Annotated in this window: 51 protein-coding genes (2 of these 51 cut by a window edge); 25 read left to right on the top strand and 26 right to left on the bottom strand. The window is 37.4% G+C overall.

The annotated features are described in order from the left end of the window. The 6 genes from DEU40_RS02610 to DEU40_RS02585 all read left to right on the top strand — a co-directional run. Nucleotides 1–869, top strand: the 3' portion of a protein-coding gene (locus tag DEU40_RS02610) for an aminoglycoside phosphotransferase family protein (RefSeq protein WP_110008403.1). The gene continues 151 nt to the left of window position 1, outside the view; the window shows 869 of its 1,020 coding nt (coding positions 152–1,020); the start codon falls outside the window, past its left edge; it ends in the stop codon at nucleotides 867–869. Between the two features lie 107 nt (nucleotides 870–976). Next, entirely contained in the window at nucleotides 977–1,393 is a 417-nt protein-coding gene (locus DEU40_RS02605; protein WP_110008402.1) for an RNase adapter RapZ, read from the top strand. Between the two features lie 70 nt (nucleotides 1,394–1,463). Continuing rightward, nucleotides 1,464–2,177, top strand: coding sequence for an NDP-sugar synthase (locus DEU40_RS02600; protein WP_110008401.1), 714 nt, complete (start codon nucleotides 1,464–1,466; stop codon nucleotides 2,175–2,177). Between the two features lie 8 nt (nucleotides 2,178–2,185). Then, nucleotides 2,186–2,938, top strand: a complete 753-nt coding sequence (locus tag DEU40_RS02595) for a TIGR00730 family Rossman fold protein (protein WP_110008400.1) — start codon at nucleotides 2,186–2,188, stop codon at nucleotides 2,936–2,938. A 58-nt stretch (nucleotides 2,939–2,996) separates the two neighbouring features. Next, on the top strand, nucleotides 2,997–3,467 hold the full coding sequence (locus tag DEU40_RS02590) for a DUF6702 family protein (protein WP_227941116.1): 471 nt from the start codon (nucleotides 2,997–2,999) through the stop codon (nucleotides 3,465–3,467). A 276-nt stretch (nucleotides 3,468–3,743) separates the two neighbouring features. Beyond that, entirely contained in the window at nucleotides 3,744–4,295 is a 552-nt protein-coding gene (locus DEU40_RS02585; RefSeq protein WP_110008398.1) for an inclusion body family protein, read from the top strand. Between the two features lie 95 nt (nucleotides 4,296–4,390). Here DEU40_RS02585 and DEU40_RS02580 read toward each other — a convergent pair whose 3' ends face one another. Further along, nucleotides 4,391–5,815, bottom strand: a complete 1,425-nt coding sequence (locus DEU40_RS02580) for a DUF5689 domain-containing protein (protein ID WP_110008397.1) — start codon at nucleotides 5,813–5,815, stop codon at nucleotides 4,391–4,393. 26 nt (nucleotides 5,816–5,841) lie between these two features. Then, nucleotides 5,842–8,718 (bottom strand): carboxypeptidase-like regulatory domain-containing protein, encoded by a 2,877-nt coding sequence (locus DEU40_RS02575; RefSeq protein ID WP_110008611.1) that lies wholly within the window; start codon nucleotides 8,716–8,718, stop codon nucleotides 5,842–5,844. A 247-nt stretch (nucleotides 8,719–8,965) separates the two neighbouring features. Between DEU40_RS02575 and DEU40_RS02570 the strand changes: the two genes are divergently transcribed. The 4 genes from DEU40_RS02570 to DEU40_RS02555 all read left to right on the top strand — a co-directional run bounded on the left by DEU40_RS02570 (nucleotide 8,966) and on the right by DEU40_RS02555 (nucleotide 11,965). Next, a complete protein-coding gene (locus tag DEU40_RS02570) occupies nucleotides 8,966–10,156 on the top strand; it encodes an endonuclease (RefSeq protein WP_110008396.1) in 1,191 nt (396 codons plus the stop codon). A gap of 51 nt (nucleotides 10,157–10,207) precedes the next feature. Further along, nucleotides 10,208–10,627 (top strand): DUF6146 family protein, encoded by a 420-nt coding sequence (locus DEU40_RS02565; RefSeq protein ID WP_110008395.1) that lies wholly within the window; start codon nucleotides 10,208–10,210, stop codon nucleotides 10,625–10,627. A gap of 249 nt (nucleotides 10,628–10,876) precedes the next feature. Beyond that, complete coding sequence (locus tag DEU40_RS02560; RefSeq protein ID WP_137904416.1) at nucleotides 10,877–11,140, top strand: hypothetical protein; 264 nt, start codon at nucleotides 10,877–10,879, stop codon at nucleotides 11,138–11,140. A gap of 57 nt (nucleotides 11,141–11,197) precedes the next feature. Further along, on the top strand, nucleotides 11,198–11,965 hold the full coding sequence (locus DEU40_RS02555; protein ID WP_110008393.1) for a GLPGLI family protein: 768 nt from the start codon (nucleotides 11,198–11,200) through the stop codon (nucleotides 11,963–11,965). A 133-nt stretch (nucleotides 11,966–12,098) separates the two neighbouring features. Here the strand turns inward: DEU40_RS02555 and DEU40_RS02550 are convergent, their stop codons facing one another. Next, nucleotides 12,099–12,695, bottom strand: coding sequence for a superoxide dismutase (locus DEU40_RS02550; protein ID WP_110008392.1), 597 nt, complete (start codon nucleotides 12,693–12,695; stop codon nucleotides 12,099–12,101). A 281-nt stretch (nucleotides 12,696–12,976) separates the two neighbouring features. Here DEU40_RS02550 and DEU40_RS02545 point away from each other — a divergent pair, with 281 nt between their 5' ends. Beyond that, nucleotides 12,977–13,726, top strand: coding sequence for a 4-hydroxy-tetrahydrodipicolinate reductase (locus tag DEU40_RS02545; protein ID WP_110008391.1), 750 nt, complete (start codon nucleotides 12,977–12,979; stop codon nucleotides 13,724–13,726). A 28-nt stretch (nucleotides 13,727–13,754) separates the two neighbouring features. On the opposite strand, the gene rho is transcribed toward DEU40_RS02545, so the two are convergent. Next, nucleotides 13,755–15,584 (bottom strand): transcription termination factor Rho, encoded by a 1,830-nt coding sequence (gene rho, locus DEU40_RS02540; RefSeq protein WP_110008390.1) that lies wholly within the window; start codon nucleotides 15,582–15,584, stop codon nucleotides 13,755–13,757. Nucleotides 15,585–15,728: 144 nt separating this feature from the next. On the opposite strand from rho, the gene DEU40_RS02535 reads away from it, so the two are divergent. The 4 genes from DEU40_RS02535 (at nucleotide 15,729) to DEU40_RS02520 (ending at nucleotide 19,621) form a co-directional block, all read left to right on the top strand. Further along, on the top strand, nucleotides 15,729–16,118 hold the full coding sequence (locus DEU40_RS02535) for a DUF4293 family protein (protein ID WP_110008389.1): 390 nt from the start codon (nucleotides 15,729–15,731) through the stop codon (nucleotides 16,116–16,118). Nucleotides 16,119–16,261: 143 nt separating this feature from the next. After that, nucleotides 16,262–17,182, top strand: a complete 921-nt coding sequence (locus tag DEU40_RS02530) for a M28 family peptidase (RefSeq protein ID WP_110008388.1) — start codon at nucleotides 16,262–16,264, stop codon at nucleotides 17,180–17,182. Nucleotides 17,183–17,417: 235 nt separating this feature from the next. Next, on the top strand, nucleotides 17,418–19,256 hold the full coding sequence (locus tag DEU40_RS02525; protein ID WP_110008387.1) for an ABC transporter ATP-binding protein: 1,839 nt from the start codon (nucleotides 17,418–17,420) through the stop codon (nucleotides 19,254–19,256). A 17-nt stretch (nucleotides 19,257–19,273) separates the two neighbouring features. Beyond that, the gene (locus DEU40_RS02520) at nucleotides 19,274–19,621 is read left to right on the top strand and encodes a DUF1801 domain-containing protein (protein WP_110008386.1); all 348 of its coding nucleotides are present in this window, start codon (nucleotides 19,274–19,276) and stop codon (nucleotides 19,619–19,621) included. A 49-nt stretch (nucleotides 19,622–19,670) separates the two neighbouring features. On the opposite strand, the gene DEU40_RS02515 is transcribed toward DEU40_RS02520, so the two are convergent. From DEU40_RS02515 to rsfS, 9 genes are all read right to left on the bottom strand, one after another. Beyond that, nucleotides 19,671–21,473 carry a hypothetical protein gene (locus DEU40_RS02515; protein WP_110008385.1) on the bottom strand — a complete coding sequence of 601 codons (1,803 nt, stop codon included), beginning with the start codon at nucleotides 21,471–21,473 and terminating at the stop codon, nucleotides 19,671–19,673. A gap of 285 nt (nucleotides 21,474–21,758) precedes the next feature. Further along, a complete protein-coding gene (locus DEU40_RS02510) occupies nucleotides 21,759–22,082 on the bottom strand; it encodes a transposase (protein ID WP_110008384.1) in 324 nt (107 codons plus the stop codon). A gap of 1 nt (nucleotide 22,083) precedes the next feature. Then, nucleotides 22,084–22,497, bottom strand: a complete 414-nt coding sequence (locus tag DEU40_RS02505) for a transposase (RefSeq protein WP_110008383.1) — start codon at nucleotides 22,495–22,497, stop codon at nucleotides 22,084–22,086. Nucleotides 22,498–22,594: 97 nt separating this feature from the next. Further along, entirely contained in the window at nucleotides 22,595–23,587 is a 993-nt protein-coding gene (locus DEU40_RS02500; RefSeq protein ID WP_110008382.1) for a helix-turn-helix transcriptional regulator, read from the bottom strand. A 438-nt stretch (nucleotides 23,588–24,025) separates the two neighbouring features. Continuing rightward, the gene (locus DEU40_RS02495) at nucleotides 24,026–24,682 is read right to left on the bottom strand and encodes a phosphatidylserine decarboxylase family protein (protein WP_110008381.1); all 657 of its coding nucleotides are present in this window, start codon (nucleotides 24,680–24,682) and stop codon (nucleotides 24,026–24,028) included. A 4-nt stretch (nucleotides 24,683–24,686) separates the two neighbouring features. Next, complete coding sequence (locus DEU40_RS02490; protein ID WP_110008380.1) at nucleotides 24,687–25,559, bottom strand: phosphatidate cytidylyltransferase; 873 nt, start codon at nucleotides 25,557–25,559, stop codon at nucleotides 24,687–24,689. Nucleotides 25,560–25,583: 24 nt separating this feature from the next. After that, entirely contained in the window at nucleotides 25,584–26,165 is a 582-nt protein-coding gene (locus DEU40_RS02485) for an LUD domain-containing protein (RefSeq protein ID WP_110008379.1), read from the bottom strand. A gap of 136 nt (nucleotides 26,166–26,301) precedes the next feature. Beyond that, complete coding sequence (ftsH, locus tag DEU40_RS02480; protein ID WP_110008378.1) at nucleotides 26,302–28,323, bottom strand: ATP-dependent zinc metalloprotease FtsH; 2,022 nt, start codon at nucleotides 28,321–28,323, stop codon at nucleotides 26,302–26,304. Between the two features lie 21 nt (nucleotides 28,324–28,344). After that, nucleotides 28,345–28,710, bottom strand: a complete 366-nt coding sequence (gene rsfS, locus DEU40_RS02475; protein ID WP_047097448.1) for a ribosome silencing factor — start codon at nucleotides 28,708–28,710, stop codon at nucleotides 28,345–28,347. Nucleotides 28,711–28,797: 87 nt separating this feature from the next. On the opposite strand from rsfS, the gene DEU40_RS02470 reads away from it, so the two are divergent. After that, nucleotides 28,798–29,511: a biotin--[acetyl-CoA-carboxylase] ligase gene (locus DEU40_RS02470; protein ID WP_110008377.1), complete on the top strand. Its 714-nt coding sequence runs from the start codon at nucleotides 28,798–28,800 to the stop codon at nucleotides 29,509–29,511. Here DEU40_RS02470 and DEU40_RS02465 read toward each other — a convergent pair. The 4 genes from DEU40_RS02465 to DEU40_RS02450 form a co-directional block, all read right to left on the bottom strand. Beyond that, nucleotides 29,505–30,617, bottom strand: a complete 1,113-nt coding sequence (locus DEU40_RS02465; RefSeq protein ID WP_034691587.1) for an LptF/LptG family permease — start codon at nucleotides 30,615–30,617, stop codon at nucleotides 29,505–29,507. The genes DEU40_RS02470 and DEU40_RS02465 overlap by 7 nt on opposite strands. Before the next feature lie 6 nt (nucleotides 30,618–30,623). Beyond that, the gene (gene tgt / locus DEU40_RS02460) at nucleotides 30,624–31,754 is read right to left on the bottom strand and encodes a tRNA guanosine(34) transglycosylase Tgt (protein ID WP_047097445.1); all 1,131 of its coding nucleotides are present in this window, start codon (nucleotides 31,752–31,754) and stop codon (nucleotides 30,624–30,626) included. Between the two features lie 67 nt (nucleotides 31,755–31,821). Beyond that, entirely contained in the window at nucleotides 31,822–32,190 is a 369-nt protein-coding gene (locus DEU40_RS02455) for a DUF4296 domain-containing protein (protein WP_228406427.1), read from the bottom strand. A gap of 5 nt (nucleotides 32,191–32,195) precedes the next feature. Continuing rightward, nucleotides 32,196–32,912, bottom strand: coding sequence for a polyprenol monophosphomannose synthase (locus DEU40_RS02450; protein ID WP_110008375.1), 717 nt, complete (start codon nucleotides 32,910–32,912; stop codon nucleotides 32,196–32,198). Between the two features lie 240 nt (nucleotides 32,913–33,152). On the opposite strand from DEU40_RS02450, the gene DEU40_RS02445 reads away from it, so the two are divergent. The 4 genes from DEU40_RS02445 to DEU40_RS02430 all read left to right on the top strand — a co-directional run bounded on the left by DEU40_RS02445 (nucleotide 33,153) and on the right by DEU40_RS02430 (nucleotide 37,309). Then, entirely contained in the window at nucleotides 33,153–33,821 is a 669-nt protein-coding gene (locus DEU40_RS02445; RefSeq protein WP_110008374.1) for a DUF4271 domain-containing protein, read from the top strand. Nucleotides 33,822–33,833: 12 nt separating this feature from the next. Beyond that, on the top strand, nucleotides 33,834–34,574 hold the full coding sequence (locus tag DEU40_RS02440; RefSeq protein WP_034691594.1) for a uroporphyrinogen-III synthase: 741 nt from the start codon (nucleotides 33,834–33,836) through the stop codon (nucleotides 34,572–34,574). A gap of 171 nt (nucleotides 34,575–34,745) precedes the next feature. Beyond that, a complete protein-coding gene (locus DEU40_RS02435) occupies nucleotides 34,746–36,788 on the top strand; it encodes a S9 family peptidase (RefSeq protein WP_110008373.1) in 2,043 nt (680 codons plus the stop codon). A 182-nt stretch (nucleotides 36,789–36,970) separates the two neighbouring features. Next, nucleotides 36,971–37,309: a hypothetical protein gene (locus DEU40_RS02430; protein ID WP_110008372.1), complete on the top strand. Its 339-nt coding sequence runs from the start codon at nucleotides 36,971–36,973 to the stop codon at nucleotides 37,307–37,309. Nucleotides 37,310–37,423: 114 nt separating this feature from the next. Here the strand turns inward: DEU40_RS02430 and DEU40_RS02425 are convergent, their stop codons facing one another. After that, nucleotides 37,424–37,915 (bottom strand): SRPBCC domain-containing protein, encoded by a 492-nt coding sequence (locus DEU40_RS02425; RefSeq protein WP_110008371.1) that lies wholly within the window; start codon nucleotides 37,913–37,915, stop codon nucleotides 37,424–37,426. 201 nt (nucleotides 37,916–38,116) lie between these two features. Here DEU40_RS02425 and DEU40_RS02420 point away from each other — a divergent pair, with 201 nt between their 5' ends. From DEU40_RS02420 to DEU40_RS02400, 5 genes are all read left to right on the top strand, one after another. Further along, nucleotides 38,117–39,661, top strand: coding sequence for a sensor histidine kinase (locus DEU40_RS02420; RefSeq protein WP_062673264.1), 1,545 nt, complete (start codon nucleotides 38,117–38,119; stop codon nucleotides 39,659–39,661). Nucleotides 39,662–39,820: 159 nt separating this feature from the next. Continuing rightward, nucleotides 39,821–40,507, top strand: coding sequence for a response regulator transcription factor (locus DEU40_RS02415; RefSeq protein WP_002982671.1), 687 nt, complete (start codon nucleotides 39,821–39,823; stop codon nucleotides 40,505–40,507). A 78-nt stretch (nucleotides 40,508–40,585) separates the two neighbouring features. Beyond that, entirely contained in the window at nucleotides 40,586–41,224 is a 639-nt protein-coding gene (locus tag DEU40_RS02410; protein ID WP_228406426.1) for a hypothetical protein, read from the top strand. Between the two features lie 19 nt (nucleotides 41,225–41,243). After that, complete coding sequence (locus DEU40_RS02405; RefSeq protein ID WP_171006242.1) at nucleotides 41,244–41,606, top strand: hypothetical protein; 363 nt, start codon at nucleotides 41,244–41,246, stop codon at nucleotides 41,604–41,606. Between the two features lie 68 nt (nucleotides 41,607–41,674). Then, nucleotides 41,675–44,380: a TonB-dependent receptor domain-containing protein gene (locus DEU40_RS02400; RefSeq protein WP_110008369.1), complete on the top strand. Its 2,706-nt coding sequence runs from the start codon at nucleotides 41,675–41,677 to the stop codon at nucleotides 44,378–44,380. Nucleotides 44,381–44,648: 268 nt separating this feature from the next. On the opposite strand, the gene DEU40_RS02395 is transcribed toward DEU40_RS02400, so the two are convergent. The 8 genes from DEU40_RS02395 to DEU40_RS02360 all read right to left on the bottom strand — a co-directional run. After that, entirely contained in the window at nucleotides 44,649–45,146 is a 498-nt protein-coding gene (locus tag DEU40_RS02395; RefSeq protein ID WP_110008368.1) for a phosphoheptose isomerase, read from the bottom strand. Nucleotides 45,147–45,170: 24 nt separating this feature from the next. Next, nucleotides 45,171–47,453, bottom strand: coding sequence for a GH92 family glycosyl hydrolase (locus DEU40_RS02390; RefSeq protein ID WP_110008367.1), 2,283 nt, complete (start codon nucleotides 47,451–47,453; stop codon nucleotides 45,171–45,173). A gap of 21 nt (nucleotides 47,454–47,474) precedes the next feature. After that, the gene (locus DEU40_RS02385) at nucleotides 47,475–48,335 is read right to left on the bottom strand and encodes an ROK family protein (RefSeq protein WP_110008366.1); all 861 of its coding nucleotides are present in this window, start codon (nucleotides 48,333–48,335) and stop codon (nucleotides 47,475–47,477) included. 130 nt (nucleotides 48,336–48,465) lie between these two features. Then, nucleotides 48,466–50,874, bottom strand: coding sequence for an endo-beta-N-acetylglucosaminidase H (locus DEU40_RS02380; RefSeq protein ID WP_110008365.1), 2,409 nt, complete (start codon nucleotides 50,872–50,874; stop codon nucleotides 48,466–48,468). A 58-nt stretch (nucleotides 50,875–50,932) separates the two neighbouring features. Further along, nucleotides 50,933–53,083: an endo-beta-N-acetylglucosaminidase H gene (locus DEU40_RS02375; protein ID WP_110008364.1), complete on the bottom strand. Its 2,151-nt coding sequence runs from the start codon at nucleotides 53,081–53,083 to the stop codon at nucleotides 50,933–50,935. 109 nt (nucleotides 53,084–53,192) lie between these two features. Beyond that, nucleotides 53,193–54,620 carry a glycoside hydrolase family 125 protein gene (locus DEU40_RS02370; protein WP_110008363.1) on the bottom strand — a complete coding sequence of 476 codons (1,428 nt, stop codon included), beginning with the start codon at nucleotides 54,618–54,620 and terminating at the stop codon, nucleotides 53,193–53,195. A gap of 33 nt (nucleotides 54,621–54,653) precedes the next feature. Next, on the bottom strand, nucleotides 54,654–56,885 hold the full coding sequence (locus DEU40_RS02365) for a GH92 family glycosyl hydrolase (protein WP_110008609.1): 2,232 nt from the start codon (nucleotides 56,883–56,885) through the stop codon (nucleotides 54,654–54,656). Nucleotides 56,886–57,013: 128 nt separating this feature from the next. Next, on the bottom strand, nucleotides 57,014–57,671 hold the 3' portion of the coding sequence (locus DEU40_RS02360; protein ID WP_110008362.1) for a glycoside hydrolase family 130 protein. It continues 314 nt past the right edge of the window; 658 of the gene's 972 nt are visible here — the last part of the coding sequence; the start codon falls outside the window, past its right edge; its stop codon occupies nucleotides 57,014–57,016.

The raw sequence follows: 57,671 nt of genomic DNA, 5'->3' as shown, positions 1-57,671 counted from the left end.
TTCCGGAAAATGAAAGTTTTCTTTACTATTCCCGGGTATTCTCAGATCTTAGCCTTAATACTCCTTCCATCCTTGCTGTTTCAGAGGACAGAAAGATGTATATCCAGGAATTTTTGGGGCAGCAAACCCTTTCTGAGGTGATTGCAAAAGAACACTTGTCTCCCACTGTAAAATCTTTGGTTAAGCAGACCTTAGAAAAGCTTTACCAACTGCAGATGCAGACGCAAGGTAAAATCGACTTTTCCAGGACCTTTGAATATGAAAATTATGATGAGCTTCCTGTGATTCATGATTTGTATTACTTTAAAAATTTTGTCGCCGATTTTCTGGAGCTTGAATACAACAAGTCGACTCTCCTTAAAGAGTTCAAAAAAATTGCTGTACTTATTGAAAATCTTGAACCTAAAGGAATTATGATCCGCGATTTTCAGGCAAGAAATATCATGGTGAATGAAAGAAATGAGGTCTCTTTCATCGATTACCAATCGGCAATGAAAGGACCATTAATGTATGATGTCATTTCTTTTCTTTTTCAGGCTAAGGCTAATTTCCCGGAAGATTTTAAACTGGAAATGCTGGATTATTATATTGAGCAGTTTGAAAATCCCGAAACAAAGGTTCAGTTAAGAAATGCAGTGATGCCTGTTCAAATGATGCGATTTCTGCAAGTTTTGGGAGCCTACGGATTCAGGGGGCTGATACAGAGAAAACAACATTTCATGGCCAGCCTGGAGCAAGGAATTCAGAATATTACCCAATTTGCAGACTCATGGGAAGAAATGAAAAATTACCCCGAACTGCAGAAAGTAATTCAGCAACTGACATCAGAGAAGGCAAAGCAAAAAATTGAAGAAATAATAAATAAGTAAGTCTTCGGCTCCGCTCAGACTGACAGATCGAAATATCTGAGCAAATACGAAGCAATTTTAAGATAACTAAATAAGCCTTAATGGTTTAAAAATTTAAAAGAAAGAATATGCTACACATTGAGATACACAGTTTTTCATACAAAAAAGGAGGAATCCCTAAAGACAACTCAGGAAATGGCGGAGGGTTCGCTTTCGACTGCCGTGGAATTTTAAATCCGGGAAGAGTTGAAGAATATAAAATCCAGACCGGAAATGACATAGGAGTTCAGGAATATCTGGAAACAAAAACGGAAATGCCAAAGTTTTTAGAACTGGTAAAATCTCTCGTTTCCATCAATATTGATAATTATTTGGAAAGAGGCTTTGAGCATCTGCAGATTAATTTCGGATGCACTGGCGGACAGCACAGATCAGTATATTGTGCTATAAAAATTGCAGAATTTATCAAAGAAAAATATCCTGAAGGTACTGAGGTCACCCTTCAACACGATGAACAACCGCAACTGAATATTAGTAATCAGTAAAGAGTAATAAGTAATTTTCTTATTACAATTATCTATTACTCATTATTCATCACTCATTACTTATACTATTATGAAAGCTCTAATTTTCGCAGCAGGGAAAGGTACCAGATTGAAACCTTTTACAGATCACCATCCGAAAGCATTGGCAAAAGTGAATGAAGTTTCGCTTCTCGAAAGAAATATTAATTACCTTAAAAGCTTCGGAATAAAGGATTTTGTTATCAACATTCATCATTTCGGAGAACAGATTGTTGATTTTCTGAAGAAAAACAATAATTTCGGGTGCAGGATTGAAATCTCTGATGAGACCAGCGAACTGCTGGAAACAGGTGGCGGCTTGATATTTGCAAGAAAATTTCTTGATCACGGAGAAGATTTTTTAATCATGAACGCTGATATTCTAACTGACCTGAATATCAATGCTCTGGTAGAATACCACAAAAAGATAAAAGATTTTGCTACTTTAGCGGTTTCGGACAGAGAAAGTTCGAGAAAACTCCTTTTCAATGATGATATGGTTTTGAGAGGCTGGCTGAATGTGCAAACCGGAGAGCAAAGACTGGCTGAATTCAATAAAGGTTTTAAAGCCCTTGCTTTCAGCGGAATTCATTGTATCAATCCTGTCATCTTTGAAAAAATAAAAAGAACAGGCAAATTCTCTGTTATGGAAGAATATCTGGATCTGATGCAAACCGAGCACATACATGGTTTTGTACATGACAGTATTCTTATTGACGTTGGAAGACCATCATCCGTAATAGAAGCCGAAAAACACTTTAAATAAATTTTGCAATGGAAATTGATGAAACCAGAGATGAAAGCTTAATAAATCCAGAACTTGATATTAACGAAACAAAACTACATAACAGTTTCAGACAGAAAACCTGGGATGAAACAATCACCAAGGACAGCTGGATGGTCTTTAAGGTCATGGCTGAATTTGTAGACGGCTATGAAAAACTGGCTAAAATCGGTCCGTGTGTTTCTATATTTGGTTCTGCCCGACTAAAGCCGGAGAACAAATATTATGAAATGGCTGTAGATATTGCTGAAAAGATTACCAAGCTAGGTTTCGGAATTATTACCGGAGGCGGCCCGGGGATCATGGAAGCGGGGAATAAAGGAGCTTTTAATGCCAAAGGAAAATCTATAGGACTTAATATTGATCTGCCTTTTGAACAACATTTCAATCCTTATATCAATAAATCTTATTCCATGAATTTTGATTACTTTTTCGTGAGAAAAGTAATGTTTGTAAAATACTCTCAGGGATTCGTAGTAATGCCTGGAGGATTCGGAACGCTGGATGAACTCACGGAAGCGATGACTCTGATTCAGACCAATAAAATTGGAAAATTTCCAATCGTTTTAGTGGGAAGCGAATTCTGGGGAGGATTACTGGATTGGTTTAAGGCAACTCTGTTAAAAGAAGGAATGATTGCCGAAGATGATCTTGAACTTTATCGTGTGGTAGATACTGCTGATGAGGCTGTAGCACATATTAAAGCATTTTATGACAAGTATTCTGTGAATGTAAATTTTTAATTGGCATATTATTTGTGACTTATAACGAACAACTATGATTGTAAATCTATTAATTAAGATGAAAAAACTTTTATATATATCAGGAATTTTAACATTTTTTGTGTTAATGAGTTTTATGTATGTAGACTTTTTCTCTTCAATGACCAAAGTGGACTATATTGATGGAAGCAAGACATTGAAGTTTACCACAAAAATGAATACAAGCCATATCTCTGACGCTATTAAAATCAACCCTAATACGGCAGGATTTGAAGCAGAGGTAAAAAAATATGTGAACAATAATTTTGATGTATTTGTCAATGGCTCTCCTAAAACGATTACCTTCACAGGAAGTCAGGTCAGCGGAGAAACTGTATGGGTATATTTTGAAACCGGAGGTGTTTCGGATATCAATACCTTAAAGATTAAAAATACGATCCTTTTAAGCGCTTTTCCTAAGCAGATCAACATTGTCAACATTGCCTATAAAGGCAGCCAGAAAACAATGAATTTTCAGAGAGGAAAAGAAGTGAACGAGGTTTCTTTTTAAACGAAAATTAGATTTAACCATTATAAAATGGGTACCCTGGAAAGTCAAATTTTTCAGGGTATTTTTTTGGGCTGACAAAAAATCACTACAAAGAGATTAATTAAGTACAAATACCTAATCAAAAATTTCAGCATTTCCACTCTACTATTTTCATTTTCAGCAATGTACATTTGTATTGTAATTACAACCAGGAAAGTGAAGCCGGATTCACTTAAATAACGGGGCGGAATCTGAAAAGCCAGACGAGTAAGAAACACCAGACAAAAACTAAATATCATGGAAGATATAGAACTAAAATCATCCAGTCAGGAAATTGATGTCCTGATCGTTATTGACACAGATTATGTAAGATCTACTTATCCAAATCCAAGTAAGGATCCTAATAATCCTACAGGAATTGATCATAACAGCCAGCATATGATCGTTTCAAATGCCAACGCTATTTCCGGACAGGGCACAGCTGATCTGAACTTCAGTGCAAGAGCCGGAGATATAGTTTCTTTCAGAGGAACATCAATCTATCAAAACTCTGATGATGCTGTCATCATCTATAATATTAAATACTGGTCCGGTGATCAGGTTTTTAACAGCTTTATGTACAATTCTGTTGAAAGAAGACAGGCTGCGGTACCTAATCTGAATTCTCAAAACGGTCTTCCTGCCGCCAGCGCTGATATTACTTTTGCGAGTATCGATTCTAAAGTAAAAGCTACAGGAACAGAGAATTTCTATGTACAGTTTGGACTTTATATTCTAGATCCGAATGACAGTAACAAACAGATTCTGTACGGTTACTTTTACTGGGATCCAACGATTACGGTTAAATAAACACAAGTAAAATCTCGTATAAATAAAAATCGGGCAGCTTTCAAGCTGCCCGATTTTTATAAAGTGTGTATTAGAATATATTTTATCCTAATGTATTACTCAATTTTGATATTATCAATCTGAAGATCATACACACCGTCTTTTCCTGTTTTAAGGGCAAACATTGGTTTTCCAGCAGTAGTATTAAGATCGGTAAGACCTGTAAGCGTAAGCTCAATCAGTCTCCATTGTCCGTTCGTATTGATAGATCCGTTATATGAATTCGTGCTTTCCGGGCTTAAAGTAGCACCTGTAGAAAATGTTGCTAAATTGAATGTATAGAAAGCAGAGGTATTAGGAGCTAATGGTGTTGCTCTATATACGTTGAAAGAAAGTGATTTTCCTGATGCAGTCCCTTTAATATACATTGTAATTCTCTTTGGAGCTGCTGGTATTCCTGACGCAGCATTTGCTGTAAATACATAATCATTATTGGCAGGTGTACCTTTAATCTGAAGGGAGTTTGTATCATTATATCCCAAACCAATACCCTGAGAGGCATAAGAGATAAGCCCAAAGCTATTTAAACTTGACAGGAAAGATGGCCAGTTCTCAAAATCAGAGCTCGGGAAAAGATTGACAGCATTAGCAGATGGAAGTTCCGGCTGACCTGGAGTAAATCTGGCATTCGGGAAATTAATATCATTAAGATCTCTTATATAAGCTTGATCTGTAAAAACCGTTGTGTTATTTGAGCTTGTAAAACGGCTCAGAAGAAGAACGATATCACCACTTTTTTCATATTTAGGAGAGATAGGAGATTTCGCAAACGTTGAATAGTTGCTGAAACGAAGATCTAATCTACCTGCTTTTTTATCCGTAATATAACGATCACCTGTTGCAGATTCGTCAGCAAAATTTTTGGTCAGTTCAGGCTCTTCAAACTGAACATTTTTAATTTTTACAAGCTGATTGATATGAGCACCGTTTTTCAAAGCATCAGAGATAGAGTTAAACTCTAATGGCTTCATTGCAGCTACTACAGGCTTTTGTCCGTCACAAACTCTTGCCATGTAATTGGATAGTTTATTAGGGTTGATTCTTCCAATAGGATAGTTAGGGTCATAAGAACCTACTTTAATGTTTCCATTAACTCCCTGAACGATCAATCCTTTCAGGTTGATTCTTACTAAAGCTCCAATAGGATAATCAAGATACTGATTTCCCCCATCGATATCAATTTCAATCCCTTGTGTCGGGTTTTCAGGTTTATCCTGAAGGAACATCATTTTGTAAAGATTTGAAGACTCATCACTTGAAGAGACATAAGCTTCTACGATGAAATCTTCCTTAATGATATCGGCTTCACCTGGTTTTGCCTTTGCAATAGTTACAATTTCTGATAACTGGTGATTAGCTGCAGCAAATTTGTTGGTACATTTGATTTCAGGCACCTCATAATCATCAGTTTTTACACAAGATGAGAAGGACAGCATTGAAATAGCACTAAAGATCGCCGCTTTAAAATATATATTTTTCATTGTTTTCGATTTTTAATTTTAGTTTTTTAGAATCTGAATTGAAGATTAACAAAATAAGATCTACCCTGATTATACCAATACTTTGGAGCGAATACCATATTTCCGCTGTCGTAATCATTTGCATAATCAATATAGTTAACGTTTCTGGTCTGTTCAAATCCTCCTGTAATATAATTTCTGTTATTAAGGATATTATTGACAGATGCAGACACCAGCACATAATACTTACCGATCATCCACGATTTCCCTGCATTGACATTGAAGAAGAATGCCGAAGGAAGCTTTGTAGGCGTAAGAACTCTTGCAAGTTCCTCATCAGTTACCTGATCATAAGGAACTCCCGGTGTGTTAGGATTGGTATAGAATCTTGCGGTTCTGGTTACCGGAGACGGATCAAGGAATGAATGCCCGAAATAGTTCCATGTTGCTCCTACCCACCAGTATTGAGGACTGCTGTAACGAAGACCTAAAGTATATGCCTCCTGAGGAGTTCCGCCCTGTCTGTAATTTTTAAGCGTTGCTTCCCCCATATTGGTATAAGACCTTGATACGATATTTCCGTTCCCGTCGAGCTCTCTGAACGTTCCAACAGCATCAGATGCAAAATAAACGGTAGGATTATTAGTATAAGTGTATTGTCCTAAGCTTAATAAACCACTTGCCGTTAAAGTAGGTGTCACTTTTACCTGTGCTCCCAGTTCAATCCCCATATTTCTCTTATTGGCTCCTGCCAGTACCTGCGTAATGAAAGCACCATCCTGAACCGGAGCCTGATCACCACTTTCAGTAAGGTTTGTCAGTTTAACTCCCTGTGCGAAATATCGTTGTACACTTGTTTCGTTTTGGGTGTTAACAAGATAACCGGTCAGTCTAAGTTTAACAATCGGAGTAGAGATTACATAGCTCAGGTCGTTGGCATCAACAACAACATTTTCGATACCAGGAGTGGTAACACCACTTACTCTTGTATTAAAGTAAATATCATTCAGGAAAGGAGACTGCGAGAAGTAAGCTCCGTTATAAACCAGGAAGTTTCTTCCATTGATTTTATAGGTAACCTGACCTTTAACGCCTGCATTCCAGAAATTCTGATCTGCACCTTTACCATAAGAAGACTCATACAGGTAGTGTTGGAACAATCCTTCTCTGCTGTTTGTCGTGTAACCGAATAATCCAGAGATGAAAACATCAAACTTTCCTGTGGAGAATTTGAAAGCGGGGTTTATTTTGAATTCCTGTCTTCTGAAAATATAGCTGTACCCGATTTTATCACCCTCTCTTTTGGCAACATCAGTATCGCTTTCTCTTGTATTGAATTTTCCCCAAACACTTCCTGCAGTGGTGTTGGATGCAAACGGATCCATATTCAGGGCAAAATCAGCACCCAGAAGGTCATTTACTTCTCTGTACTGCTCAGATCTGTAATTCTGATAAGATAAATTTAAAATAAAACGGGAAGTATCGGTGAAGTTATAAGTATAGTGAGTAGAGACATTCCATACTTTATCGTCTTTTACATCATCAACGAGATAATAAGCTGCTCTTCTTCCCCCTAATAACGCATTGTATTCTACGTTTCGGTTGGCATTATAAAGATTATCCCAGTTGATCTGTGTGTGTGACTGGTCATCATTCGTCCACCAGTCTCTTGTGATTCCGATATTGGCAGCCTGCTCAGGAGACGGATCTTTATAATTTAACCAGTAACTCGGCAAATTACGGTAATACGTTGGTGATGGGTTATTCGCTCTATACCAGTCTAATCTGGAGCTGTATTCTTTCCCAAACTGATAGGAAACAGAGGTCCATAACTGAGAGTTTTTATTAATTTTCCAGAAATCCTGTAATTGAATCATCGGCTGGAAACCTCTTTTCACTCTTTCATTTCTTTTATCTCCGTTTTGCCATCCCCAATACGAGTTGTAATGAACACCTCTGAAATCGTATACTTCCTGAGTACTTGGACTTGAAGAGCTTCTTGCATATTTGGACCCAATGGCATTTAAAGTCATGGTATGGCTATCGCTGAATTTCTTCTCAACACCAAGATATCCACTGTATGCATCATAAGCAGTACCATCCTGGATCCCTTCCTGTGCCCATCTTCTGGCAATCATTCCGGTAAATGCCCATCCGTTCTTGTTCATTCCGGAAGAGAATCTGTAAGATAGTCTGTTCCTGTAATTTCTGTTGGTCAGAGAGTATGTCAACTGACTTCCTTTTCTGTATTCGCTGGCTTTTGTATTCTTATAAAATACTCCGGTAGTTCCTCCGAAAGCATATTCTGAAGGGGCATGATTAGCTGCAATTTCCGGGTAACGGGTAATTTCGTTCAATCCTCCCCAGGTGCTGAAGTCTACATCTCCATTATCTGCAGCCGCCATAGAAACTCCATTGATCATATTTTCACCTGTTCTGCTGTCAATTCCTCTTGGACGGAACCAATAGGGACCTAAATCAAAACTTGCCATCCTGTTGAAAACATCCTGAGATGACTGTAATAACCCTACGGTTGCAGTCTGCTGTGCACCACCGCTATCGCTTTCCCCAGAATCTTCTATGATAGCCAACCCCTGATCTGCACCATTTAATGCAGAATAAAGGGTAATTACTCCAAGATCTTTTCTTTTCTCATCACTGGTTACGTCAAATTCAAAAATTTTAGTTTCAAAATTGGGTTTTGTAACCATAATCTGATAATGTCCGGGCATCAAATCCGTAAATTGGAAATATCCGATTTTGTCTGCCTTTGCATCATTCCCTGCTCCTTTTAAATCTACACTTGCCTGCTCAACGGGCTTGCCTTCCGCATCCTTAAGATACGCAAACACTGTTGTCTGCGCATAATAATATGACGCAGGCAGCAAGGTAAATAAAGAGATCAATGATAATTTTTTAATCATGAGTATATTTATTTTTTTAATACTTTTATTGTTAATTTTCAACAGTTTAAAAGTTGGGGGCACAAATTTAAACAAATTTTGCAATCCAGAACTTTTTTAACGTATTTTTTTCTTAACATTGCAATCTTTTAAGAATCATTATAAAAGAGAGATTCGAATTACTGCTTTTAAATTTACAAATATTTAAAACGCAGTGAGTTAAAAAAAAGTAAATTTGTAATTAATAGAATAATAAAACTCCAAAGAGATGAAGAGATTTTCGAGTCTGTTTGCCCTGTTTATTTCGATCGTGGCATTCTCCCAACAACAAGGAAAACTGAGAAAAGTAGCAACCGTAGGTTTCTTAAATGTAGAAAACCTTTGGGATACTATTCGTTCAGCAGATTATATAGACGGAACCAAAGACATTAAGAATCCGGCATTCCACAGAAGCATTCCTATGGATTCTATTAAATTTCTTGAAGCTGAAAAATATGACGGGCCGTGGAGTGACGGGGCTTTAATTGGTAAAAAAGTAGTCAGAGAACAAGGCGGTTCTGAAGAATTTACCCCAAAAAGCCCAAAGAATTACGGAAGTAAAATTTATAAGGCAAAACTGGCTAACGAAGCCAAGGTAATTTCTGAAATGGGAGCTCAGTATACCAAAACAGCTCCTGCAGTAGTAGGCTTAATTGAAGTTGAAAACAGACAGGTTATCCAGGATCTTGTGAACGAACCTGCCCTAAAGAAATATGATTACGGAATTATACACTACAATTCTTATGATTACAGAGGAATCGACGTCGCACTGATCTATCAGAAAAGAAGATTCACGCCTACCAATTCATTAAAAAAAGAACTGGTTATTTACGGTGACAACGGAAGAAGAGAATATACAAGAGATATCCTTGTGGTAACAGGATTTTTAGATAATGAGAAAGTAGCATTTTTCATGAACCACTGGCCTTCAAGAAGAGGTGGTGAAGCCATTTCTCTACCTAAAAGAAATGCAGCTGCGGCGTTATTAAAACAACAAATGGACAGTGTAAGAGCTGCAGATCCAACGACGAAGCTTTTCGCAATGGGTGACTTTAATGATGACCCTGTAAGCCCAAGTTTAAAAAACCACCTGAAAGCTCAGGCAAATCCAAAAGACCTGAGCGAGGAAACACCTTATCTTAATCTGATGTATCCTTTATATAAGAAAGGAGTTGCTTCTCTGGCTTATCAGGACGCTCCTAACCTTTTTGACCAGATTATTGTTTCTAAAAATGTAATTTCAGATCAGGTGACTAAAGAATATTCTGTGTATAAAACAGAAATCTTTGCCCCGGCTTATCTCGTTAATAAAGAAGGAAATTATAAAGGATATCCTTTCAGATCCTGGAATGGAGACCAGTTCACAGGAGGCTACAGTGATCACTTCCCGGCATTTGTAGTTCTTCAGAAAGAACCATAAAAAATTTAGGCACTCTTATTGGAGTGCTTTTTTTATATAAATATCTGTGTCATGAAAAATATTATTTTATTAGTAATGATTGCATTGGTACCTTTCAGCTGCTTTTCTCAGGAAACGCCGAAGAAAGATAAAGAGCAACATGAAATGAAGCCTTCTAAAAATGAAGACGGAGAATGGGACCTTACCGTTATCGATACCCAATTTGATTATTTTCTAAATGCTGTTGCCAAACCGATCAGCCAGTATTCAGAATCTTATCTCAAGACAAAAAATACTTTTTTGGTCAACGAATGGAACAGTTATTATAATTCCGGCAGATACAGAAATATTATAGAATCGGGGATAGATTATGATCCCAAGGAAAATTACGGGATCAAGTTTGAATATAAATTATACCAGGTTTTTGTCTATGTAAACTGGAAGTATAAGCTACGATTGAATGGATTATCCGGAAGCGATGCAATAAGATAAATTTAAAACATCCTCAATAAAAAGGTTCAAAGTAATTTTGAACCTTTTTTATATAAATGCTGTTTAAATTCCATTGAAATACTCAATAGAAAGTCTTTCTTAATAGTATTTCGAATTTCCGTAGTAAAAATACAACCCTTTAATTTAACGACACAAAAATAACTAAAAAACAGAGACTTAACATAAAAAATAGTTCACGACAAATTGATTTTATTTTATATTTTAGTAATGAATTTAAAAAAACTCATTATGAAAAAAATTATTTTATTAGCAGCTTTCGGAGTTGCTGGATTAGTAAATGCTAAAAGCACAGTGGCATCAAATCTTTATTCCAAGGTTACAGAAATCAAAGAAGAGGAAAAGGAAAACAAAGTAAAAGCATTTGGATGTATGCAAGTTTTTGTTCAAACATCTTGCGGACTTAATTCATACACAACATGGTGTAGTGAATGGGGAACCGAGTGTTTAATGAGCGATGCAGAAGCCGTTGAACAAATTAACTGTCATCAGTAATCAAAAAAATAACTCAGATAGTAAATAAACTATCTGAGTTTTATAATTATGTAAAAAATGAAAAAATTATTACTACTATTTATTATTAGCATAACAACTTTCATTCAAGCACAAGAAGTGAAATCAAGTACCGTATTTTATTATAAGTACACGTTCATGCGTGATTCCTTAGATAAAGACCGGAAATTTGAAGAGACGATGGTACTACTTTCAGATGGTAAAGAATCTATCTATAAAAGCTTCTCAAAAATGCGTAGAGATTCAATCGTACAAAGCAACTTTGACAAAGGAAATTATACTATAAACTTTGCTTCCATGCCTCAAGCAAGGGTAAATCATGAGGTATTTTACAGTATAGACAAAAAAATCAAAGTACTTGATAAAATTGTCAATAAGTTTTACGGATATCCCGCCGAAACAATACACTGGGCAATAAAAAATGAGAAAAAGAGAATAGGTGAATTTAATTGTCAGAAAGCAGTTTGTATGCTCGACAACAGAAAGTTTACTGCTTGGTTTACTTCTGACATACCATCTCATGATGGACCATTTCGATTTAAAGGTCTCCCAGGACTGATTGTTGAAGTGTATGATCTAAACCATTATTTTACATTTAGTTTGGTTGGTATTAAGAAACAAAGTTTGAATATAACCTTACCAAAAAACTTTATTGAAACAACAAAAGTAAATTTCATTAAAGAAAGAAACGATTTTTACGCTGATCCTGCTGGAAAAGCCAAAATGTATATGGGGAATAGTGTTCAATTAACAGACCCAAAGGTTATTAACGAAAAATTTAAAAAAGACAATCTATTCATAGATTAAAGGACAAAGAAGACTGTCTAAAAGCACCTTTCTCTCAGACTCTTGTGTGACAAATTTTGTCATTTAAGAAATTCTCAGAGTGTTGGTCTACCTTTTGAGACAGTCTCCTTTTAATTTTTATAATGGCTGAAAATTATTTATTGAATAATTCTTCTACTTTATCCCAGTTTACTACATCGAAGAATGCAGAAACATAGTCTGGTCTTCTGTTTTGGTAGTTTAAATAATAAGCGTGCTCCCAAACATCTAATCCTAAAACAGGAGTTCCTTTAACGTCTGCTACAGGCATTAACGGGTTGTCCTGGTTGGGTGTAGAAGAAACAGATACAGAACCGTCAGCATTTTTTACCAACCAAGCCCATCCTGAACCGAATCTTGTTTTAGCAGCCTCAGAAAAATCAGTTTTGAATTTATCAAAACCTCCGTAGTTTTCAATAGCAGTTTTTACATTTCCTACAGGCTCTTTGCTTCCTCCAGGTGTTAAAATTTCCCAGAATAAAGAGTGGTTGAAGTGACCTCCTCCGTTATTTCTTACAGCTGGTTTATCAGTCCCTGTCTGGCAGATTTCTCCAATAGTTTTTCCTGCTAATTCAGTTCCTTCAATTGCTTTATTTAAATTGTCAATATATGCCTGGTGGTGTTTTGTATGGTGGATTTCCATAGTTCTTGCATCGATCGTTGGCTCTAATGCATCGTATGCATATCCTAGTTTTGGTAATTCAAATGACATAATCTTTATTTTTAATGTTATAATTCAAAATTAGCCAATATTTAAGGGATTATCAAGGATTCTGGATTACTTTAATAAATCTTTAACATTGATATATTGATTTAGAATGAATTAAATTGTAATCATTTTTAATCTCATCAAAAAAAACTCTTCATTGTCAAGCCTTATATCCTATTCAAAGCATCGTTTATTTTCAATTTCGTAAATTCCACAATATGAAGTAAATTTTTATACAAAAAACACTTCTATCACCGAATATTTAACCTTATATACTTATTATTATGAAAATTGGACTTTTTGGATTCGGAAAAGCAGGAAAAGCTGTAGCCTCAGTTATTCTTCAAAACAAAGATCATTCTCTGCAATGGATATACAGAAAATCAAGCAGATCATCTGCCAGAGATGCTGCAGATTTTCTTGGGGTGGAAAGTGATGATCCCGGTCATTTTTATTCAGAGAAAAAAATGAGTGTGGAAGAATTACTAGAAGAGCATCCCGTAGATGCCATTATCGACTTTTCATCACAAGATGGAATTTATACTTACGGAGAATCTGCCGCACAAAAGAAAGTAAGAATCATATCCGCCATTTCACATTATTCAGATAAGGAAGTGCGTTTCCTGAATAAACTGGCTCAGAAAGCCACTGTATTCTGGTCACCTAATATTACTTTGGGTATTAATTATCTGCTTTATGCCGCTCAGTTCTTAAAAAAGATTGCTCCTTCTGTAGATATTGAAATAGTGGAAGAGCATTTTAAAGATAAACAGGGAATTTCAGGAACAGCTATCCGTATAGCAGATGTTCTGGATTTGAAAGATGAAAAGATAAATACGATCCGAGCCGGGGGAATTGTAGGAAAACATGAGGTTATTTTCGGTTTTCCATTCCAGACGGTAAGGCTTATTCACGAGTCTATTTCAAGAGATGCCTTTGGTAACGGAGCTTTATTTGCTGCCGAACATCTGATCAATAAAAAACCAGGCTTCTATAAATTTGAGGATTTATTACATCCTTATTTCAAAGTATAGAAGCCCGGCCTATTAACAATTTAACTTATTATTTATTCATAGACATCAGGAATTCTTCATTATTAAGAGTTCCTTTGATGTTTTTATCTACAAATTCCATCGCTTCTACAGGGTTCATCTCAGAAAGATACTTTCTAAGGATCCACATTCTCTGCGAAGTTACTTCATCAAGAAGAAGATCATCTCTACGGGTACTTGATGCGACAAGATCAATAGCAGGATAAATTCTTCTGTTGGCAATTTTTCTGTCCAGCTGAAGTTCCATGTTACCGGTACCTTTGAATTCTTCAAAGATTACTTCATCCATCTTAGATCCTGTATCAATCAATGCTGTTGCAATAATTGTAAGAGATCCTCCGCCTTCAATTTTTCTTGCAGCTCCGAAGAATCTTTTCGGTTTGTGAAGTGCATTGGCATCTACACCACCGGAAAGTACTTTTCCTGATGCAGGAGTTACCGTGTTGTATGCTCTTGCCAGTCTGGTGATAGAATCCAGTAAGATAACTACATCATGCCCACATTCTACCATTCTTTGTGCTTTTGCAAGAACAAGGTTAGCTACTTTTACGTGTTTTTCAGCAGCTTCATCAAATGTAGAAGCAATTACTTCTGCATTCACACTTCTTTCCATATCAGTAACCTCTTCCGGACGTTCATCGATCAGAAGAACCATCATATATACTTCCGGGTGGTTGGCTGCAATAGAATTAGCAATATCTTTAAGCAGCATCGTCTTACCTGTTTTAGGCTGTGCAACGATCATTGCCCTCTGCCCTTTTCCGATAGGTGCAAATAAATCTACAATTCGTGTGGACACTGTAGAACCGCTTCCAGCGAGATTAAATTTCTCTTCAGGGAAAAGCGGGGTAAGATATTCAAAAGCAACACGGTCTTTGATAAATGCAAGATCACGGCCGTTCACTTCTGTAGGTCTCAATAATGAAAAGTATTTCTCTCCTTCTTTCGGAAGTCTTACAATTCCTTTTACCGTATCTCCGGTTTTTAAACCAAAATTTCTGATCTGAGCGGTAGAAACATACACATCATCAGGAGAAGAGATATAACTGAAATCTGAAGAACGTAAAAATCCGTAGTTATCCGGTAAGATTTCCAAAACCCCTTCAATGCTTACCAATCCATCGAAATTAAATTCTTTTTTATGGTCGTTCTGCTCCTCTGCCTTTTCAGAATGTCTGTTTTGATTCTGATTTTGGTTTTGGTGCTGCTGATGTTGCTGGTTTTGGTTTTTATGTTGGTTTCCACCGTTCTGTGGATGGTTGTGTCCTTTTTGAGGTCTGTTAGCCTGTGGTTGTTGGGGATTGTTAGGCTTTTCTTCAGCCTGAACAGGCTCTTGGGATTCTGTGTTTTTTGGAGTTTCAACTCTTTCCTGAGATACTTCTGCATTAGCTGCATTGGTAGAAACTCTTTTTCTTTTCTTTTTTGCCTGAGCGCTTGCTGCGGTTTCTTCTGTTACCGTGGCTGCTGCGGTTTCCACTTTGGGTTCTTCCGGTTTAATTTCTTCAGGAGCAGCTACCTTTTCTTCTACTATTTCCTCTGTTTTAGGTTCTACCGGAGCTTTTGCATTTGCTTTTGGCTTGGCTGCTGTTTTTTTAGGGGCAGCTTTTTTTGCCGGGGCTTTGGCAGGTTTTTCTGCTGGAGCCTCTTCAGTATTTATACTGGCGGTTTCGGTGGCGTTGAAATAATCTTTTGCGACTTTAGGGTTAGAAGCCTGAAAGTCAAGAATAGCAAAGATCTTGTCATTTTCATTGCTGTTTCTTGCAACTTTAACGCCCAAATCTTTCAAGATTTTAGTCAGTTCCGTTACGGATTTTGACCTTAACGTTTCTATGTTAAACATATTTAATGTAAAAATGTAATTAATTGTGAGTAAGAAAAGTAAGTCCGGTGACTTTTGTTTTCAAGTACATTGTATAATGCAAATCTACACTTATTTTTGAATTGTGCAAAATTTATATTATTTTTGCCAAGAATTTAATATTCAATGCTACAGAGAATACAAACCATATGGACCTTATTAGCAGTTTTAGCTGCGGTTTTCCTTTTTATAACAGGACAGGATGTTGTCATTTCAGACAGTATTCCTTTACTTAATATAGGCTGTATCGTACTTGTTGTTATCGGAGCATTAAGTATTTTCAGTTTCAAAAACAGAAAAAGACAAATTTTGCTGAATACCATCAGCATCATTATAAACGCTTTGTTGATTGGTGTATTGGCGTACTGGTTACTAAACTTATCCGGAGGAGTTCAAATTCCTGAGAAGGGTATTGAGCCGATTTTCCCATTGATTGCGGTAATCTGTTTGTTCATAGCAAACATTTATATCCGTAAAGATGAGAGGCTCGTAAAATCTGTAGACAGACTTCGATAGCCTTACAACGATTTTTTGAGTGAGAACAGCTTCTTTTAAGGAGCTGTTTTTTATTTGTCATACACTCTTAATTTATTTTATGTAAATTCATTGCAACTTTTGAGTTAAAAATACGACAGATCCTATAACTTTAATAAAAGACAATGAAAAAGCTAACGTATCTTACTTTATCACTATTCTCCATATTCACTTTTGCTCAGGAGGTTTCCAAAGAAAGAGTAAAGACAGTTCTTTCCACTCTCGCTTCAGATGAAATGAAAGGCCGTGAAATCGGAACCCAGGAAAATGAAAATGCAGCCAATTACATCGCTGCACTTTTCAAAGAAAATAATCTGGAATACTGTACCGGGAAATCTTATCTGGTACCTTTTGATTACAATGGAAAGACCGTATACAATGTCTGCGGAATCAAAAAAGGAAAATCTGATCAGTACCTTGGTTTTTCAGGACATTTTGATCATATCGGAACCAGTGATAAAAGCGGAGATAATATTTATAACGGAGCAGATGATGATGCCAGCGGAATCACGACTCTGGTAGGTATCGCCGATTATTTTAAAAACAAAAAACCGGAATTCTCTATGGTGTTCATGGCATTTAATGGAGAAGAGAAAGGAATGCTGGGTTCAAGAGCGATTTCCACTGATAAGAATCTGGATCACATTTATAATAAAATGACAGCTCTTTTTAACTTCGAAATGGTTGCTACAGAATCTCAATGGGGAAAAAATGCATTATATATGACGGGAGACGGATTCTCTGACCTTGATGAACTTTTCAATCAAAATGCAGTGAACGGATTAAAAATTAATGCTGATCCTTATGCAAAACAGCAGCTGTTTTACCGTTCAGACAATGTAAGCTTTGTAAAAAAGAAAATCATTGCCCATTCATTTTCTACTGTTGATATGACCAAAGCGTCTCATTATCACCATGAAAATGATGACATCAACGTTGTCGATTTTGATAATATGACTCAGATCATCAATAATTTGGGAAAAACACTGGATAGACTGAGTCCTAAAAATTTTGCTCCTAAATACAATGATCAGGTGAAATTTTAAGTGGAATCATTATAAAAAACTGCTCTTTCAGCAGTTTTTTTTATTAAACAGCAACACCTTACGATTTCCGGTTCTTAAGCCAAGTTCAGGTTTATTTAGGCAAAAAAATAATGCTTAATAGTGCTGAGTTGTAACAAAAAGACACTTTTTGAAACTTATCCGGTAAAGTAAAACAGGATTAAGAACGTCTTATCTTTTAATTTTACGTAATTTTGCTATCCAATTTTTTCATTGAATGAACCAATATATTAAAATACTAAAGTTCGCAAGACCTCACCAAAAATACATCTACGGAAGTTTGTTTTTCAATCTTATGTATTCTGTATTTCAGATTGCTTCCTTAGGAACTATTCTACCTGTTTTGGGAATGCTTTTCGGAACCATTGAGGCTAAAAAATACAGCCATCCACCTGTGTATTCGGGAGAAATTTTAGATTTCTTCTCCTACGCAAAAGAATATGCCAATTACTATGTTCAGAGTTTAGTAACCCAGTATGGAGCACTTAACGTTTTGGCGTGGCTTTGCGTGGTAACAGCGTTTATGTTTTTACTGAGAAACCTTTTCAGATATTTAGGTTCATTTTTATTGATCAATTACCGTGTAGGGGTTACTAAAGACCTTCGTGGAGCAATGTACAGAAAGATTCTTGCTTTACCTGTTTCCTTTTTTACAGAAAGCAGAAAGGGAGATTTGATGTCTCGTATGTCCAATGATGTGGGTGAAGTTGAAGGGAATATTTTAGGAAGTTTAGTTGAATTAATCAATGCACCTTTTATGCTAATCAGTACATTGGTGACTCTTTTCTTTTTAAGTACAGAAATGACTCTTTTCTCACTTCTGGTATTACCGGTAATGGGAACTATGATTGCTTTAATTGGAAAAAGTCTGAAAAAAGACTCCCACGAAGCGCAGAATGAAATGGGGAATATCTTCTCAATTGTAGACGAAACATTGAAATCTACAAAGGTTATTAAAATTTTTAGTGCAGAAAAAATAATGGACAACCGTTTTATGCAGTCTATGCAGAGATGGATTAACAGTTCTATAAGTCTGGGAAGAAAAAAAGAATTAGCATCTCCGATGAGCGAATTTTTAGGTTCAGTAACATTCTTAATTATTGCCTGGTATGGGGGAAAACAGATTATTGTGGAGCAGAGTATTTCACCCGCAGACTTCCTTGTTTTCCTTGGTATTTTCTTCCAGATTTTGCCTCCAGTGAAAAGTCTTTCTCAGTCTATTTCGAATGTTCAGAAGGGAGAAGCTTCTCTGGAAAGAGTGTTGGCTATTCTTGATGCTGATGTAAAAATTGATGAAGTACCCAATCCTGTTTCGATCTCAACATTAAATCATTCCATCGAATTTAATAATATTGGCTTTTACTACGATAAAGATCATACCATTCTTAAAAACTTCTCACTTTCTATCCCTAAAGGGAAAACAGTTGCTCTTGTTGGGCAAAGTGGAAGCGGTAAAACAACGATTGCCAACCTTTTGGCAAGATTCTATGATGTTTCGGAAGGAGAAATTCTGATTGACGGAACAGACATTAAACATTTAAAACTACAGGAATACCGCCAGCTGCTGGGAATGGTAACCCAGGAATCTGTATTATTCAACGATTCTGTATATAATAATATTCTGATGGGTAAACCTGATGCTACCAGAGAAGAAGTGATTGCAGCAGCTAAAATTGCCAATGCAGACTCATTTATCACAAGACTTCCTGAAGGGTATGATTCCAATATCGGGGATGATGGAGGTAAACTTTCCGGAGGTCAGAAACAAAGGGTTTCTATTGCCAGAGCAGTATTGAAGAACCCACCAATAATGATTCTTGATGAAGCAACTTCAGCTTTGGATACAGAATCAGAAAGATTCGTACAGGATGCACTGGAGAAGATGATGGAAAACAGAACTTCTTTAGTGATTGCCCACCGTCTTTCAACCATTCAGAAAGCAGACTGGATTGTAGTGATGGAAAAAGGTGATATCGTAGAACAGGGAACCCACCACGACCTGATTGCAAAAAGAGGAATGTATCACAAACTTGTCGAACTTCAAAACTTCGACTAATCTTATAACTGAATACAATGAATCCTATACAAGAGTATTTCTACAGAATTGAAGAGCCTGAAAGAAGTACTCTTTTATTTTTGCGTGATACGATCTTAGCTTCAGATCCGGAAAATATTACAGAAACATTCAGTTTCGGGCTTCCGTTTATCAAATACAAAAAGAAAATGCTGTGCTATTTCTATTACAGCAAAAAATATAAAAAACATTACCTGAGTTTTTATCATGGTGACCGGCTTGATTATCCTGAATTGATCCAGGACGGCAGAAAGAAGTTTAAAATCCTTCTTATTGATATGGAAGAGGATATTCCTGTAGAATTCATATTAAACCTTGTACAGGAAGTTAAAAGACATATAAAATAAAAACTCCGGCACGAATAATCGTGCCGGAGTCATCTTTAAAAACCTTTTATCATTGTGTGTTTATTCCGTTGAATTCTGCCTGCTTAATTGCCCAGGCAATCATATTGGCAAAGAGGATTGAATTCTGAACCTGCATTCCTCCTGTCGTATATCCGTTTCCTGCGTATCCGTAAGAAGACTTCTGAACCGGGAAATATCCTCCTGAACTTGGTGCTACAAAAGGCTCAATGGTATTACTTGAATATTGATTTCCGTTGGCATTTTCATTACTTAAAAAGCCACCGTCACCAAACCATATAAAGTTCAGGCTGGTATTTCTTAATCCTGAAATTCCTGTTCTGGCAGTGGTGCTGTTGATAGGCTGCGCATAGCTGTAAGGAACAAATCCGCTTGTCAACCCCGAAATATTTACTGTGGTAGAAGCATCTTCACCCCAGTTTTTCCCTCTTACATCTCCAAAAGGTCCGTTAAGGATGGGATCATCAGAATTGGTAAGAGCATACACTGAACCTGCACCGCCTCCATAAGATGCTGAAATGGTAGGATCAGAGAATATTCCTCTGAATAAATTCTGTGCAGTGCCCGTATCATCTGTCATCGCAATGACAACTCCTTTTTTATTAAGATAGGAAGCAATATAACCTGCATCTGTAGCATTAGGTGTATAGTTGTATCCAATGACAACAATATCCGGCTTATTATTAAGAGCCGTCTGAAGAGCTGCTGAAGAAGGTGAGTTCCCTAAAGAAGTATGTGTAAAACCTTCATATTTAACAATACTGGAAGCAGTGGTACCAAAGTTTGTTGGAGAATCCATCAGACTTCTTGACGGACCGGTGTAGGCGCTATACCCGTAAGCTGTTTCTAATCCGATATGGAGAACCGTTTTTTTAGGAATGACAACCACTACATTCACAGAACATGTTGTAGATACCCCACCCTGGCTGTCGGAAGTAATGGTAATTGTTTTCACCGATGTAGAAGTTGGAGTTCCTGTTCCGCTTAATGTAATATTCTGATTTCCCGTAGAAGTAAATGTGCCTGATCCACTGAAAGAAATTCCGTCAACCGTATTGGTGGTAACGGTGTAACTTCCCAGTGTTGAAACATTCACAGGTAAAGTAATTGTATTCGAAGCAGTAAGAGCAGTTCCCACCTTGTATACTCCATTTACCGTTGCAGTTCCACAGCTCATGGTATAGGTACCTGCAGGACTCAGAACAGCAATCGAAATCGCAGGGGTACAAGTTACCTCAGTTCCGTTGGCTTCAAGAGCAACATTATCTGTCTGAATATTCTGAGGAGTTCCCTGTCCCGGAATTTGTATTGTTTGTGTTCCAGTGTTTAGAAATACTCCGGTTCCATAAAAATTATATCCGTTTGTGGTTGTTCCGGAAATGGTATAATTACCGGGTTTAGTCACATTCACGGCAATCTTCAGGTAATTGGAATTGGTAAGTTCTTTTCCTTTTACATAGCTTCCCATTGCTTTGGAAGTGGAACAGTCTATGGTAAAAACAGATTTACCCAGCTGTCCGCACACACTTTTCCATTCTTTATCCGCAAAGCTCCAGTAATTGAAACAGTCTTCTGTGGTGTTGTAAATCGTCAAGCCATCATCATTGGATTGATTGATTACAATTGCGTTTCGTTGCGCTTCTGTTAACCTTGGAATAAGTACTCCTTTGTTGTTATTTCCTGAAATAACATCCAAAACGGAATTAGAGTTCGGCGTAGTAGTATTAATCCCTACTGCACCATTATTGGTTTGAGAAAAAGATTTTCCAAAAACAAAGAGCATTGCTATGAGCAGGACTTTGATTGGAGGCATTGTAAATTTTGTTTCCATCATTATATAAGTTATAATTGTTTGATAATATTAATCCAGACATTTATCTTCCACAAAATTATCAACCACAGACGGTTAGAAAATAGTTCCCTGCTACGCAATACTACTCACGCGTAGTAAAACTCACAAATACCAATAACTTATCCTGATAAAAAATACAAATAAAAAGTTGAGCTTTTTAACAAAACCCAACCATAAATTTAAATATCAAAAGCAAAACAACTTAAAAGAATCATAACTACTTATTTATCATAAAAAATAAAATCATTAGGTTTAAAAAACGCAATATCAGTCATCATTTAAAATTCTTTTCCATTTCGCAATGGTATTTCGGCTTATCTTAAAACGATCACTCACCTGAAGATTAGTCAGTTCATTTCTTTTCTGATAACTGAGAATTTTCAGAATTGATTCCTTATCATAAGAACGGAGCCTCTGGTTTTTACGTTCCATAGTATATTCTGTTTCTCCAAAAATCAGTTGATTAAATTTCAGAATATCAAAAGCTGAATGTAATGTTTCCAACTTAAGCCTGATGGTGGTGTCTGATAATTTTTCGGGAAATTTTTCTTCAAGAATGTCGGTATAAATCTGCTTATAATCTGGCATCATCTTATATCTTTTTCATCCATTTATATAAAGTGGTCTTGGGTATTCTATACCTTTTAACCACATCATTGGCCGTCATTTTCCCTGTCTTTATTTTATCAAGAATAAAATCCTTAACCTCCTGCGTATAAATGCTTTTTCTGAAAACCAGGGTATTTTCTTTTTGAGTGAAGACATTATCAATTCTTGCCTGTGGAGCATATAAAATCAGATGTCCGGTATAGAACCGGAAGAAATCGAATTTTAAAAGTTTACACCATTTCAGGAGAACATCAGTATCCATACTTTTTGCATGATACATCTTTTCCACTTCATCTTCCGTACTGTTTAAAAACCGGGAAATTCTTTCTATTGAAATCTGATACTCTTCCACTTTGGATCGGATTAGGCTTCCAATATGAATGTTCTTAATATTCATCACAATGTTTTTAAGTAAAAATATTGACAAGAAAATCAAAAAACACCATCAGAACCTACTCAAAATTACGTATGAGTAACAAAAATCGGAATTCTGTTTAAATTTTTATCAAAAAGCTGTTGATATTGATCTCTGAGGGAATATTCAGTTTTTTCCGGATCCTGTATTTTTTACTTTCTACAGCCCGGATACTGTTATTGGTACACTGTGCTATTTTTTTAGTATCAAAATCCAGCTTCATCAGTGCACAGAAATAGAGCTCAGAATGGATCAGATTAGGATTTATTTGTAAAATATCCGGAATAAAATGAGGAAAAAATACCTGAAATTTTTCAAAAAACATGGGTGAATTACTTTCCGCTAAATTCAATATTTCCTGAATATTTTCCTCTGAAAGATGGTTAATCAACATCTGGTGTTTCATCAATTCCGAATTCGTTTTGACCAGATCCTTGATGGTGGAATCCTTTTCTTTTTTATCGGAAATTAAGCCATGAATCAATGCGTCTTTCTGGGTAATAAATACGATATCCATTAAAAAGGAAGCAACGGAGAATAAAATATTCAGCAGTTTTATTGTTTTAAAATCTTCTTTTTCTATGAATCTGCTCTTTGGCAGGAAATCAAAATCAAAATACAGACATGCAATGAAATTGATACTGATGATGAATGTAATAAAAAAGATCGTAAGGGAGTCCTGTTTGTATTTCAGAAAGAACGGAACAGCAAACAGAAGACAAAAGTAAAAGTACTCTACACCAGCGTTTTTATAAGTATAAATATGAAAAAAACTTACTATAAATGTGAGTAAAACAAATATCCCGATAATGAAAGGTTTTAAAACCTTTCTGAACCGTTTGGTTTTTCCTTTGATGGCCATGAGCAGCAGCCAGAAGAAGGTAATAATGGTAAGAAATATGGAGATCAGCATATCCCCAAAAAAAGTAATAATAAAAATGGAGTAAAACAGGAATATGAAAAACAATAAAAGCAAATACCGGTTAATAAGATGAAGATAACTACTTTCAAAATCATCATCCATCTTCTCAGTTTCGTCGTTAATCATCTTAAAGAAAAACTTATAAATCATCTTGTTGTTTTTTTATGCTCTCACAAGCTTAAGTTGGCATTTGTACTCCTGAAAGTATAAATTTTCCAATATTAACAGCCTTTCATGCAAAACAGAAATCTACAAAACGAAATGTATCAGTCTTTTCAGCATTAAAAAGGAGATGATTAAGGTGTTTTTCTAGCTACAATTTACTAAAATTCGATGTTAAAATTATCAAATGAAATGCCATTTTTGACAATAAATTAACAATCATTTACCTTAAATCACTTAAAAAAGCATGAGCCTGTGTTTTTAAGCAGGCAAAATTATCAATCCCAACGGAAAGGTATTAGTCTTCGGATACGCAATAATACTCATGCGTAATTAAACTCAAATAACAAAATATACCCTTCATACCCCAAATAAAAAAGAGAACTTTAAAAGCTCTCTTTTGGTTTTTTATCAGCGATAAGAATTTTAGTTTTCTTTCAGTTTGGCGATAACATCCTCACCTCCTTTTGTAATATCTCCGATCTTACAGATAATCTCTGTGTCTAAAGGCAGGAATACATCCATTCTTGAACCGAATTTTATAAATCCGAACTCATGCCCGGCTTTGGCTTTATCCCCTTCATTACAGTAGAATACAATTCTTCTTGCTACATATCCGGCAATCTGTCTGAAGACTACTTTGTGATTGGTCATCGTCTGAACTGCTACCGTAGTTCTTTCGTTCTCTGTAGAAGATTTTTCATGCCATGCTACCAGATACTTTCCCGGGTGGTATTTTTTGTAAATCACTTCTCCTGAAACCGGATATCTGCAGATGTGAACATTCAGTGGAGACATAAAAATAGAAACCTGGATTGCTTTACCTTTTATAAATTCATCCTCTTCCACTTCTTTGATCATAACCACTTTTCCGTCCACCGGAGCGATCACATTTTCTCTGTGGTCAAGAATATTACGGTCCGGAACTCTGAAAAACCAGAATACTAAACTGTAAATAACCAACAAAGGCATAATGATCAGCAGGGACCATATTTCAAGGAAATAAATTGCTAAAGCGCCCAGAATGATAAAAAGTATGGTCGCAACGGTAATCGTTCCTTTTGATTCTCTATGTAATTTCATGAGATTATATAAATTTTTCTAAAATAAAGTACAAATATACGACAGGAACGCAGATAATAAAACTATCCAGCCTGTCTAAAACTCCTCCATGTCCCGGAATGATGTTCCCACTGTCCTTTACACCGAAGTTTCTTTTCAATTGACTTTCTACCAGATCTCCTAATGGAGCAAAGGCTGCCACCAGAAATCCTACGATCATCCAGTTTCCTCTCAGCTCGGGCTGATAGTGTTCGATAAAATAAGACAACACCAATGTTAAAACAACACCTCCGGCATAACCTTCCCATGTTTTTTTAGGCGAAATCTTAGGAGCCATTTTATGTTTTCCAAAGAATTTTCCTACCAGATAGGCAAAAGTATCACTACTCCAGATCAGGATAAACAGGAAAAGAACTTCCAGAGAGAAGTTTTCATTATAACTGGAGAATTTGGGCAGTCCTAATGCAAAACTGAACGGGAGAGCCACATAAATAACGGTAAAAATAAGTTTCCCGCTGTCAAAGTATAATTCGTTAGGATATTTGAATAAGGTTACTACAGCTATTCCAATCAAGGCTAGTGCTAATATTTCACTAAGTCTGAAATCAAAAAAGAAATCGTGATTAAAATACCTTTTGGAAAACATGTAGAAAATAAAAATGACCAATGGATATACGACCCATTTTTCATAGCCGTTTCCAAACTTCATAATTTTAACACATTCCCAGGTTCCTACAATCAGCAGAAGACTCATTAAACCGTGATACAGATACTGCTGTTTGGCAAGACCAGGTGCAATACTGTTCAGCAGCTGCGCTCCCAACGGAGTAGAACAAAGAATAATGATGGCTACATAAACGATACCTGATACGGTTCTTTGAATGAGATTTTTGTCCAAAATTTAAAATTTAGAAGTGGTTGCTTAATCTTCAAGCAGCAATAAAAACAGTTTTGTATTGGAATTGGAAGAACTGTCCATTTTCGATTGGCTTCCGCTGATGGAAGTAAGGTTCTTGATATTTCCGTTTCTTTTTATTTTACCCATGGCATCATTCAGGTTGTTTACAATCTGAGAAACATTGGCAATAATGATAATTTTATCAGGAAGCCTTGAGGAATGATAATGCAGGATATTGTTATGCGAAAGCATGATTCTGCCGTCATAGGCAATGAGATATTCACAGGTGATGAATGCGGCGTCATTAGACGGCTGTAGTTCTGACGTATATGAAGACTTCACAACGTTCAAAAAGTTCTGCAGTTCTTTATCCCAGCAGAAAAGGTTGTGAACACCTTCTATTTTAATAATTTGATTTAAAGTTTGTAGAGCTTCCGCTTCATCTGCACAATAATTAAAAAATCCTCCCGAATGCGTAAATAATTGCGCAAACTTATAGTCAAGATCCGCATTTTTCAGCGAATCCCCAAGTTTTTCCAGGCTCTGTTTGTCCTCTTCTTCAGGCTGGTTGGTAAGTTTGCTTACAATCCTCTTGAATAAATTCAACTTAATCTATTTTTAGTCAACTTTATACAAAAATAGAAAATAAATTACAATAGTGTCCAAAATATCTCCTTAAATATGAAAAAACCTGACAATTTTGCGATTGTCAGGTTTTTATTAATTCTATTTTTTAAGAATCTTAAAGCTGTGTCGGGCTTTCGGGAGCCTGTATTTCGCTTTCTTCTTCTTTCTCTTTGATCTGAGGTGTTTCCTCTACAATGGGCTGATCTTTTTCAGGAATAGTATTGGTTACAGGTTTCTCTGTCAATTCAGGATCCCATGCTCTTTTTCCGAAAATCTCTTCAAGGTCTTCACGGAAAATCACTTCTTTTTCAAGCAATTTACTTGCTAAAGCATCAAGCTTATCTTTATTCTCATCAAGAATTCTTACCGCTCTTTCATATTGATTTTCGATGATTGATTTGATCTCCGCATCAATTTTTGTAGCGGTTTCTTCAGAATAAGGCTTTCCGAAATTGTATTCAGACTGGCCTGAGCTGTCATAGTAAGAAATGTTACCGATATTCGGGCTTAATCCGTAGATTGTAACCATTGCCTGAGCTCTCTTTGTTACGGTTTCCAGATCAGAAAGTGCTCCTGTAGAAATATTATTGAAGATCACCTGCTCTGCTGCCCTACCTCCCAATGTTGCACACATTTCGTCCAGCATCTGTTCAGTAGTGGTAAGCTGTCTTTCTTCAGGAAGGTACCATGCTGCTCCCAATGAACGTCCTCTGGGGACGATCGTAACCTTTAAAAGTGGAGATGCGTGTTCTACCAACCAAGAAATTGTAGCATGTCCTGCTTCATGGTAAGCCACTCTTCTTTTTTCAGAAGGTTTGATTGCCTTATTTTTCTTTTCAAGACCGCCAATGATTCTGTCTACAGCATCAAGGAAATCCTGTTTTGTTACTGAAGTATGATTATTTCTTGCTGCGATAAGTGCTGCTTCGTTACAAACGTTGGCAATATCTGCCCCACTGAAACCAGGGGTTTGTTTTGCAAGGAATTCTCTGTCTACATTATCATCCAGCTTGATTTTTTTCAGGTGAACATCAAAGATCTGTCTTCTTTCGTGAAGTTCCGGAAGGTCTACATAAATAGATCTGTCAAAACGTCCTGCTCTCATCAGAGCTTTATCAAGGATATCCGCTCTGTTGGTTGCTGCCATTACGATAACGTTGGTATCTGTTCCGAAACCATCCATTTCAGTAAGAAGCTGGTTCAAAGTATTTTCTCTTTCGTCGTTTCCGCCGGAGAAATTATTTTTCCCTCTGGCACGTCCGATAGCATCAATCTCATCAATGAAAATAATGGCCGGAGATTTTGCTTTTGCCTGAGCAAAAAGGTCTCTTACTCTGGAAGCTCCTACTCCCACAAACATTTCAACGAAATCGGAACCTGAAAGTGAGAAAAACGGAACTTTAGCTTCCCCTGCAACAGCTTTCGCCAATAGGGTTTTACCAGTTCCCGGAGGCCCTACTAAAAGAACTCCTTTAGGAATTTTACCTCCCAGTTTTGTATATTTCTCGGAGTTTTTCAAGAAGTCTACTACTTCCTGAACTTCTTCTTTAGCACCTTCCAATCCTGCAACATCCTTGAATGTTACCTGAATTCTTTCTTTTTCGTCGAAAAGCTTCGCTTTAGATTTTCCGATAGAGAAAATTTGTCCGCCAGGACCTCCGCCACCGCCCATCTTTCTGAAAAGAAGGAAGTAGAATAATCCAAGAATAGAAATCCAAACCAAAGCAGGAACCAGGATGTCCATTAATGCACTCTTACCTGTTCCGTAATCTTTAGTTGTTTTAATAACCGGATTGCTGGCTTTGACCTGTTCAAATTTCTGAAGGAAAAGTTGAAGATCTCCGTATTTTACAGAAAAATCTGCTTTAGGAGCCATATCCAGGACGGAAAGAGGGTTGTTTTCTTTTCCGGCTTTGGAAACCATTGCCGATTTTGCTTCTTTTGTTAGGAAAACATCAGCTTTCTCTATGTCTTTGTATATAATTATATTCTGGACTTTGCCCGCCTGCATTTCTCTAAAGAAACCATCTTCATCAATAGATTTTGCTGCATCACCTCCAACAAAATTGGAAATAAAAAATAGCAAAAGGGCTACGATTGCAATAGGAAAGAACCAGTTGAATCCTTTATTATTCATTTAGACTTTTTAAAATTTTTATTATTCATTTTCAATTCTGGTAATGACTGCGTCACCCCAAAGCTCTTCTATATCGTAGTACTCACGTACCTGTTTCTGGAATATATGAACGACCACTGAAACGTAATCCACCAATACCCACATCGCATTTTCAGTACCTTCTACGTGCCAAGGTCTGTCCTGCAGTTCGTTTCTTACTTTCTTCTCTACACTTCCTGCCAATGCAGCTACCTGTGTATTTGAGTTTCCACTACATATCACGAACGTTTCTGCTACTGAGTTTTCGATGTTTGAAAGATCAAAGATCATAATGTCTTCTCCTTTTACATCCTGGATAGCTTCAACGATTTTATCTATTAACGCTTGTTTTTCTGCTGTTTTATTCATTAAAAAAATACTATAATCTGCAAATTTATTGTTTTTTCTTTACTTTAACCTTACTTTTACCCTCTTAATCTCTTAAAGTTTTCTTAAATGAGCCAACTCTTTTACCTGAAAGAATGTTCTTCTACTAATGACGAAATATCAAAGTTTTTACTTTACGGAGATTCAAATTTTATAGGACTTCATACTTTTAATCAAACTAAAGGCCGTGGTCAGTATGGAAATATCTGGACTCAGACCGCCGGAAAAAATCTGGCTTATACGCTGGCAGTGAATACTCAGAACATCCTGTGCTCCGACTTTATGTTCAATTATTATACCGCAATGGTGATCCGGGATTTCCTTGCCATATTGTCTGACTCTGAGGTAAAAATCAAATGGCCGAATGATATCATCCTTAAAGGTAAAAAAATCGTTGGAATTTTAATAGAAAAGAAAAAAATTAATCAAAATAATTATTTCATCATCGGAGCCGGAATCAACATTCTGCAGGAAAATTTTGATGAAATATCCAATGCAGGATCACTTCTGACGCAGACAGGAATCCAATTTGACCTGGAAGAACTAGCCTTAAACCTTCATGAATATTTGTGTGAAAAGCTTAAAAACATACCTTCAGATCAGGAAATCCTGGATGGATTTAATAAAAACCTCTTCAGAAAAGATCAGATATCGGTCTTTGAAATTGAAAAAGCGCGACAAAATGGCATTATCCGGCGTGCAGACGAAAAGGGTGAACTCTGGATCGAACTGGAAGACGGAATGCATTCCTTTTATCACAAAGAAGTAAAGCTCCTTTACTGATTGGCTCTCTTGATATACAAATAAAGGGTAAGCGGCAAAAACACCATATTAGGCAGCCACATGGCTACAGCCGGAGACAAACTTTTATTTTCCGAAACCACTTTTAAGGCTTCGAATGAAAACACGAAAATAAAGGCCAATGAAATACCGATGGCTAGGTTGACTCCTAATCCTCCTCTTTTCTTCTGTGATGACAGGGAAAGCGCCAGAAATGTCAGAATAATGATTGAAACAGGCATGGAAGTCCTCTGGTGAAGTTCATTCAGGTAAGAATTCAGGTTACTGTTTCCTCTTTCTTTTTCCCTTTCAATAAATTTCAGAAGTTCCGGAGTGGTTTTATTTTGTCCCAAAAGTTCATTCGGGAAAAGTTCTTCCGGAGAATGCCCGTAATTTTTCCTTAATTCTATTCCGTTACCGAGTTTTTCGGTATTGTCTTTATTGATTGTTTTTTCCAGATAGTTATTTAAAACAAACTGTTTTTTAGCTTTATCCCAATACACTTCACTTGCCTTCAGCTCATAGGTCATTTTTCTGTCTTTATCATATTTCTGATAGACAAAACTCGACCCTCTTTTTTCTCTTTTATTCCAGGAATCAACGAAGATATACTCTGTTTTACTCAGCTGTGAAGAAGCAGGTGCCGTTCCTAAAATCTTTTCTTTATTGGCTGCATTATACGTATACGCTTCCAATTCATTTTTCTTGATATTGGCCCACGGCAGCACCATATGATAGACTACAAGAGCAATCAATCCAATAAAAATGGAAGTAACCAGATAAGGCTTGGAAAATCTGTGAAAACTGGCTCCACTACTGATAATAGCAACAATTTCTGTATTATTTGCCATTCTGGAAGTAAAATAAATCACCGAAATAAAAACCAGAATGGAAAGGAAAGTCACCACAAGATTGATGATCCAGAAAGGATAAAAATGGATAAGAAAATAGGTCAGATCCAGTTTCGGATCAATGGCCTTGGCATTTTCTATCCTTGGAATCTTCTGCTGAACATCGATTACCAATACGACTATAGACAATAATACCAACATGAAACTGAAAGTTCCAAGGTATTTTTTAATGATATATCTGTCTACAATTTTAAGCATATTTTTTTACAGTCTTTGTCTGAGAACCGGTACTACAGAGTTTTTCCATTCATAGAAATCACCTGCAATAATATGTTCTCGGGCTACTTTTACCAAATCGAGATAGAATGCAAGGTTATGAATCGAAGCAATCTGTTTTGCCAGATATTCTTTAGATACAAACAGGTGGCGAAGATACGCTTTTGAATATTCACGATCTACAAAACTGGTTCCAAATTCATCCAAAGGCGAAAAATCGCGTTTCCATTTTTCATTTTTAAGGTTCATCACCCCTTGCCATGTGAAAAGCATTGCATTTCTTGCATTTCTTGTTGGCATTACGCAATCCATCATATCAATTCCCAGCCCGATCGATTCAAGGATATTCCACGGAGTTCCTACTCCCATCAGGTATCTTGGTTTCTCTTTTGGAAGGATATCTGTCACTTCGTCAGTGATTCTGTACATTTCTTCTTCAGGCTCTCCAACAGAAAGTCCTCCGATCGCGTTCCCTTCTGCCCCTGCTTCGGAAATCACTTCTGCAGAGATTTTTCTAAGATCAGAATAGGTAGATCCCTGAACAATCGGAAAAAGCCTTTGCTTGTGTCCGTATAATTCAGGATTATCATTCGTCCAATCAATACATCTCTTCAGCCAGCGGTGGGTAAGCTCCATCGATGATTTTGCCTGGTTGTAATCACAAGGGTAAGGTGTACATTCGTCAAAAGCCATGAAAATATCGGCTCCGATCTGTCTTTGAATTTCCATTGATCTTTCCGGAGAGAACATGTGGTAACTTCCGTCGATGTGAGATTTGAATCTCGCACCTTCTTCTGTCATCTTTCTGTTGCTTGCCAATGAAAATACCTGAAAACCTCCAGAATCAGTAAGGATAGGAAGATCCCAGTTCATGAATTTGTGTAAACCACCTGCATCCTGCATCGTTTCCATGCCCGGACGAAGGTAAAGGTGATAAGTATTTCCCAGAATAATCTGAGCTTTAATGTCTTCTTTTAATTCTCTCTGATGAACTGTTTTCACACTTGCTACAGTTCCCACAGGCATAAAAATAGGAGTTTGAATCTTCCCGTGATCTGTGGTAATTTCCCCTGCTCTTGCTTTTCCTTCAGAGGTCTTTTCTATATTAAAAAATTTCATCTCTATACTTTTTTACATACACTGTTTTGCCAGTGATTTTTGTAAAACAGAAACTTCGAGGTTATTTTTACCTTACTACAGGCATTACAGCACCGTTCTGTTTCAGTTTTTCCTTTACATATTTATCTGCTTTGGGATCTTTTTTCAGCAATATTTCCTGTGCATCATTAGCGATCCCGTCCATTTCTTCTTTAATTACATAGTATTTGAAACTATCTACAAAATCATCCGGTTTTATCTTATATGATTTCAAAACAGCCCTTGTCCCTGCTTCCATATTTTTGTCAGGATAGATAAAGATAGCCTGATCGTTGATCGCAAGATCGGCAATGATTTCTGCCATCAAACCTTTATCGACCAGATTTTTGGGCTTATCAATATAATCGCCGCACGAAAACAGGCCCAGCAAAACGAAAATAAAGATTAACTTTTTCATCAGTTTCATAATCTGTTGATGATTGATTTCCATTTTAAGTTCAATACTCCAAAAACTGCTTCATGGATAATTCCGCCGTTCATTTTACTTTCTCCTAAAATCCTGTTGGTAAATATAATAGGAACTTCTACAATTCTGAAACCTTTTTTAAAAGCTCTGAATTTCATTTCAATCTGGAATCCATATCCTTTCAGTTTTACGTTATCCAATCCTATCTCTTCCAGTACTTTTCTTGAAAAGCAGACAAATCCTGCCGTGGTATCATGAATGGGAAGGCCTAGTACAAACCGTACATATTTTGAGGCGAAGTAAGAAAGCAATACTCTTCCCATGGGCCAGTTCACTACATTTACTCCCTTTGAATAACGGGATCCGATGGCCACATCTGCATTTCTGCAGGCTTCAAAAAGTTTCGGCAGATCGTTAGGATTGTGTGAAAAATCGGCATCCATCTCAAAAATATAATCATATTTATTTTCGATGGCCCATTTAAATCCATGAATATAAGCCTTCCCCAGTCCATCTTTCACATGTCTTACTGACAAGTGGAGATAATGCGGATATTTCTTCTGCAATTCTTTTACAACTTCTGCTGTTCCGTCGGGAGAAGAATCATCTACTACTAAGATATGAAAGTCGTCCTCCAATGCAAAAACCGCGGAAATAATATTTTCAATATTTTCCTTTTCGTTATAGGTTGGGATGATGACGAGTTTTTTCATTTCAGTTTGCAAAGATAGTTTATTTAACCTTTTTATTTTATACAAAATAATCTATAATTTTGCAAAAATATTTCTCGGGGATTAAGCGGATGAAACAGATCCTTTTATTCAACAGATCTGAACAATACGTAAAATCGATGAGAGCAAATATTTTAACTGCAGATTCATGGATCCTGTGACAGGAAAATCTGTGCCGGGCTGTGTTATCTGAAGTTAAATAATAAATAAAAAAATTAAATTTTGCCATCATCACAACACTTCATCAATCACGTAAGAATACCTGAAAATAATGATTGGGTAATCTTTATCCTTGTGGGCTGTATATTTTTATACGTTTTTATGATGAACGTCATAGAAAGAGATGCCAGTCTCAGAGATTTTCTGCTTCAGAAATATTTTGATGCAAGCAACAACCTTCCCAGCTGGATCATCACCTCCTGTGTGACTACACTTACTCTGTCTGTATTAATTTCACAGTATGTTCCTGTAGTACCGAAATATATTGCGGATCTTCAGCTTTTGGGATATCAGCTTAATAAATTGGGTTATACTTTGCTGGCAGTGCTGCTTTTTTATGTAATAAAATCAACATTAGGCTTTTTATTTTACCAAAGTATAGGGGATGGAAAAAAATGGACTATTTTTTATTTTACCTCCACAAAGTTTTATTTCATTCTTTCATTTTTGCTAATAATTCTTTGTGTAGCCCATTATTACTTCCCGATAGACAGAAATAAAATGTTTTTATATTATTTCTGCTTCTTCGCTTTTGTATTCATTTTCAAAGTTTTTTTCTATTTATTTCACAAGAACAAGATTCTTCCTGAAAAATGGTATTATAAATTTTTGTATATTTGCACCCTCCAAATCGCACCATTATTATTGCTTTGGAAGTTATTATTTTTTTAATAAAAGTCAATGATGAGAATAAAGTCTATATTGGTTTCTCAACCAGCGCCTAGTGAGTCTTCTCCATATCTGGATATAGCGAAGAAGGAAAAAATAAAGATTGATTTCCGTCCATTTATCCACGTCGAAGGGGTTGACAATAAAGAGCTCAGAACACAGAAAATAGATCTGACGCAGTATACCGGTATTATTTTTACCAGTAAAAATGCGATTGACCATTACTTCAGGCTAGCAGAGGAATTGCGTTTTGCCGTTCCGGATACGATGAGATACATCTGCCAGTCGGAAGCAATTGCCAACTATCTTCAAAAGCATATCGTGTACAGAAAAAGAAAAATCAGCTTTGGGGAGAAGAACTTCTCAGACCTGCTTCCTCTTTTCAAAAAATTCCCGACTGAAAAATATCTGCTGCCATCTTCAGATGTTTTGAGCCCGGATATTGTAAAAACCATGGATGCATCTAATGTAGACTGGACAAGAGCGATTATGTACCGTACCGTATGCAGTGATCTTACGGATATCAATGTCAAAGATTATGACATGCTGATCTTCTTCAGCCCGCAGGGAATCAAATCGCTACAGCAAAATTTCCCTGATTTCAAGCAGGATGAAACAAAGATCGGAGTTTTCGGAAACACGACTTTGGCAGCTGCGGAAGAAGCAGGATTAAAAGTAGATTTAATGGCACCAACGAAGGAAACTCCTTCTATGACAATGGCCCTTGAAAAGTATATTAAAGCACTTCACAAATAGTCTTTAATTATAAAAATACAATGAACCATCTTTTCAATAAAGGAAAGATGGTTTTTTTTTACCTAAATTTGAACAAAAATTAATATTGAAAGGATTTCTGCTTAAATTACTTACTTTCAGAAGAAAAAGTATAAGAACATCCTATGCAATAAAAAAATAAAAATACCCCGGATGAAAGCTCCACAGGCAAAAAAAATTGAAAAAATATTAGAAAAACACGGCGATAGAAGAACTGATAATTACTTTTGGCTGAATGAAAGGGAAAACCCCGAAGTGATCCAATACATTGAGGAGGAAAATGCCTACGAAGAATTCATCATGAAAGATACGGAAGCTCTTCAGGAAGAGCTTTTCGAAGAGATGAAAGCCCGCTATAAAAAGGACGATGAGTCTCTGCCTTATTTCTTTAATGAGTACTGGTATATTGTGCGTTATGAAGAGGGCAAAGAATATCCTATCTTCTGCAGAAAGTATAAAAACCTTGAGAATGATGAGGAAATTGTACTTGACGTTAATATTCTGGCAGACGGCAAAGAGTTTTTTGAAGTAGGAAGTGTAGCAGTAAGCCCCAATAACGAACTGGCCTCTTTTTCTTCAGATGATGTAGGAAGAAGAATTTATACGCTTAATTTTAAAAATTTAAAGACAGGGGAAATTTTGCCGGATACGATCCCTAATACTACAGGGAAAGCCGTTTGGGCGAATGATAACCAGCATATTTTTTACATCAGAAAAGACAAAAGCCTTCGTGCATTTCAGGTATACAGACATCGGCTGGGAACAGATTCAGCGGAAGATGTTCTGATCTTCCATGAAGAAGATGAGACTTTTGATGTTAATGTATTTAAGACAAAATCATTAGAGTACATTTTCATTGCAAGCTCAAGCACTATTTCGGATGAACATCGTTTTATTCCTTCAGACAATGTATTTGCAGAATGGACGGTGATCCAGCCAAGGATAGATGATCTTGAATATTCAGTAGAGCATTATGAAGACGAATTTTATATCATTACCAATGCGGATGATGCGATCAATTTCAAGATTGTAAAGGCAAAGATTGATAACTGCAGCATGGAAAACTGGGTTGATGTGATTCCGCACCGTGCAGAAGTTTTACTGGAAGGTTTTGAGATCTTTAAAGATTATCTGGTTCTTGAGGAAAGAGAAAGAGGATTGCTTCAGATCAAAATCATTGACGAGAAAACACAGGAGTCTTACTACTTACCTTTCTCCGATCCTACTTATACAGCTTATATCGGGATCAATCTGGAATTTGATACGGAAATTTTACGCTATGGATATACTTCCCTTACACAGCCTAGTTCCACGTATGAGTACAACATGAAGGAAAAGACGACAAAACTTCTGAAACAACAGGAAGTTTTGGGTGGAAAGTTTGCTCCTGAAAATTATATTTCAGAGAGAATCTGGGCAGATTCAAGAGATGGAAAGACAAAAGTTCCTATTTCCCTGGTTTATCATAAAGACACTAAGAAATCACCTGACACTCCGCTTCTTTTATATGGATATGGAAGCTACGGACATACTGTTGATGCCAGCTTTTCCAATGTAAGATTGTCTTTGCTGGATAGAGGATTTATTTATGCTATTGCTCACATCCGTGGTGGAGAATATCTGGGAAGAGAATGGTATGAAGACGGGAAGATGCTGTTTAAGAAAAATACATTTTTTGATTTTATTGATGCCGGAAAATACCTGATCAGAGAAAATTATACTTCATCAAAACACATGTATGCCATGGGAGGAAGTGCCGGCGGATTGCTGGTAGGTGCTGTGGTAAATTATGAACCTCAGTTATTCAACGGAATTGTGGCACAGGTACCTTTTGTAGATGTTGTTACAACCATGCTGGATGATACGATTCCTTTGACAACCGGAGAATATGATGAGTGGGGAAATCCTAATGATAAGGAATACTATCATTACATGAAAGACTACTCTCCTTATGATAATGTAGAAGCGAAAGATTATCCTCATATGCTGATCACGACAGGATTCCATGATTCTCAGGTACAATACTGGGAGCCTGCAAAATGGACCGCCAAATTAAGAGAATTAAAAACGGACAATAACATTTTAATCTTCAAAACTGATATGAGCTCCGGACATGGAGGAGCAAGCGGAAGATTTGAATCTCTGAAAGAAGATGCACTGGAGTATGCGTTTCTGTTGAAAATAGATGATCATTGATAGATCTGTTTCATCAACAACCAGTAACTATAGAGCAATGTGCAGAGCCAGATCTATCAAAGATCAGATGTTCTTATTAACGAAGCTACTGAAATTTTAAAAGTAACTTCTGCTTATAAAGGAAATTAGGTGAAGAATTAAAACGTTAAAACATCAATTATTAATCATCATTTATCAATTATATGAACGAAACTGAATACTGGAAAAAAATAGAACAATTCTTTGAAGACAATTTCCAGACAGAGAAGAACCCGCCCATTGAAACCCTCTTATTTCTGATAGGGTTGCAGGAACTGGGAAGCGGCCAGCAAAAATATACAAAAGAAGACAAAGTAAACCTGATCCATATTGCAGTCTGCAGATTGCTTGAGCCATTTGGATATTATAAATTTACCCACTATGAAGACGGATGGCCCCACTTTGAAATTGTGGAAGAACTTCCGGAACTCAAACCTAATGAGCAGACTTTGCTTATGAAAAAGGCGATTATCCAGTATTTTCAGGAAGAAGAGCTTTTGTAAAGCCTGGAAGTTTGAAGATGGAAGCAGGAAGTTAATTCCTGGTGATAAATAAAAGAGGGTTTTCTAATGGAAAATCCTCTTTTTTATAAATAAGTGCTTTTTACATTTTCAAAATCATCCAATCAATTCTTCCAATTGATTCAGTCCTATTTTAAAGCCTTCTTCAAATCCCATATCCATAAGCTTTTTCATCACTTCAGGAGAATGGTAATAGATATTGATGGTTACTTTAGTTCCTTCTTCCAATCCAGTAAAGCCAATCAGCCATTTTGACCTTGGGAAGTCTTCATTGATATTCCCTTTTTCATCACAGAAAGCACTCATCCAGTCAAGACTTCTGTGTTCTGTAATTTCTCCATATTGAGTTTGAGCATACATAGGTCCTTTTTCCCCGTTCGGACCTACCATTGTATACATCCAGGTGCCTCCTTCCTTGAAATCCTGACTTACCGTTTCACATTTCCACGGTTTAGGTCCCCACCATTGATCCAATAATCTTGCTTGTGTAAAATAGTTCCATACGGTTGAAACATCAGCCTTAAAAATCTTCATAACATAAGCACTTGATGCATCAAAATCTTTGTTGAAAATGATAGTAGATTCCATATATATTTATTTTTATTAAAGTTAGCATTTTATTTATTGAAAGGACTTTTCATATGACAAGTAAAAGATAATTCATAAATAATTGTTAAAAAACACTCTTTTAAGAAAAAAAAAACAATTTTTTGGCTCGTTTTTTGTTTATGTACTCTTAAAAAAATTAATTTTAACATTCATTTTTCCAAAACATATATATTTTAAATAATGAATAACAAATTCATCCCAATAATTTCAGTGTTTATGACGATCTCACTGATTGTCTTTGTAACGCTCCAATTTTATTGGTTGAAAGGCTATTACGGCGTACTGGAACAGGATTTTTCAAATAAAGTGTATGCGGTTTTGGAAAGTACTTCAAAAAGTATTGAAGAGATTGAAGCTGACAAATACCTGAATCAGGATTATAAAGATTTCAGAAAAAACATTCTTGCGAACAGCAAACAGCCGTCTTTAACTACTATTCAGCAAGTAGAAGACTCCGGGACTCAAAGACAGATTATTTATTCCAAAAATATCATTGAAAAAACGCAGCTGCCTATTTCTCAAAAAGGAGATTCTATCAAGCTGACGACTTTGTATACAGACGAAGCTGCTTATAAAATAAAAAGAGACACCACCAATCGCGAACTTTTAACGCAAGATATCAATCAGGAGATTGAGACGGGAGATTACTCCATGAAAGAGTTTGTGAAAGTATATGGAAACAACCTTCCTATCACCAAAAGAGTGGATCCTAAAACACTGGACTCCGTTATTGCCAAAGAGCTTAAAATAAGAGGGATCACTGCCAAGTTCGGATATGGAGTTCTGGATCGTAATAATAAGCTTACAAGCATTGCGAATAAGGCTTATAAAGAAAAGAAAGACAGTAATACCTACAGCTTTCCTCTGTTTGCCGATAAGAAAAATACATTATACAGCCTTGCTCTGGTATTTCCTAAAAAAGAATATTCCCTGGCGATGAATAACTGGCCGATGCTTTTGGGAACATTTCTTTCTCTCCTTACCATTCTTGGGATTTATATTATTTCCATCAATTATATGATGAGGCAGAAAAAACTTGCTGAAGTGAAAACAGACTTCATCAACAACATGTCTCACGAGTTTAAGACACCATTGGCAACCATTTCTGTTGCAACGGATTCGTTGGCTAATGATAAAATTGCCACCAATCCGGATAAAGTAAAATACTATTCCGAACTGATCAAGCAGGAGAATTTAAGGATGAAAAAACAGGTGGAAAATGTACTTAACATGTCCAAGCTTGAACGAAATGAAGTGGAATTATTTTTAAAAGAGACCAACGTAAGAGAGCTGATCAAAAAAACGACAGAATCTTTCAACCTGATTGTACAACAAAGAAACGGAACGCTTACACAGAAGTTCACGGCCACTCAGTATAATTTTAAAATAGATGAATTCCACATCTCCAATATGCTGGTCAACTTACTGGATAATGCCAATAAATATTCTCCTGAAGCACCGGAAATACATGTGGAAACAAGAAATGAAGGACACTGGTATGTGATTGAAATTTCCGATAAAGGAATGGGAATGGATACACAGAATAAAACCAAAATTTTCGAAAAATTCTTCAGGGAAGAAACCGGAAATATTCACAACGTAAAAGGCCAGGGATTAGGTCTTTCTTACGTGAAGAAAATTGTAGAACTGCACAAAGGACAGATTATTGTAGACTCTCATAAAGGAAAAGGAAGTACGTTTACGATAAAACTGCCAATGAGCTAGAAAAATAAATGATAGATGATAAGCGATAAATGATACAGATCTTTTTCACATCAGTTATCAATGATCATTCATCAATTATAAAGTTAAACCAAATATCAAAATATAGAAGATAGAGTGAGGAAGTTCATTCTTAATTGTTAATTTTTAATTATTAAAATTATGAGCAACAGAATATTATTAGTAGAGGACGATCAGAGTTTCGGGGCGGTGCTTAAAGATTATTTGACCATCAATAATTTTGAAGTGACTCTTGCCACTGACGGGGAGCAGGGACTTAAAGAATTTACAGAAAATGAATTCGATATCTGTATATTTGACGTAATGATGCCTAAAAAAGACGGATTTTCATTAGCGGAAGATGTAAAAAAGATTGATAAAAATACACCTATCATTTTCCTTACTGCAAGAAACATGAGAGAAGATATCTTGAAAGGATATCAGTTAGGTGCTGATGATTATATTACAAAACCATTTGATACTGAGCTACTTTTATACAAAATAAAAGCAATTCTTCAGAGAAGTTCTACCTTGGAAAATGAAGAACAGGAGCAGTTTAAAATCAGTAATATTTTCTTTGATTCTATGCTGAGACAGCTGAAAGTAGGTGATAAAGAATATAAACTATCTCCTAAAGAAAACGAATTATTAAAACTTCTTTGCATCCACAGAAATGATTTCATGCCGAGAGACCTTGCTTTAAGAAAGATCTGGAAAAAGGAAAATTATTTTACAGCAAGAAGTATGGACGTTTATATTGCCAAGCTTCGTAAGTTGTTAAAAGACGACGAAGGATTGGAAATTATCAACGTTCACGGGGAAGGATTTAGACTTTTGGTAAAAAATTAATCCAAAAATCAAATTATAAGTATAAAATTAGCAAAACAATTGAAAATGTTTTGCTAATTTTGTTTCATACCCATGGATATGAAGAATACATTTATAGGTTTGATCGCCGTATCACTCTTAGCTGCATCCTGTAAAAAGGATGAAAGAGCTACTTACTTAAAAGAAGAAGCCAACGCTGGCCAGCCCAACGTAGCTCTAAATACCACCTCAAAAACCGCTCTGATGGAACAGGCAGGCATCCAGTCCAACGCTGCTCCTATGGCTACAGCTCCGGGAATGAATCCTCCTCACGGGCAACCGGGACACCGATGTGATATTCCCGTAGGACAGCCTTTGAATGGGCAACCTGCTGCAGCTACTCCTGCAACACAAAATGTAAATGTGAGCGGAGGCAATACCATCCAGATTGATCCGAATGCTGTATCATCAGGAAAAATCACACTTGATAATAACGGGAAGCAGGTAAAAACCGCACCAGGAATGAATCCTCCACACGGACAGCCTGGACACCGATGCGATATTCCCGTGGGACAGCCCTTAAACATTAAGCCAGCTCCTGCGCCACAGGCAGTGCAAAATACAGTTCAAGCAACTCCAGGTCCGGCTCCTGCACCTGCAGCACAGAGCCTGGCAATGGGAGAAAAACCGAAACTGAACCCCGCTCATGGTGAGCCATGGCATAGCTGTTCTCTAAAAGTTGGTGATCCTTTACCATAAATTTTGTATTTTTGCAGAGATGAAGCTGTTTCATATACTTGCCATAGTTTTTTGTCTGGGAGTTTTTCTGATTCCCAAGGACTATTTCTATGCGCAGGAAATGCAGGAAACATGCTGTAAAGCAGAATCTTCCAAGAAAATGGACTGCTGTAAAAATCATTCTTCAAAAAAAGACAGCAAACATGATAACACAAAATCATGTAATGACGACTGCTGCTCATCATGCATTGCCTGCTATACTTTTATTGAAACCCCTTTTTCAAAAAATCTACGTCTGGAACTGTCTTATTACAAAGCGAATAAGAATCTTCAGTTTCAATATGCAGATCCTTATCTTTCAGACCGTTTGAAGGAAATCTGGCAACCGCCCAAGATAGGTTAATTAAATAGTATGGGTTCATTATGCCTTATAATGAACTGTTTTTTTAATTAATTAAAACTTTAAACAAAATGAAATTATATATTTCCAGGTTCATACTTGGTGCATTATTCCTATTTACACAATTTATATCTGCTCAGACACTTTCAAAAAATCAGTTCAAGGTAAAAGGGAACTGTGAAATGTGCAAAACAAGAATTGAAAGCGCCGCAAAAAAAGCGGGTGCCAAAACAGCCGTTTACTCTGTTCATCTTCAGACACTAACCTTAGAAACAGATAAGGTATCTTCTGATGATATTCTGAAAAAGGTAGCAGAAGCAGGACATGACAATGAGAAATTCAAAGCTTCTGATACAACCTATGAAGGACTTCCGGGATGCTGTCATTACGACAGAGATCTTCAGCCTTCCCAGACAGAAACCCATCATGAGCACCATGCAGATGCTACTATTTCCCCTAAAAAAGAAAATGAATTCTACGTAAGAGGAAACTGTGCTTCATGTAAAGCCAGAATTGAAAAAGCATCCAAAGATGCCGGTGCCAATACTGCAGAATGGAATGCTGAAAAGCAAACGGTTACTTTACATTTTGACCCTTCAAAAACCTCATCAGATAAGATTTTAAAGGCTATTGCTGATGCAGGACATGATAATGAAAAATACAAAGCTTCAGATGCTGTTTACAATGGCCTTCCGGGATGCTGTCTTTATGACAGAGAGTTTACTTTCGGGCAGCCTAATCCAAAGGTTCATTACGAAGAAGCAACAAAGCATGAAGATCATAAAGACAATGAGACTTCATCTGCTAAAAAGGATCATTCCCAGCACGAAAAAAGTATTGATGGTGTTGTGGTGACGGGTTCTAAGGCAGCAACAGCTTTAAGTAAAAAAGATGCGGGACTTGTTTTTAATATCGATAAAAAAGAGCTGTTAAAGGCAGCTTGTTGTAATCTTTCTGAGAGTTTTGAAACCAATGCAACGGTAGATGTTTCTTTCAGCAATGCAGTTACCGGAACTAAACAGCTGAAAATGCTTGGGTTGGATCAGAAATACACGAGTTTGACAAAAGAACAGTTACCTGAGATCAGAGGTCTGGCTTCTGCCTATGGCTTAAATTTTATCCCGGGAAGATGGATTGAAAGTATTCAGCTTACCAAAGGAGGAAGTACCGTAACCAACGGTTATGAAAGTATCACAGGACAAATCAACACTGAACTTCTTAAGAATGCAAAGGCTCCTGAAACATCATTAAATCTTTTTTCTGATTTTAATGGAAGAGCTGAAGTGAATATTACCAATGTTTCTCCTATCAACGATAAATGGTCGCAAACTTTCCTTCTTCACGGCAACGGAACGTTTGGAAATACGGATATGAACCATGATGGTTTTCTGGACAGACCAAAAGGAACACAGATTAATGCAGCATATTTGCTTAATTATAATGATCTTGAAAAGTCGGGGTTCGGGTCTCATTTTGGAATTAATTTTATCAGAGATGAAAGAACGGCAGGACAGATTGGTTTTGATAAAAAACTGGGTCAGGACAAACAGCCTTTTTATGGGGTTGGAATCGATATTTCAAGATTCCAGGTCTGGAATAAAACAGGATATGTTTTTAAGGGTAAACCTTATCAAAGTATTGGCTGGATGAACCAGTATGTGTATCATCAGCAGGACAGCTTTTTTGGATTGAGAAATTATGCGGGACAGCAGCATACATACTATTCCAATTTAATTTTTGAAAGCATCATCGGAAATACCAACCACAAATATAAGGCTGGAGCAAGTTTCTTATATGACGGATACAAAGAAACGTATTTGCTGGACGATATGAGAAGAAATGAAATTGTACCGGGAATTTTTGCTGAATATACTTTAACAGGTTTAAAATATACTTTAGTAGCGGGTTCAAGAGTAGATTTTCACAATCTGGCAGGAACACAGTTTACGCCAAGATTGAACTTTAAATATGACTTCACGCCTCAGACGATTTTAAGACTTTCTGCCGGAAGAGGATTCAGAACAGCAAATGTATTTGCGGAAAGCCAGCAGTATTTTGCATCAAACAGAGCGATTAATATTCTGCCTAACGGAGGAAATATTTATGGATTAAGACCTGAAATCGCATGGAATTATGGGGCAAGCTTACAACAAGAATTTAAGTTATTCGGAAGAAAATCGAGCATTGTTGCAGACTTCTTCAGAACAGATTTCCAGGATCAGGTATTGGTAGATCTGGATCAATCTCCTCAACAGCTGACATTTTATAATCTGGATGGAAAATCTTTTGCGAATTCGTTCCAGGCCCAATGGGATTTCATGCCTGTCAAAAATCTTGAAGTAAGACTGGCTTATAAATATTATGACGTGCAGGCTGATTATATCGGCGGAAGAAGAGAAGTTCCTTTTATGGCGAAGCACAGAGGGTTTGTGAATCTGGCCTATTCAACCAATAAAAATGATAATGGCGGATTCTGGAGCTTTGATACGACTTTAAACTGGGTTGGAAAGCAAAGACTTCCTGATACTTCAACGAATCCGGCAGAGTTTCAGTTACCTACGTATTCAGAATCTTATGCGGTTCTTAATGCTCAGATCTCAAGAAACTTCAATAAAAAGATCAGGGCTTATGTAGGAGGAGAAAACCTGACTTCTTATTATCAGAAAAATGCGATTGTAGATTTTAAAAATCCTTTCGGAAGCTATTTTGATGGCGGAATGGTATATGCTCCGATTATGAAGGCCAACTTCTATGTGGGACTGGATGTGACGTTTTAAGGCGGGAAGATGGAAGAATGATGCTGGAAGTCCTAGCCGGTAGAATTCTTATTTAGGAATAAATTACTGATTTATACTTTTCTGAATAAACAAAACCTTATAGGTTTCAGAAACCTATAAGGTTTAATTTTTACCATCAGCAGGTAAAATTGCCTCTAATAACGAAGGAAATCCAAGAGTTATGAAAACTTACAGAAACTCCCCTCTTCCAGCCTCAAGCTTCCTTACCAATAAAAATTCCGCTTCAAAAATTGAAGCGGAATTTTTATTATCTTCCAAAGTCATCCTGTACTCTTACGATATCATCTTCGTCTGAAGGATTGGACGCATCGGTGTGCTGCCAGATTTCAGCTACAATTCCCCAGCCTGTAAGACCAATCAGCCTGTGTCTTTCCCCCTGCTGAAGTTTCACCTGATCTTTCGGACCATATTCTTTCAGTTCTCCCTCTTCATCGGTATTGCTTCTTTTGATTCCTACCGTTCCTTCTACAACCTGCCAGATTTCAGCTCTTCTGTGGTGGTACTGCCAGCTTAATCTTGCTTCAGGAGCTACGATAAGGATTTTCGGGCTCAGTTTTCCTCCTATTCTAAGGCTATCTACATCAATCCCATCGAAATATTGGTTGGCAAAATCCTGTGCCTGTGTTTCATCAATCACAAAAAATCCTCCCCATGGTCTTGTATCGTCTTTTGCTGCGATGTTAAAACCTTGTCCTTGCAGCATGCTTTCTACTCTATCGAATATTTCTTTTTTCTCTGTACTCATACAGCTATATTTTTAATTTAAAATTTATTTATTTGACTCTTCTTTTGACATTGAATATGGGAAATCTTTTTCCTGTGTACCTCTTTCTTTATTAGGTTTGCTATCCATTTTAAAGTCTAACACAGCACCTTTCATCAATTCCTTGTGGCTCAGCCAGTTTTTGGAATAAGGCTGTTGGTTTACATTCAGTGATTTTACATATAGATTTTCTGCGTTGTTTTCCGGAGCCTTTATTTCAATTTTCTTACCATTCTCCAAATGGATGGTAGCTTCTTTAAATAATGGTGCTCCCAACACGTATTGATCCGTTGCCGGTGTTACCGGATAAAACCCTAGAGCTGAGAAAATATACCACGCAGAAGTCTGTCCGTTATCTTCATCACCGCAATATCCGTCCGGAGTTGCATGATACAATTTATTCATCACCTGTCTTGCCCAATATTGAGTTTTGTAAGGTGCTCCTGCATAGTTGTACAGATAAATCATGTGCTGAATAGGCTGGTTTCCGTGGGCGTACTGTCCCATGTTCATGATCTGCATTTCCCTGATCTCGTGGATAACGCCTCCATAATAACTGTCATCAAAAACCGGAGGCAATGAAAATACTTCATCTAATTTGGCTTCAAACTTCTTCTTTCCACCCATCAGTTCTGCCAGACCATCAATATCCTGGAAAACCGACCATGTATAATGCCAGCTGTTTCCTTCCGTGAAAGCATCTCCCCATTTGAAAGGATTGAAAGGTTTCTGGAAATTACCATCTTTATTTTTACCACGCATAAGGCCCGTCTCCTTGTCGAATACATTTTTGTAATTATAAGCTCTTTTCTTATAAATATCAATTTCTGAAGCAGGTTTTCCTAGTGCTTTTCCTAATTGATAGATTGAAAAATCATCATAAGCATACTCCAATGTTCTTGCTGCATTTTCATTGATCTTTACATCGTAAGGAACATAGCCCAATTCATTATAATACTTTACTCCTGCGCGGCCTACAGCTTCTATAGGACCTTCATTGTTTGCTCCGTGTTTTACAGCCTGCCACAGCGCTTCTGTATCATATCCGCGAAGTCCTTTGATGTAAGCATCTGCTACTACGGATGCGGAATTGTTTCCAATCATAATATCAGAATATCCCGGACTGCTCCACTCTGGTAAGAAACCACCTTCTTTATAAGCGTTGGCCAGTCCCTCCTGCATTTCCACATTAATGCTTGGATACACCAGATTCAGGAAAGGATATAGAGCACGGAAAGTATCCCAAAAACCGGTTCCTGCAAACATTCTTCCGTCTACAATTTTGCCATTGTATGGACTCCAATGTTTTATTTTATTTTGAGCATCAATCTCATATAACTTTTGCGGGAAGAATAAAGTTCTGTATAAAGAGGAATAAAAGGTTCTCATCTGCTGATCTGTTCCTCCTTTTACTTCTATTTTTCCTAATGTCTTATTCCAGATATTTTTAGCGTCGGTCTTGACCTGTTCAAAATTTCTGTTTCCGATTTCTCTTTTAAGATTCAGTTCTGCCTGTTCAAAGCTGATGAATGAAGAAGCTACTTTTGCATACACCGTTTCTTTATTTTTAAGCTTAAATCCTACCACAGCTCCGGTGTGATCACTGGTAATTTCTAACTGATCATTCACCAGTTTATCATCTTTCCAGGTTTTTGTGAGTTCAAAATCTTTATCAAACTGAATAACAAAGTAGTTTTTAAAGTTTTCGTATTTCCCGGTAGAATATCTTGTAGTATATCCGAGGATTTTTCTTTCTTTTGGTAAAATTTTGATATAAGATCCTTTGTTCAAAGCATCAACCACTACGTAAGCGCTGTCTGTCTTTGGAAAATCAAATTTAAAATAAGAGGCTCTTTCAGTAGGTGTAAATTCTGTTGTGACATTGATATCAGCAAGATAAACGCTATAGAAATAAGGTGTGGTAACCTCAGCTTTATGGCTGAACCAGCTTGCTCTTTCGTCTTCTTTAAACTTCACTTTTCCAACTCCAGGCATGATGGCAAATGCGCCATAATCGTTCATCCAGGGAGACGGCTGGTGGGTTTGTTTAAATCCTTTTATTTTATCTGCATCGTAGGTATATGCCCATCCATCGCCCATTTTACCGGTCTGGGGTGTCCAGATATTCATTCCCCATGGAAGTCCGACTGCCGGATAGGTATTTCCATTGGATAATGAAGGTTTGGATTGGGTTCCCATCAAAGGATTCACATAGTCTACGGGAGATACATTCTGACCTAAAGCCCAGGCCTGTAATAACAGTAAGCAAGTAGAAAATATAAACTTCATTGTATCTTTTCGTTTGTTAATTTATATACGCTTTTTTAATGCATAGCTGGCAGCTCCAAGAATGGCCGCATCTTCAAATATGGCAGAAATTTTAACCTGCAAGTTAATATTATTCTTGGTTAAGTTCTGAATAAATCTTTGCTCAAAATGAGGATAAGCCTTGGCAATATTTCCTCCTATAACTAAAACTTCCGGTTTGTAATGATCTACATATCTGACAATAAACTCAGAAAAGGAGTCTGCATAATCGTTAAACATTTGAGTCTGTATCTCTGTAGGTTTATCCAGAAGATCTTTCGTTCCTGAGATTTCTTCTCCGGTCAGTTCTTTATAATGATTCACAAACCAGCGTGTCGCCAGATAGTCTTCACTGATGGAATCTCTGAAGGGAGCATCCCATAAATCTTCATCGGCAGCAAATTTTCCATTGAAGAAAGTAGTTCCCAATCCTGTTCCAAGAGTCACTCCAAAAGCACTGTTGAAACCTTGGGCACATCCTCCGAATACTTCTCCTTCCATAAACGCAGCCGCATCATTTACAAAATGAATCTGCTTCTGAGAAATGGCCAGCCTTTTTGCCAGTTCTTCTTTAATATTGACCTGATAGATATCAATAAATTTTCCCTGCCGCATAAGAGATATTCCATTTTCATAATCGAAAGGTCCCGGCATTGCGATACCGATTAAAAGATCTTCTTTTACCAGATCATGAGCCACCTTATTAATGGCTGAAACCCAGGCGTTGAAAATAACTTCTTTGTTTTCGAAAGCATCTACATGTTCTCTTACATAGGTGGATGAAATGATTTCACGTTTTTCCGGATCTACCTGAGCCAGCGTGATGTGCGACCCTCCAATATCGATTCCTACTATATTCTGCATTATTTTTTATTTTAAATTCAAGTCTTCCTGTGACTGAAAAAACAGACAAACAGAAGTACACCTCTGTCTGCCTGCTTTGTATTTCAGACTCTATTTCATTAGTCCCGGTTACTATTTTATTATCAAAATCTTACTTCACAATAATTTTACCGGTTGATATTACTTTATTGTTTGCGGGTGTAATTTTGTAAATATAAGTACCACTGATTAAATCCTGCGTATTCACTGCGTTATTATTTTGATTAATATTCTGTTTTTTGAATAATTTTCCTGACGCATCGTACAATGCCACTTCACTTGCAGAGTTGTCACTGATAGCAAAGTGAATATCATTTCCTCGTTTCACAGGATTTGGGTACACTGCGCTGTTGTCTTTCACAGATTCAACATCTTTCACTGCAAGATTAGAAGCGCAGGCAACATCTGTTCTCCAGTTGGCATCTGTCATATTGATCAGGGTTGCAAAATGGGTATTGGCTGTAGCATCCAAAGCTCCCATTCCACTGCCTTCATCCATTTTCCAGTTGGCTTCAAGACCTGTAGAATTGGCAGGAACATTACAGCTGTTATTCATGATTTCCTGTGGTGTCAGTGCTCTTTTCCAAACTCTGAATTCATCAAGGAAACCATTGATTGTACGTGAATTGTCATAGTTTCTTCCCAGATAAAGGATTCCGTTTGCCGTAAAGTTACCCGTCACCGCAAACGTTGCATCAAGATTACCGTTGACATAAATTTTCATGGCTGCACCATCATAAGTGGCTGCTATATGATACCATGTATTAGTGTTGAATGAAGTATTCGTATTCAATTTCACCTGTGACGAACCAAAACTTAATATAAACTGCAGCTTATTATTCGCAAGGTTTCCGTCTCCGAAACGAAGCATCGCCGAGTTGTTATCTCCTACTTCAATACCCATTACCGATGAAATATACGGAAAGCCTGTTTTGAAAGCATTTACTTTTACCCAACCTTCAAAGGTCACCGCGTTTCCACTCAGGTTAAATTGTCCTGCGTTAAGATAATGCGTGCTTCCGTTGAAAGCAAGAGATCTTGCACCCGGGCTTGTAACCGGAGCAAAACCACTGTTGAATGATCCTTCTCCTGAATAAGTACTTGTCGTTCCTCCTGTACATGAAGCCTGTACTTTCCATACATAACTTGTATTAGGTGTCAGGTTTTGTAATGAATAGGAATTGGTTGTAATATTTGGAATTTCAGTCCAGGTTGTGGCAGCAGCAGTTTTATACTGTAACGTATATGAAGTTGCATTTCCGGCATCCCATGATAACTGAGTGGTATTGCCAAGGAAACTTCCGGAAGTCAATCCTGATGGCGTAGTGCAGCCACTTCCGGAGTTAAACCTTGGTGCAAAAATATAAGTACTTGTTAATGTCGGTGAGCAGTTAGACTGGATTCTCCAATCGTAATTGGTATTCAGAGTAAGATTGTTGATGACAATATTATTTCCTGAATAATTGCTGGCAACGTTCGTCCATACCGTTGAATTAGCTGGTTTATAGTCAATATTGTAAGACTGGGAAGCATTGGAAGTCCAGTTCAGTTGAGCTGAAGTTCCTGTCACGTTGGAAACATCCAGTCCCAATGGCGGATCACAAGCCTGTCCCTGTGACCATGGATACAACTGACCGCTTAAGAGTGTATTTTCATTATAAAGAATATTGGATCCTGTACTCAGGTAGCTGGCTACATTGGTTCCCGGCAGATCGTACCACATAAATACACCATATTGATCATTCTTTGTGCTGGTTGCTAAGCTTGCCAATGTAATGGAAGAAGTTGAACTTGGATTCGAGTTTTGTATCCAGGTTGCCGCTGCAGAGATTTTAGATTTATCAAGAGGCGGAACAACAGGCGCATTGTACGTACTGTACATGGCATTCCAGGTGTAATTGATATAATTTCCGGCTAAATCTCCATTATACGTTTGTCTGGTTGTAGCCGGACCATAGTAATAAAACGTAATCAGCTTATCCGGCATTGCGGCTTTCAGTTCCTGTAAAAGCATGACAAAAGAACTGTTATTAGGCTGTCCTGTTCCGTTATTTCCGTATCCTGCGTATTCATCATCAAGGTCTACTCCATCGAGTCCGTAGGTGTAAACAGTGTGAGCCACCTGTAAGGCGAAATCTTTAGCCGCTTCACGGTTAGGGAAATTGGAAATTCCCGCTCCCTGGTGGTTTCCTAAAAGATCAAGCAATACTTTTATTCCTTTTTGCTGTAAAGGTTTTACGTAGGTATTGACATCATTCAGAACTTTGGTAACGTTGTTATTGTTTGAAATGTAAGCACGGTTTTTGGAAACATCATAGTTGATATTGGCTGCAAAAATAATGGCTACATCAAAAAGCTGTTTGTTGGTATTCTGTAAAGTATAGGAACCTGCATTCAGCATATTGTTGTTGTTCACTTCCACATAGCAGACTCCCAAAGGATCAAGCTGCTGTGCTTTGAGTGCCGGAGCTGACTGAAGCATCAGGGCCATTAAGGGAATAAAAAAGGATTTTTTTCTCATAGTATATCAATTTTGTAGTAGAAAAAATCATTGGGCCGAAACCCAATGACTGGGTTTGTTATTTTACAATTAGTTTTTCGGATTGTTTCAGGCTTCCATCATGAGATTCAAACTGAACGATATAGTTTCCTGCGGAAATTCTGCTCAATTCATATTGGTTATCTCCTAAGTTCAGTGATTTTGTATCTACGATTCTTCCGTTAAAATCATAAATTGTCAATTTTCCTTTGCTGTATTCATCCGGAACAGAAACTGTCAGTGATGAAGATTTGCTTGCCGGATTAGGATATAATTTGATTTGATTTTTAATGCTTGTCTCTCCGACATTGACCGCCTTTTGCCCTGCAGTTCTTGCTAATGCAGAACTTCCTGTTGTACATGGTACATCTGTTCCCCAGTTAGAAGAATCAACTCCCGTTAACGTTAAAGTCACACCATTTCCTGAAGTATCCTGAACTGTAGAACCACTTCCTTCGTTAAACTTCCAATAAGCAGCCAGTGAAGTTGCCGGAACGGATACATTACACATATTCTGACTGATTTCTGTCTGGCTTAATGCGCGTTTCCAAACTCTTACCTCATCTATTTTCCCATTGAAGTTTCTGGAAGTATTATATAAATATCCTACATTGAATGCCCCTGTTGAATTCACACTTCCGGTTTGTGCTTTGGTGGCATCCAGAACACCATTGATATAAATTTTCATATTGGATCCATCGTAAGTAGCTGCTACGTGATACCAGGTATTGGCATTCAGAGCTGTTGCAGAAGCGAGTTTTTGCTGTACATTATTAATACTTACCACAAACTGAAGTTTATTATTCGCCAGACTTGCATCTCCTAATCGTAAGAATGCAGAATTGCTGTCGCTTACCTCTGTTCCCATGATAGAAGAAATATATGGCGACGCAGATTTGAACGATGACGGTTTGATCCACCCTTCAAAAGACAATGCTGAGCCACTTAGATTCATACTTCCGGCCGCTCCTGATTCTGTACTTCCATCCAAAGACAGAGCATAGGATCCTGTAGGAGTTGTTCCTGAAGTGCTTCTAAATCTTGGAGCAAACATATAGGCGCTTTTCACACTGCAGTTGGTTCTAATTCTCCAGTCATATTCGGTATTGGCTGTTAATCCGGAAATGGTTACAGAAGTGGAGCTCGTTGCTGTTACTGCATTCGTCCATGTTGTTGAAGAAGCTGGTTTATAATCAACATCATAGGTATTGCTTCCTACGGCTGACCAGTTTAATTTAGCGCTTGTTCCTGTAAGATTGCTTGTGTACAATCCGATAGGGGCATCACAATTGGTTCCTTGTGTCCAGGATTGTAAAGTACCGCTTAAAACAGTTGGTTCTCCATATAATGTCTGAGTTCCTGCTGAAAGCTGTGCCGTTTCATTCGTTCCATGTAAATCATACCACATGAATACGCCATAGCCGCCATTTTTCGTTTGGGTTGCCAGGCTGGTGGTGGTAGAATTGGAAGTATTTCCCATCCATACGGCTGCAGGAGAGATTTGTGCTTTGGTAAGAGGTGGTACATTGGGAGCAGAGAATGTTCCGTACATGGCATTCCAGCTGTAGTTGACATTATCTCCTACTCTGGCTCCGTTCCAGGAAAGTCTTGAAGCTGCGGGACCATAATAGTAGAATGAAATAATTTTATTCGGTAATAAAGCTCTGAGCTCCTGAACAAGCATTACAAATGAGCTGTCATTAGGCTGTCCTGTTCCGTTATTTCCGTATTCAGAATATTCATCATCAAAATCAATTCCATCAAGACCGTAGGTATTCACTGTATTGGCAAGCTGCAGAGCAAAGTCTTTTGCGGCTTCACGGGTAGGAAAATTACAGATCCCGGCCCCTTGGTGATTCCCTAAAATAGTCAGTACTACTTTCATTCCCTTTTGCTGAAGTGGCTTTATGTAAGTATCTGCATTAGTAAGAACCTTGGTTACGTTATTATTGGAATACAGATATGCTCTACCACGGCTGGTATCATAATTAATATTAGCCGCAAAAATATTCACCACATTAAACAGGTAGCTGTTCGATGTCTGCAGTTTGTACGCTCCCGCATTCAGGAGGTTGTTGTTATTCACTTCCACATAGCATATTCCTGTAGGGCTAAGCTGCTGTGCGTTAATCAGAGAACCAGACTGAAGCATCATGGCAATCAGTGCGGTAAAGATGGATTTTTTTTTCATTGTATAATTTTTTTAAGGTGTTTTGGTGTCTGAATTTTATATAGCAATCCCCTGACACCTTCTTTTTCGGGAAGGAATCTCAGATGAAAAAGCCATATAAAAGGGTGTGCTATGTCAGTAGCTCCGGGTTTTCGTTAAAGGTTTTCCATAATAATTCTCCAAATAAGGTATTGGCCCATGCAAACCATTCTCTGGTGAACTTTTTGGAGTCGTCTTTATGGAAGGATTCATGCATAAAGCCTGTTCCTCCGTGCGTTTTCTGCAAGGTATCTATACACCATCTGATCTCACTTTTGTCTTTGGTAGTGAGTGCCTTCATGATGATACTCATTGGCCAGATCATATCCAATCCTATATGTGGACCTCCTATTCCTTCTGCCAGCTTACCTTTGAAGAAGAACGGGTTGTTTTCTGACCACACAAATTTTCTTGTATTCAAATACACAGGGTCATCAGCTTTCACCGCATCCAGATAAGGCAGTCCCAGCAGGCTTGGACAGTTTGCATCATCCATCAGGTTGTAACTTCCAAAGCCATTTACTTCAAAAGCATATATTTTTCCAAATTCAGGATGATTGTAAATTCCGTATTTTTTGATGGCTGCTTCTACCTCATCAGCAAGGCTGTTCAGTTGCTGAGCCAACGTTTTTTCATTTTTAATCTGAGCAACCATTTCCGCAGCCTGACGTAAGCTTACCACCGCAAATAAGTTGGAAGGGATCAGGAATCCGTAAATGGTAGCATCATCACTTGGACGGAACATAGAGCTTATCAATCCTACAGGTTTCGTTGGGTAACCATATCCTCCCATAGGAACTCCATCTGTTGCCCAAGCCGTTGTACGCTCGAATTTGTAAGGACCCAGATCATTTTTTCTCTGCTGTTCTGTGAAAGTCTGCATGGTAAGTTTGATTCCTTTCAGCCAGTTCACATCAAAAGGTTTTGTATCTCCTGTAGTTTTCCAAAAGTGGTAGGCCAGACGGATAGGATAGCAAAGCGAGTCGATTTCCCATTTTCTTTCATGGGTGCCCGGCTTCATATCGGTATGGTCATATTCTTTCCACTTACTGATCTTCTGATCATCGTTATAGAAAGCATTCGCATAAGGATCTTTCAGGATGAATGTCGTTTGTTTATGGATTACTCCTGAGATAAGCTTATGCAGTTTTTCATCTTTTTTCGAGAACTGCAGATAAGGAAAAACCTGTGCGGAACTGTCACGAAGCCACATGGCGTCAATATCTCCGGTGATCACATAGGTATCCGGTGTTCCTCCGGTTTCCGTATAGTAAACAGTAGTATCCAATGTATTCGGGAAGCAGTTTTCAAAAAGCCAGCTCAGCTCTTTGTTTTTTACTTTCTTTTTAAACGCTGCAATAGCACTTTCTACGGATTCGCTGGTAAAATGTCTTTTATCTTTAGGAACACGGACAACAGGAAAATCGTCCAGTACTAAATTTTTAGCAAAAACATTTTGGGTAAACAGCAATCCGGCTCCCGCCAGTGCACTTGTTTTAATAAAATTTCTCCTTTCCATTGATACTTTTTATTTCGTTTATTTTTATGAGTCTTATTTTACTGGTTTGCTTCCCATTACGAATCTCAATTCGCCACCGTTCATGATATCGCTGTGGTTCAGCTCCCAGCTTTTGTATTCCTTTCCGTTCAGGAACATTTTCTGTACGTAGATATTCTTGTCAGATATTTTGTCTGCAATCACGGTGAAAGTTTTCCCATTTTCAAGCTTTAAAGAAGCCTTCGGGAATTGTGGTGCTCCGATGGCATATACAGGTTTCCCAGGTGTCACAGGATAGAATCCTAATGATGAGAAAATATACCATGCTGACATTTGACCACAGTCTTCATTGTTAACGATTCCATCAGGTTTTGCTGCATACATATTGTCACGGATATATTTTACCATTTTCTGAGTCTTATAAGGACTTCCTGCATAGTTGTACAGGTATGGAACATGATGACCCGGTTCGTCCCCGAATCCTAAAGATCCGATGAATCCTGAGATATCTACGTGCTGCTCTCCTTCCATATGAAGCGCTTCTGTAAAGGTTTTATCCAGTTTTTCTTCAAATCCTTTTTTTCCTCCGTACAGATTCATCATTTCGTCAATCTGATGAGGAACAAAAAAATCATACGCCCAGATGTTTCCGGAAACCCAGTGTGGCTGAAGTTTTTTCCAATCGTTAAGGGTGAAATCTGCTAAGAATTTCCCATCTTTTTGTCTTGGCCAGAAGTGATTATTTTCTTTATTGAAGGTATTCAGGAAGTTCATAGAACGTTTTTTATAGACTTCCGATTCTTCTTTTTTACCTAATTTTTCTGCAAGCTGCTGAATACACCAGTCATCATATGAATATTCCAGTGTTGCGGAAACAGAAGCTCCGTTTTCTGATGGAGTGTAGCCTAATTTTATATAGTCGTTAAGGCCTCCGCCACCATCACTGCTGCTCATTTTGTCCGTTAAAGAAGCATCTTTCATGGCTGCAAATGCTTTTTCAGCATCAATGCCCGGAACTCCTTTTGAAATGGCATCCCAGATTACCGAAGCACTGTGATAGCCCAGCATACAGAAATTATCATATCCGCAAAGTTCCCAGATTGGCATGTGATCTTTACGATCTGTATATCTGCTGATCAGAGAGTTGGTAAATTCTTTTGTATGTTTCTGATCCATAATAGTTAACAGAGGATGCGTTGCTCTGAATCCGTCCCAGTAAGAATAAGTACTGTAGTTGGTGAACCATTTGGTATTCATGTTTTCCTGAGCGGCCACATAATCTCCATTCACATCCATGTATAAATTGGGTGCAATGAAGGTATGGTAAACTCCCGTGTAGAAAATTTTTCTCTGGCTCTCTGTACCTCCTGTCACCTGGAATCTTCCGATCAGGTCTCTCCAGGTCTTTTGAGCGGTTTCTTTTGCTTTGGCAAAATCAATATTTGTTGCTTCTGTATCAAAATTTTCCTGTGCATTTTCTGTACTCACCGGAGATAATGATACTTTTACTTCAATGCTTTCCTGATCTTCTGTTGAAAACCTTACAAAAGCTTTCGCATCTTTGGCAAGGGCAATTTTTTCATCATTTTTGATTTTTCCGTCAGCATAAACACCGTAAGACTTAAACGGTTTGGAAAACTCCATCACGAAGTAAGCAAACCGTTTACCTCCCCAGCCATTGCTGTAGCAGTATCCTTTGATTTTATTATTGCCTTCCACGCTCACTAAAGTATGGTAGATATTTCCGAAGATTTTGTTGGTAGGATCAATAATGATATTGGCTTCACTACTTTTCGGGAAAGTATATTTATGAAATCCTACTCTTGGAGAAGCAGTCAGCTCTGCTTTAATCCCATAGCTGTCCAGCATTACAGAGTAATATCCCGGAGAAGCAATTTCTTTATCATGGGTAAATTTTGAACGGTAACCCGTTTCCGGCTTGTCTTCAGATCCTGGAACCATTTTAACCTGTCCTACGGTAGGCATTACCAGAATATCTCCAAGGTCTGCCCATCCCGTTCCGCTCAAATGGTTATGGCTGAATCCCATGATGGTTTTGCTGCTGTAGTGGTATCCTGAGCACCAGTCCCAGTCGCCACTTTTTGTATTCTGATCCGGACTCAGCTGTATCATCCCGAATGGCGTAGTTGCTCCCGGAAATGTATGTCCATGACCACCAGTCCCTATGAAAGGATCTACCCAGGATAAAACATCGTTTTTATTTTGCTGGGCACTGGCTACAGACATCAGGGTGGTAAAAAAGCAGATTAACAGTTCTTTTTTCATGATAAGAGAGGTATCGGAGATTGTTTTGTTTAAAAGTTGGTTTAAAAATAGGAAAACCATTATAAAATTCCCAGCAAACGGAAAAATTAAGATGATTAACCTATTTTCCTAAACTTTATATTACTGTATTAAATTGAATTCTTTTTCATAAAATCAATGATTTCTGAGATATATCCAAAGGCAATCGCAACCACGGTATCGGCAGCACCGTAATATACTGTTACTTTGTCTCCTTCAGTCAATGCTGCACAAGGGAAAACCACATTCGGTACATCTCCTGTCAGTTCATACAATTCAGCCGGAGCCAATAAATAAGGCTTCGTTCTGTACAACACTTTTGTAGGATCTTCAAGATCCAGCAAAGCTGCTCCCATTGAATATCTGAATCCTCTGCAGGTATTGATCACACCATGATAGAAAAGCAGCCATCCTTCTTCTGTTTTGATAGGAACCGGCCCTCCTCCGATTTTGGTACACTGCCAGGCACTGTCTTCGAAAGGCGTTACTTTCATCACGCAACGATGTTCCCCCCAGTATTTCATATCAGGGCTATAGCTGATATAAATATCTCCGAAAGGCGTATGTCCGTTATCACTCGGACGGCTCAACATGGCATATTTACCATTGATTTTCTCAGGGAACAAAACACCATTTCTGTTGAATGGAAGAAAGGCATTTTCACACTGAAAAAACTCTTTAAAATCAAAAGTATATCCGATTCCGATGGTAGGACCATTGTATCCGTTGCACCAGGTGATCCAATAACGGTCTTCAATAAAAGTTACG

This window comes from Chryseobacterium sp. AG844 (assembly GCF_003182335.1).
Taxonomy (GTDB): Bacteria; Bacteroidota; Bacteroidia; order Flavobacteriales; family Weeksellaceae; genus Chryseobacterium; species Chryseobacterium cupriresistens.
The sequence above is the reverse complement of the archived record's forward strand: the minus strand, read 5'-3'. Positions and strand labels throughout refer to the sequence as shown.

Excerpts from the sequence above, each read along its gene's own strand:
- DEU40_RS02375 (WP_110008364.1), bottom strand. The coding sequence starts at position 53,083 with ATGAAAAAAAAATCCATCTTTACCGCACTGATTGCCATGATGCTTCAG.
- DEU40_RS02430 (WP_110008372.1), top strand. The coding sequence starts at position 36,971 with ATGAACGAAACTGAATACTGGAAAAAAATAGAACAATTCTTTGAAGAC.
- DEU40_RS02595 (WP_110008400.1), top strand. The coding sequence starts at position 2,186 with ATGGAAATTGATGAAACCAGAGATGAAAGCTTAATAAATCCAGAACTT.
- DEU40_RS02410 (WP_228406426.1), top strand. The coding sequence starts at position 40,586 with ATGAAGAATACATTTATAGGTTTGATCGCCGTATCACTCTTAGCTGCA.
- DEU40_RS02545 (WP_110008391.1), top strand. The coding sequence starts at position 12,977 with ATGAAAATTGGACTTTTTGGATTCGGAAAAGCAGGAAAAGCTGTAGCC.
- DEU40_RS02590 (WP_227941116.1), top strand. The coding sequence starts at position 2,997 with ATGAAAAAACTTTTATATATATCAGGAATTTTAACATTTTTTGTGTTA.
- DEU40_RS02500 (WP_110008382.1), bottom strand. The coding sequence starts at position 23,587 with ATGATTTATAAGTTTTTCTTTAAGATGATTAACGACGAAACTGAGAAG.
- DEU40_RS02455 (WP_228406427.1), bottom strand. The coding sequence starts at position 32,190 with ATGAAAAAGTTAATCTTTATTTTCGTTTTGCTGGGCCTGTTTTCGTGC.
- DEU40_RS02395 (WP_110008368.1), bottom strand. The coding sequence starts at position 45,146 with ATGAGTACAGAGAAAAAAGAAATATTCGATAGAGTAGAAAGCATGCTG.
- DEU40_RS02605 (WP_110008402.1), top strand. The coding sequence starts at position 977 with ATGCTACACATTGAGATACACAGTTTTTCATACAAAAAAGGAGGAATC.
- DEU40_RS02385 (WP_110008366.1), bottom strand. The coding sequence starts at position 48,335 with ATGCAGAATATAGTAGGAATCGATATTGGAGGGTCGCACATCACGCTG.
- DEU40_RS02515 (WP_110008385.1), bottom strand. The coding sequence starts at position 21,473 with ATGATGGAAACAAAATTTACAATGCCTCCAATCAAAGTCCTGCTCATA.
- DEU40_RS02580 (WP_110008397.1), bottom strand. The coding sequence starts at position 5,815 with ATGAAAAATATATATTTTAAAGCGGCGATCTTTAGTGCTATTTCAATG.
- DEU40_RS02555 (WP_110008393.1), top strand. The coding sequence starts at position 11,198 with ATGAAAAAATTATTACTACTATTTATTATTAGCATAACAACTTTCATT.
- DEU40_RS02565 (WP_110008395.1), top strand. The coding sequence starts at position 10,208 with ATGAAAAATATTATTTTATTAGTAATGATTGCATTGGTACCTTTCAGC.
- DEU40_RS02570 (WP_110008396.1), top strand. The coding sequence starts at position 8,966 with ATGAAGAGATTTTCGAGTCTGTTTGCCCTGTTTATTTCGATCGTGGCA.
- DEU40_RS02495 (WP_110008381.1), bottom strand. The coding sequence starts at position 24,682 with ATGAAATTACATAGAGAATCAAAAGGAACGATTACCGTTGCGACCATA.
- DEU40_RS02415 (WP_002982671.1), top strand. The coding sequence starts at position 39,821 with ATGAGCAACAGAATATTATTAGTAGAGGACGATCAGAGTTTCGGGGCG.
- DEU40_RS02440 (WP_034691594.1), top strand. The coding sequence starts at position 33,834 with ATGAGAATAAAGTCTATATTGGTTTCTCAACCAGCGCCTAGTGAGTCT.
- DEU40_RS02600 (WP_110008401.1), top strand. The coding sequence starts at position 1,464 with ATGAAAGCTCTAATTTTCGCAGCAGGGAAAGGTACCAGATTGAAACCT.
- ftsH (WP_110008378.1), bottom strand. The coding sequence starts at position 28,323 with ATGAATAATAAAGGATTCAACTGGTTCTTTCCTATTGCAATCGTAGCC.
- DEU40_RS02525 (WP_110008387.1), top strand. The coding sequence starts at position 17,418 with ATGAACCAATATATTAAAATACTAAAGTTCGCAAGACCTCACCAAAAA.
- DEU40_RS02505 (WP_110008383.1), bottom strand. The coding sequence starts at position 22,497 with ATGAATATTAAGAACATTCATATTGGAAGCCTAATCCGATCCAAAGTG.
- DEU40_RS02535 (WP_110008389.1), top strand. The coding sequence starts at position 15,729 with ATGCTACAGAGAATACAAACCATATGGACCTTATTAGCAGTTTTAGCT.
- DEU40_RS02470 (WP_110008377.1), top strand. The coding sequence starts at position 28,798 with ATGAGCCAACTCTTTTACCTGAAAGAATGTTCTTCTACTAATGACGAA.
- DEU40_RS02465 (WP_034691587.1), bottom strand. The coding sequence starts at position 30,617 with ATGCTTAAAATTGTAGACAGATATATCATTAAAAAATACCTTGGAACT.
- DEU40_RS02400 (WP_110008369.1), top strand. The coding sequence starts at position 41,675 with ATGAAATTATATATTTCCAGGTTCATACTTGGTGCATTATTCCTATTT.
- DEU40_RS02405 (WP_171006242.1), top strand. The coding sequence starts at position 41,244 with ATGAAGCTGTTTCATATACTTGCCATAGTTTTTTGTCTGGGAGTTTTT.
- DEU40_RS02390 (WP_110008367.1), bottom strand. The coding sequence starts at position 47,453 with ATGAAGTTTATATTTTCTACTTGCTTACTGTTATTACAGGCCTGGGCT.
- DEU40_RS02435 (WP_110008373.1), top strand. The coding sequence starts at position 34,746 with ATGAAAGCTCCACAGGCAAAAAAAATTGAAAAAATATTAGAAAAACAC.
- tgt (WP_047097445.1), bottom strand. The coding sequence starts at position 31,754 with ATGAAATTTTTTAATATAGAAAAGACCTCTGAAGGAAAAGCAAGAGCA.
- DEU40_RS02380 (WP_110008365.1), bottom strand. The coding sequence starts at position 50,874 with ATGAGAAAAAAATCCTTTTTTATTCCCTTAATGGCCCTGATGCTTCAG.
- rsfS (WP_047097448.1), bottom strand. The coding sequence starts at position 28,710 with ATGAATAAAACAGCAGAAAAACAAGCGTTAATAGATAAAATCGTTGAA.
- DEU40_RS02560 (WP_137904416.1), top strand. The coding sequence starts at position 10,877 with ATGAAAAAAATTATTTTATTAGCAGCTTTCGGAGTTGCTGGATTAGTA.
- DEU40_RS02365 (WP_110008609.1), bottom strand. The coding sequence starts at position 56,885 with ATGAAAAAAGAACTGTTAATCTGCTTTTTTACCACCCTGATGTCTGTA.
- DEU40_RS02450 (WP_110008375.1), bottom strand. The coding sequence starts at position 32,912 with ATGAAAAAACTCGTCATCATCCCAACCTATAACGAAAAGGAAAATATT.
- DEU40_RS02585 (WP_110008398.1), top strand. The coding sequence starts at position 3,744 with ATGGAAGATATAGAACTAAAATCATCCAGTCAGGAAATTGATGTCCTG.
- DEU40_RS02370 (WP_110008363.1), bottom strand. The coding sequence starts at position 54,620 with ATGGAAAGGAGAAATTTTATTAAAACAAGTGCACTGGCGGGAGCCGGA.
- DEU40_RS02550 (WP_110008392.1), bottom strand. The coding sequence starts at position 12,695 with ATGTCATTTGAATTACCAAAACTAGGATATGCATACGATGCATTAGAG.
- DEU40_RS02420 (WP_062673264.1), top strand. The coding sequence starts at position 38,117 with ATGAATAACAAATTCATCCCAATAATTTCAGTGTTTATGACGATCTCA.
- DEU40_RS02530 (WP_110008388.1), top strand. The coding sequence starts at position 16,262 with ATGAAAAAGCTAACGTATCTTACTTTATCACTATTCTCCATATTCACT.
- DEU40_RS02510 (WP_110008384.1), bottom strand. The coding sequence starts at position 22,082 with ATGATGCCAGATTATAAGCAGATTTATACCGACATTCTTGAAGAAAAA.
- DEU40_RS02575 (WP_110008611.1), bottom strand. The coding sequence starts at position 8,718 with ATGATTAAAAAATTATCATTGATCTCTTTATTTACCTTGCTGCCTGCG.
- DEU40_RS02520 (WP_110008386.1), top strand. The coding sequence starts at position 19,274 with ATGAATCCTATACAAGAGTATTTCTACAGAATTGAAGAGCCTGAAAGA.
- rho (WP_110008390.1), bottom strand. The coding sequence starts at position 15,584 with ATGTTTAACATAGAAACGTTAAGGTCAAAATCCGTAACGGAACTGACT.
- DEU40_RS02425 (WP_110008371.1), bottom strand. The coding sequence starts at position 37,915 with ATGGAATCTACTATCATTTTCAACAAAGATTTTGATGCATCAAGTGCT.